The 57,671-nt window shown below is 41.8% G+C and carries 50 protein-coding genes and 1 pseudogene (1 of these 51 running past the window's edge); 28 read left to right on the top strand and 23 right to left on the bottom strand.

Translation table 11 applies throughout. From position 1 onward, the window contains the following. On the top strand, nt 1-4,387 hold the 3' portion of the coding sequence (locus tag ACLFKQ_RS13405; RefSeq protein WP_449000280.1) for a translocation/assembly module TamB domain-containing protein. Its footprint begins 1,436 nt before the window's first position; 4,387 of the gene's 5,823 nt are visible here — the last part of the coding sequence; its start codon lies beyond the left edge, outside the window; it ends in the stop codon at nt 4,385-4,387. Between the two features lie 64 nt (nt 4,388-4,451). Here the strand turns inward: ACLFKQ_RS13405 and clpP are convergent, their stop codons facing one another. The 3 genes from clpP to remA all read right to left on the bottom strand — a co-directional run bounded on the left by clpP (nt 4,452) and on the right by remA (nt 5,972). Continuing rightward, complete coding sequence (gene clpP / locus ACLFKQ_RS13400) at nt 4,452-5,063, bottom strand: ATP-dependent Clp endopeptidase proteolytic subunit ClpP (protein ID WP_449000279.1); 612 nt, start codon at nt 5,061-5,063, stop codon at nt 4,452-4,454. A 76-nt stretch (nt 5,064-5,139) separates the two neighbouring features. Next, a complete protein-coding gene (gene gmk, locus ACLFKQ_RS13395) occupies nt 5,140-5,694 on the bottom strand; it encodes a guanylate kinase (protein ID WP_449000278.1) in 555 nt (184 codons plus the stop codon). 11 nt (nt 5,695-5,705) lie between these two features. Further along, the gene (remA, locus tag ACLFKQ_RS13390; RefSeq protein WP_449000277.1) at nt 5,706-5,972 is read right to left on the bottom strand and encodes an extracellular matrix/biofilm regulator RemA; all 267 of its coding nucleotides are present in this window, start codon (nt 5,970-5,972) and stop codon (nt 5,706-5,708) included. Between the two features lie 258 nt (nt 5,973-6,230). Here remA and ACLFKQ_RS13385 point away from each other — a divergent pair, with 258 nt between their 5' ends. Continuing rightward, complete coding sequence (locus ACLFKQ_RS13385) at nt 6,231-8,003, top strand: Rqc2 family fibronectin-binding protein (RefSeq protein WP_449000276.1); 1,773 nt, start codon at nt 6,231-6,233, stop codon at nt 8,001-8,003. A 46-nt stretch (nt 8,004-8,049) separates the two neighbouring features. Here ACLFKQ_RS13385 and ACLFKQ_RS13380 read toward each other — a convergent pair whose 3' ends face one another. Next, complete coding sequence (locus tag ACLFKQ_RS13380) at nt 8,050-8,334, bottom strand: DUF6679 family protein (RefSeq protein ID WP_449000275.1); 285 nt, start codon at nt 8,332-8,334, stop codon at nt 8,050-8,052. Nucleotides 8,335-8,550: 216 nt separating this feature from the next. Between ACLFKQ_RS13380 and pip the strand changes: the two genes are divergently transcribed. The 3 genes from pip to ACLFKQ_RS13365 all read left to right on the top strand — a co-directional run bounded on the left by pip (nt 8,551) and on the right by ACLFKQ_RS13365 (nt 10,868). After that, the gene (gene pip / locus ACLFKQ_RS13375; protein ID WP_449000274.1) at nt 8,551-9,498 is read left to right on the top strand and encodes a prolyl aminopeptidase; all 948 of its coding nucleotides are present in this window, start codon (nt 8,551-8,553) and stop codon (nt 9,496-9,498) included. Nucleotides 9,499-9,592: 94 nt separating this feature from the next. After that, nucleotides 9,593-9,742, top strand: coding sequence for a hypothetical protein (locus ACLFKQ_RS13370; RefSeq protein WP_449000273.1), 150 nt, complete (start codon nt 9,593-9,595; stop codon nt 9,740-9,742). Nucleotides 9,743-9,887: 145 nt separating this feature from the next. Then, nucleotides 9,888-10,868, top strand: a complete 981-nt coding sequence (locus ACLFKQ_RS13365) for an SDR family oxidoreductase (RefSeq protein WP_449000272.1) — start codon at nt 9,888-9,890, stop codon at nt 10,866-10,868. A gap of 63 nt (nt 10,869-10,931) precedes the next feature. Here ACLFKQ_RS13365 and hmpF read toward each other — a convergent pair whose 3' ends face one another. After that, nucleotides 10,932-12,650 (bottom strand): pilus motility taxis protein HmpF, encoded by a 1,719-nt coding sequence (hmpF, locus tag ACLFKQ_RS13360; protein WP_449000271.1) that lies wholly within the window; start codon nt 12,648-12,650, stop codon nt 10,932-10,934. Between the two features lie 1,684 nt (nt 12,651-14,334). Here hmpF and ACLFKQ_RS13355 point away from each other — a divergent pair. From ACLFKQ_RS13355 to ACLFKQ_RS13320, 8 genes are all read left to right on the top strand, one after another. Continuing rightward, nucleotides 14,335-14,700, top strand: a complete 366-nt coding sequence (locus ACLFKQ_RS13355) for a response regulator transcription factor (protein WP_449000270.1) — start codon at nt 14,335-14,337, stop codon at nt 14,698-14,700. Between the two features lie 106 nt (nt 14,701-14,806). Next, nucleotides 14,807-15,328: a chemotaxis protein CheW gene (locus ACLFKQ_RS13350; RefSeq protein WP_449000269.1), complete on the top strand. Its 522-nt coding sequence runs from the start codon at nt 14,807-14,809 to the stop codon at nt 15,326-15,328. Between the two features lie 139 nt (nt 15,329-15,467). Next, nucleotides 15,468-17,948, top strand: coding sequence for a methyl-accepting chemotaxis protein (locus tag ACLFKQ_RS13345; RefSeq protein WP_449000268.1), 2,481 nt, complete (start codon nt 15,468-15,470; stop codon nt 17,946-17,948). Nucleotides 17,949-18,104: 156 nt separating this feature from the next. After that, on the top strand, nt 18,105-18,899 hold the full coding sequence (locus tag ACLFKQ_RS13340) for an MlaE family lipid ABC transporter permease subunit (RefSeq protein WP_449000267.1): 795 nt from the start codon (nt 18,105-18,107) through the stop codon (nt 18,897-18,899). 67 nt (nt 18,900-18,966) lie between these two features. Continuing rightward, a complete protein-coding gene (locus tag ACLFKQ_RS13335; protein ID WP_449000266.1) occupies nt 18,967-19,359 on the top strand; it encodes a DUF3119 family protein in 393 nt (130 codons plus the stop codon). A 51-nt stretch (nt 19,360-19,410) separates the two neighbouring features. Continuing rightward, nucleotides 19,411-20,799 carry a DUF3086 domain-containing protein gene (locus ACLFKQ_RS13330; RefSeq protein ID WP_449000265.1) on the top strand — a complete coding sequence of 463 codons (1,389 nt, stop codon included), beginning with the start codon at nt 19,411-19,413 and terminating at the stop codon, nt 20,797-20,799. An 81-nt stretch (nt 20,800-20,880) separates the two neighbouring features. Continuing rightward, nucleotides 20,881-21,528 carry a glycerol-3-phosphate 1-O-acyltransferase PlsY gene (gene plsY / locus ACLFKQ_RS13325; protein ID WP_449000264.1) on the top strand — a complete coding sequence of 216 codons (648 nt, stop codon included), beginning with the start codon at nt 20,881-20,883 and terminating at the stop codon, nt 21,526-21,528. Between the two features lie 144 nt (nt 21,529-21,672). After that, entirely contained in the window at nt 21,673-22,677 is a 1,005-nt protein-coding gene (locus tag ACLFKQ_RS13320) for a DMT family transporter (protein WP_449000263.1), read from the top strand. A gap of 376 nt (nt 22,678-23,053) precedes the next feature. Here ACLFKQ_RS13320 and ACLFKQ_RS13315 read toward each other — a convergent pair whose 3' ends face one another. Both ACLFKQ_RS13315 and ACLFKQ_RS13310 read right to left on the bottom strand, forming a co-directional pair. Continuing rightward, entirely contained in the window at nt 23,054-23,779 is a 726-nt protein-coding gene (locus ACLFKQ_RS13315; RefSeq protein WP_449000262.1) for a lysozyme, read from the bottom strand. Nucleotides 23,780-24,179: 400 nt separating this feature from the next. After that, on the bottom strand, nt 24,180-25,454 hold the full coding sequence (locus ACLFKQ_RS13310; RefSeq protein ID WP_449000261.1) for an acetylornithine/succinylornithine family transaminase: 1,275 nt from the start codon (nt 25,452-25,454) through the stop codon (nt 24,180-24,182). 147 nt (nt 25,455-25,601) lie between these two features. Between ACLFKQ_RS13310 and ACLFKQ_RS13305 the strand changes: the two genes are divergently transcribed. The 5 genes from ACLFKQ_RS13305 (at nt 25,602) to ACLFKQ_RS13285 (ending at nt 31,072) form a co-directional block, all read left to right on the top strand. Continuing rightward, a complete protein-coding gene (locus ACLFKQ_RS13305; protein WP_449000260.1) occupies nt 25,602-26,669 on the top strand; it encodes a potassium channel family protein in 1,068 nt (355 codons plus the stop codon). A 292-nt stretch (nt 26,670-26,961) separates the two neighbouring features. Then, nucleotides 26,962-27,213: a DUF7219 family protein gene (locus ACLFKQ_RS13300; protein WP_449000259.1), complete on the top strand. Its 252-nt coding sequence runs from the start codon at nt 26,962-26,964 to the stop codon at nt 27,211-27,213. Next, the gene (locus ACLFKQ_RS13295; RefSeq protein ID WP_449000258.1) at nt 27,210-27,410 is read left to right on the top strand and encodes a hypothetical protein; all 201 of its coding nucleotides are present in this window, start codon (nt 27,210-27,212) and stop codon (nt 27,408-27,410) included. The genes ACLFKQ_RS13300 and ACLFKQ_RS13295 overlap by 4 nt, the downstream gene beginning before the upstream one ends. Nucleotides 27,411-27,702: 292 nt before the next feature. Further along, the gene (gene dxs, locus ACLFKQ_RS13290; protein ID WP_449000257.1) at nt 27,703-29,613 is read left to right on the top strand and encodes a 1-deoxy-D-xylulose-5-phosphate synthase; all 1,911 of its coding nucleotides are present in this window, start codon (nt 27,703-27,705) and stop codon (nt 29,611-29,613) included. Nucleotides 29,614-29,878: 265 nt separating this feature from the next. After that, nucleotides 29,879-31,072: a Coenzyme F420 hydrogenase/dehydrogenase, beta subunit C-terminal domain gene (locus tag ACLFKQ_RS13285; protein WP_449000355.1), complete on the top strand. Its 1,194-nt coding sequence runs from the start codon at nt 29,879-29,881 to the stop codon at nt 31,070-31,072. Nucleotides 31,073-31,163: 91 nt separating this feature from the next. Here ACLFKQ_RS13285 and ACLFKQ_RS13280 read toward each other — a convergent pair whose 3' ends face one another. The 3 genes from ACLFKQ_RS13280 to dnaA form a co-directional block, all read right to left on the bottom strand. Further along, the gene (locus ACLFKQ_RS13280; RefSeq protein WP_449000256.1) at nt 31,164-32,804 is read right to left on the bottom strand and encodes an energy transducer TonB; all 1,641 of its coding nucleotides are present in this window, start codon (nt 32,802-32,804) and stop codon (nt 31,164-31,166) included. Nucleotides 32,805-32,845: 41 nt separating this feature from the next. Further along, a complete protein-coding gene (gene dnaN, locus ACLFKQ_RS13275; RefSeq protein WP_449000255.1) occupies nt 32,846-34,063 on the bottom strand; it encodes a DNA polymerase III subunit beta in 1,218 nt (405 codons plus the stop codon). A 186-nt stretch (nt 34,064-34,249) separates the two neighbouring features. Then, complete coding sequence (gene dnaA / locus ACLFKQ_RS13270) at nt 34,250-35,623, bottom strand: chromosomal replication initiator protein DnaA (RefSeq protein ID WP_449000254.1); 1,374 nt, start codon at nt 35,621-35,623, stop codon at nt 34,250-34,252. Between the two features lie 154 nt (nt 35,624-35,777). On the opposite strand from dnaA, the gene def (ACLFKQ_RS13265) reads away from it, so the two are divergent. Continuing rightward, nucleotides 35,778-36,398 carry a peptide deformylase gene (gene def, locus ACLFKQ_RS13265; protein WP_449000253.1) on the top strand — a complete coding sequence of 207 codons (621 nt, stop codon included), beginning with the start codon at nt 35,778-35,780 and terminating at the stop codon, nt 36,396-36,398. After that, the gene (locus tag ACLFKQ_RS13260) at nt 36,340-37,248 is read left to right on the top strand and encodes an ROK family protein (protein WP_449000252.1); all 909 of its coding nucleotides are present in this window, start codon (nt 36,340-36,342) and stop codon (nt 37,246-37,248) included. Before def (ACLFKQ_RS13265) ends, ACLFKQ_RS13260 begins: the two co-directional genes overlap by 59 nt. Nucleotides 37,249-37,352: 104 nt before the next feature. Here the strand turns inward: ACLFKQ_RS13260 and ACLFKQ_RS13255 are convergent, their stop codons facing one another. The 7 genes from ACLFKQ_RS13255 to aspS all read right to left on the bottom strand — a co-directional run bounded on the left by ACLFKQ_RS13255 (nt 37,353) and on the right by aspS (nt 46,498). Further along, entirely contained in the window at nt 37,353-38,429 is a 1,077-nt protein-coding gene (locus ACLFKQ_RS13255) for an ATP-binding protein (protein WP_449000251.1), read from the bottom strand. A gap of 92 nt (nt 38,430-38,521) precedes the next feature. Further along, entirely contained in the window at nt 38,522-38,974 is a 453-nt protein-coding gene (locus ACLFKQ_RS13250) for a response regulator (protein ID WP_449000250.1), read from the bottom strand. Between the two features lie 2 nt (nt 38,975-38,976). Beyond that, nucleotides 38,977-40,179 (bottom strand): sensor histidine kinase, encoded by a 1,203-nt coding sequence (locus ACLFKQ_RS13245; RefSeq protein ID WP_449000249.1) that lies wholly within the window; start codon nt 40,177-40,179, stop codon nt 38,977-38,979. A gap of 16 nt (nt 40,180-40,195) precedes the next feature. Continuing rightward, nucleotides 40,196-40,660 (bottom strand): response regulator, encoded by a 465-nt coding sequence (locus tag ACLFKQ_RS13240; RefSeq protein ID WP_449000248.1) that lies wholly within the window; start codon nt 40,658-40,660, stop codon nt 40,196-40,198. Beyond that, nucleotides 40,647-42,764 carry a PAS domain S-box protein gene (locus ACLFKQ_RS13235; RefSeq protein ID WP_449000247.1) on the bottom strand — a complete coding sequence of 706 codons (2,118 nt, stop codon included), beginning with the start codon at nt 42,762-42,764 and terminating at the stop codon, nt 40,647-40,649. The genes ACLFKQ_RS13240 and ACLFKQ_RS13235 overlap by 14 nt, the downstream gene beginning before the upstream one ends. A gap of 133 nt (nt 42,765-42,897) precedes the next feature. Further along, on the bottom strand, nt 42,898-44,631 hold the full coding sequence (locus ACLFKQ_RS13230; RefSeq protein ID WP_449000246.1) for an alpha-glucosidase: 1,734 nt from the start codon (nt 44,629-44,631) through the stop codon (nt 42,898-42,900). Nucleotides 44,632-44,701: 70 nt separating this feature from the next. Beyond that, on the bottom strand, nt 44,702-46,498 hold the full coding sequence (gene aspS / locus ACLFKQ_RS13225) for an aspartate--tRNA ligase (protein WP_449000245.1): 1,797 nt from the start codon (nt 46,496-46,498) through the stop codon (nt 44,702-44,704). Between the two features lie 268 nt (nt 46,499-46,766). On the opposite strand from aspS, the gene ACLFKQ_RS13220 reads away from it, so the two are divergent. Next, nucleotides 46,767-47,369, top strand: coding sequence for a YdcF family protein (locus ACLFKQ_RS13220; RefSeq protein ID WP_449000244.1), 603 nt, complete (start codon nt 46,767-46,769; stop codon nt 47,367-47,369). A gap of 23 nt (nt 47,370-47,392) precedes the next feature. Here the strand turns inward: ACLFKQ_RS13220 and ACLFKQ_RS13215 are convergent, their stop codons facing one another. The 3 genes from ACLFKQ_RS13215 to ACLFKQ_RS13205 all read right to left on the bottom strand — a co-directional run bounded on the left by ACLFKQ_RS13215 (nt 47,393) and on the right by ACLFKQ_RS13205 (nt 49,510). Next, entirely contained in the window at nt 47,393-47,650 is a 258-nt protein-coding gene (locus ACLFKQ_RS13215; protein WP_449000243.1) for a hypothetical protein, read from the bottom strand. Between the two features lie 99 nt (nt 47,651-47,749). Beyond that, nucleotides 47,750-48,982 carry a DUF4336 domain-containing protein gene (locus tag ACLFKQ_RS13210; protein ID WP_449000242.1) on the bottom strand — a complete coding sequence of 411 codons (1,233 nt, stop codon included), beginning with the start codon at nt 48,980-48,982 and terminating at the stop codon, nt 47,750-47,752. 234 nt (nt 48,983-49,216) lie between these two features. Next, the gene (locus ACLFKQ_RS13205) at nt 49,217-49,510 is read right to left on the bottom strand and encodes a ferredoxin (RefSeq protein ID WP_449000241.1); all 294 of its coding nucleotides are present in this window, start codon (nt 49,508-49,510) and stop codon (nt 49,217-49,219) included. 375 nt (nt 49,511-49,885) lie between these two features. Between ACLFKQ_RS13205 and ACLFKQ_RS13200 the strand changes: the two genes are divergently transcribed. The 7 genes from ACLFKQ_RS13200 (at nt 49,886) to rpmF (ending at nt 55,614) form a co-directional block, all read left to right on the top strand. Continuing rightward, nucleotides 49,886-50,857, top strand: coding sequence for a Gfo/Idh/MocA family protein (locus ACLFKQ_RS13200; RefSeq protein WP_449000240.1), 972 nt, complete (start codon nt 49,886-49,888; stop codon nt 50,855-50,857). Nucleotides 50,858-51,197: 340 nt separating this feature from the next. After that, entirely contained in the window at nt 51,198-52,262 is a 1,065-nt protein-coding gene (recA, locus tag ACLFKQ_RS13195) for a recombinase RecA (protein ID WP_449000239.1), read from the top strand. Nucleotides 52,263-52,383: 121 nt separating this feature from the next. Beyond that, nucleotides 52,384-52,857 carry an NUDIX hydrolase gene (locus ACLFKQ_RS13190; RefSeq protein ID WP_449000238.1) on the top strand — a complete coding sequence of 158 codons (474 nt, stop codon included), beginning with the start codon at nt 52,384-52,386 and terminating at the stop codon, nt 52,855-52,857. A gap of 295 nt (nt 52,858-53,152) precedes the next feature. Next, nucleotides 53,153-54,487 (top strand): carboxyl-terminal processing protease CtpB, encoded by a 1,335-nt coding sequence (gene ctpB, locus ACLFKQ_RS13185; protein WP_449000237.1) that lies wholly within the window; start codon nt 53,153-53,155, stop codon nt 54,485-54,487. Between the two features lie 110 nt (nt 54,488-54,597). Then, nucleotides 54,598-55,185: a hypothetical protein gene (locus ACLFKQ_RS13180; RefSeq protein WP_449000236.1), complete on the top strand. Its 588-nt coding sequence runs from the start codon at nt 54,598-54,600 to the stop codon at nt 55,183-55,185. Further along, the gene (locus tag ACLFKQ_RS13175; protein ID WP_449000235.1) at nt 55,160-55,375 is read left to right on the top strand and encodes a hypothetical protein; all 216 of its coding nucleotides are present in this window, start codon (nt 55,160-55,162) and stop codon (nt 55,373-55,375) included. The genes ACLFKQ_RS13180 and ACLFKQ_RS13175 overlap by 26 nt, the downstream gene beginning before the upstream one ends. 59 nt (nt 55,376-55,434) lie before the next feature. Further along, on the top strand, nt 55,435-55,614 hold the full coding sequence (rpmF, locus tag ACLFKQ_RS13170) for a 50S ribosomal protein L32 (protein WP_449000234.1): 180 nt from the start codon (nt 55,435-55,437) through the stop codon (nt 55,612-55,614). A 553-nt stretch (nt 55,615-56,167) separates the two neighbouring features. Here rpmF and ACLFKQ_RS13165 read toward each other — a convergent pair. From ACLFKQ_RS13165 to ACLFKQ_RS13155, 3 genes and pseudogenes are all read right to left on the bottom strand, one after another. Beyond that, a complete protein-coding gene (locus tag ACLFKQ_RS13165; protein ID WP_449000354.1) occupies nt 56,168-56,362 on the bottom strand; it encodes a hypothetical protein in 195 nt (64 codons plus the stop codon). Nucleotides 56,363-56,410: 48 nt separating this feature from the next. Then, nucleotides 56,411-56,974, bottom strand: coding sequence for a peptide deformylase (gene def / locus ACLFKQ_RS13160; protein ID WP_449000233.1), 564 nt, complete (start codon nt 56,972-56,974; stop codon nt 56,411-56,413). A gap of 43 nt (nt 56,975-57,017) precedes the next feature. Beyond that, nucleotides 57,018-57,269, bottom strand: a pseudogene (locus tag ACLFKQ_RS13155) (glycoside hydrolase family 9 protein); the annotation flags it as partial. Nucleotides 57,270-57,671: the final 402 nt, after the last annotated feature.

Raw genomic sequence — 57,671 nt, 5'->3', positions numbered from 1 at the left:
ACAAGTTACCGTAGGAAATCTCAATGCTAGTGGTGTAGTTGAAGGTACGGTAGCCAAACCAGAAGCAGTAGTAGACTGGCAAATTCCCCAAACTGAAACTGCAGCCGAACCTATTTACGGATCGGGAGCAATTTTATTTGCCAATAACAAATTATGGTTGCGCGACACCAACCTAAACATCGGCGAGGGAGAAGTCGAAGTTGCCGCCGAAGCCAACATCAACAACAAACAATGGCAAGCAGCGATCGCTGCAGACGAGCTCTATTTAACTCCGTATTTATCTCAATTTGCCAACCCCAACCTCGATTTAAATCGTCCTATTGCTTTGAGTAATGCCGATGTCGAACTAAGCGGCAGGTTAGACCAACTCGATCCGAGTAAAATAATGGGCACAGCCCAACTGCAACTAGCTATCGACGGGGGCGAGGTAACGGTAGATAGTGAGTTAGAGGAGGGAAACGTTCGAGCTACGGCGACTACCGACAGTATTCCTTTAGACAATATAGTAACCAGTCTTCCCGTAGAAACTATCGTGCGATCGGGTAATATCACTTTGTCGGGGCAACTAGAGGAATTACTATCTTTTGCCGAAAATCCCGACCTCAATAGCTTTACCGCCGATGCCGATTTGCAATTAGGGGTCGATGGCGAAACCGTATTGGTTGACAGTCAAATAGAGACGGGTAATTTACTAGCTAACGTCAGAACTAGCAGTATCGATCTCAACCGCCTTGCCCCTGCTTTACCCGTTCCCGCTACCCTGGACTTTAGCAATATCGATCTTGCCGCTAGGTTAGAACAGTTATTGACCTTTGCCGAAAATCCCAACTTAAGTAGCGTTACCGCCAATGTCGATGCCGATCTTACTGTCGCCGAAGGTAGAGTTGATGCGATCGCCAATTTAAATGACAATCAGTGGCAAACAGATATCGAGGCGACGGATATCAGTTCTGCTTTACTATTAGAACGGTTTGCTCCTGAGAATCTCTCTTCGGTAGAGATAGACGATATTAACGCTCAGGTAGATTTATCGGGGGATATAAATCCTTTAATTAATAACGAAATTAACGTTCCTGTAGCCGTCAACCGCGCTTTAGTGACGACAGGAGAACAAAGTCTCAGTGCTAACGGTAATTTTATTCTCTCGGAAATTACCAGCAATCTCGATATCGCCGATGCTAACTTTGACGTCGCTGCTAACATCGATTTCGATCGCCTACCTATAGACCAAATTATCGCTCAAAGTACCCAAAATAACCAATTAATTGCCGATAGCGTCAATCTCAGAGGTGATGCTGTTTTTGATGGGCAATTTCAAGGTCAGAACTTGATTTCTGCCCCTGCCGAACCAGGTAATGTGGTTTTAACTGGCGATTTGCGCTTAGAAGACTTAGCCTTCAACGATGTCGTATTCGATCCCGTGCTGACAGGGGATGTAAACGTCAGAACGGGTGAAATCATCGCTCTGAACTTACAGGGACAACAGGACGTTATTGCCGCTACTGCAGTACCCTGTACTAGAGATGACTGTCAACTTCCCTACATCCCTACTAGTTTAGAATTTCGTCAGGGAGAAGAAACCGCCACCCCAGTAATTGCTACGGGGGACAGACAGGGAGACGTTTTCGACCTTAATATTCTCAATTTTCCCCTAGCCATATTAAATCTTGCCCCAGGAAAAGCCGCAGGTATTGAGGGTGCATTAGATGGTACAGTGACGGGAGACGTTGCCTTTAACTTGTATAATTTTGCTACCGATGGTGAAATTGCGGTAGAAAGTCCCGGCGTGGGTTATATCCAAGCCGATCGCTTTAATGCCGATTTTGCCTACGAACCCGCCCAAAATTTAGCCGAGATTAGTTCTGCTACCCTCGTTCTCGATGAAAGCCGCTACAACTTGAATGCTGCTTTAAATCTACAGACAGGGGCGATCGACGGTAGGTTAGGCATACCCGAAGCTTATATTCAAGATATTTTGACCACTTTTCGTTGGTTCACTATCGAAGACCTGACTAATTTATTTAATACTCCCGATTTTGCAAGCGTCGATGCAGTTCGACCCGCTCCAGAAAGAGAAACTGTAGATGAAGCGATCGCCGAAAAACTACTAAAACTACGCCGTGCCGTAAATCGCTTGCAGGAAATAGCCGCCGCCAGAGAAGCCGGAGGAGTACCGACTCAACTAGACATTCGAGGCAGATATACGGGAGAAGTTAGTTTAGGAGGTACCATATCAACTCCCGAAGCAGATTTTAATGTGGAGGGTAGTAGTTGGCAGTGGCAACCCCAACCGGCTTTTGTTAGCATTGTCGAACCTTTAGGATTAGTTAAAGAAGAAAGACAGTTCCTCGACATTCCCGGACTGCTAATTAGAGGAAATTTGGAAGGAACGACAGTAAATTTAGAAATCGCTCGACTCCAAATACAACAAGCAGTCTTCTCGTTAACAGGACAGCTATCACCAGAACGCCAAGATGCCGAGTTCCAAGTCGAAAATCTTACGGTAGATAATATTGCTAACTTTGTCGAGTTACCTGTAGATGTGTCCGGTAGAATCGATGCTACAGGTACTATAGAGGGAACTCTACCTTTGCCTGACATAGCAGGAGAGATCGCGTTTCGGGACGCTGCCTTTAATGGTAGTCTGTTACCGATGGCGATTGTAGGGGAATTCAATTATGGAGGCGAACGTTTAGAGTTTGCAACTACTCAACCCGAATCAATTCAAATCGCCGCCAGCATTCCCTATCCGATCGTCGCCGGACAAAACGATCGCCTTACTGCCGAAGCAGAATTAACTACCGATGCCTTCGAACTTTTAGGTGCATTTAGCCAGGGTTATTTGACTTGGATTGGCGGTAAAGGAGATGCACGGTTAGAAGCTAGTGCCCTTCTGGATTTAGACCGCGAACCGGTATTTTACAATCTCGATGCTGACGGCGTAATTAATTTAAACCAAGCGGAAGTGGCACTAGAAACGCCCTTTTTCTCCGCACCTTTTCAAGGTAGCGGTGAGATTACTATCGATGACCAAATTGTCACTGTCGAAACTCTCAACGGTACTTTTGCCGAAAAGGATTTGGCGATCGCCGGTTCGTTACCAATCCTCACCGCAGTTAATAATTTAGAACAGCCTCTTGCTGTAGATATTCCCCAAGGGGAAATTGAAATTGAACAGTTATACGAAGGAGAAGTAGCAGGAGAAGTTATAGTAACGGGTGCGGCACTAGAACCAACAATTGGTGGTGAGGTTACTTTGGAAGATGGTACGGTATCCATCCCCAAGAATGATACGACTACGGTAGAACAGGTCGTCAAACTTAAAAACGATGGTATTGTTGCCGCTACTAGTCCCGTCATTAGTGAAGATGCCACGGAAAATGTTACGAAAAGCACTAACGGTAATGGTGGGACTAACGACAATAATGGCTCGTCCTTTGTCACCGCATTAAATGATTTTCAAGTCAACCTCAATGATATCGGTATCAGACAGACTCCCATTTATTATTTTGAAATTGCTGGAGATTTAGCCCTCGATGGAACGGTAGACCAACCCAGCAACATCATTCCTGATGGTACGATAAACCTAACAGAAGCTAATATAGACTTGCTAGGTAGTAGGTTTTTCCTAGCAAAAAACCGCAAAAATACTATTGTCTTTACTCCTGACGCGGGACTATTTAATCCCTATCTGGACATCACGATGCAAGCTGAGATTTCACAACCCGGAAATTTCAGCTTGCTGGAGGCCGGAGAAAACGAAATTAGCGATCCTCTTTCTGAAACGGGTAATACCGATCTGATTACGATATTTTTAAATATAGATGGAGAAACTCAGGCAATATTACCAGACTTAGGAGAGGCAAATGCTTACTGTACTATTCGTCCCAACAACACTCCATTAGCTGAAACTAGCCAATATTACACTCAAGATGAGCTAGAGCGTCTGACAACCTGTTTTAACAACGTTGCTTTGCAAGAAGACGACCTTCAACTAGTCAATTCTCCTGCCGTCGAACTGACCAGTATTCCATCTCGCCGCCAGGCATCAATTGTCAATCTACTAGGGGAACAGTTCTTAAACCTAGCCGAACAGCTAGAAAATGCTAGCCAAGACGAAATATTCGATCTGGGAGTCGGTCTGTTTGTCATCGAACCTGCCAGAAGGAGGATAATGAGTTCATTTGACAATCAAGTAGTCAGCATCGGTCAAGAAATTGGCTTGGATTATCTCAGAGTTTTTCCCTTTGTAGAAGGAATCTACGAACTGAGTGACAATTCCTCTTTACGAGGAATTTTTCGATATAGATTCAGTGGACTAGAATTTACTGGCGCAACAGAACAAGTTAGCAGCGAAGGCAGAATTGAATATCAACTGAGATTTTAACGTTTGATGGTCGATCGCCCATTGGCAATCGACCATCAACTATCGACTATGAACGAGCAACAAATTAGCTGTGTACGGGTTCGGGAGGATTAGTGGCTGAAGGACGGCGAGAAATGACGCGATCGATCAAACCATATTCCTTAGATTCTTCAGCAGACATGAAAAAGTCCCGTTCGGTGTCTTCGGCAATTTTTTCTAACGGCTGTCCCGTATGGTCGGCTAAATGTTGGTTGAGCTTATTTTTAAGATAGAGAATTTCTTTAGCTTGAATTTCAATATCGGTTGCCTGTCCTTGTGCGCCGCCTAGAGGTTGGTGAATCATAATCCGAGAGTTGGGTAGGCTCATTCGTTTGCCTTTTTGTCCCGCACTGAGTAGAAAAGCACCCATGCTAGCTGCCAAGCCAATACAAATAGTACAGACATCGGGGCGAATTTGATTGATGGTATCGAACATACCCATTCCAGCAGATACCGAACCACCAGGGGAATTGATGTAAAGATAAATATCTTTTTCGGGATCTTCTGCTTCTAAAAAAAGCAGTTGCGCTACCACTAAATTGGCAATTTCGTCAGTAACCTGTTGACCGAGAAAAACTATTCTTTCTCTTAGTAGACGAGAGTAAATATCAAAGGCGCGATCGCCGCGTCCCGAAGTTTCGATAACGGTAGGAATCATGCAGTTTTATCTCTATTACAATTTTTCTAAATTGTAACTATAATTAGCAAACCCTGGAAATTGCGGATCTCCTCAGCTATCGCTCGAAAATAGTCGCTTCAACTTGGGCGATCGCAGTTTCTAAATCTTGATTGACAATTTGCACGTCAAACTCATCCTTAGCAGCGAGTTCAGTTCGAGCGATGGTTAGACGTTTGGCAATAGACTCTTCGGAATTTTTGCCTCGGTTTCTAATTCGACGTTCTAATTCCTCTAAAGAAGGGGGTAAAATAAAAATTCTTAAAGCATTAGGAAAACTCTGAGCGATCTCCCTCGCTCCGGCTAATTCGATTTCTAATAGCACCAATTTACCCCGTTCGATCTGTTCTGCTACTTTAGTTTTCGGAGTACCGTAATAGTTTTCAGCATACTTTGCCCATTCTAAAAATTCCCCTGCGGCGATCGCTTCCTCGAACTCGGATTTACTGAGGAAATAATAATCTTTTCCTTCGACCTCGCCTGGTCTAGGTTGTCTGGTAGTAGCAGAAACAGAGAGATAAATTTCGGGATGGCGTTGCTGAAGGGAGCGCACGATCGTCCCTTTGCCCACTCCACTAGGTCCGACAATGGCAATTAGTTTACCTGTTGACATTCGAGAAAATTTTAATTGACGTTGGTGTGAGCATCTTTGTCGATAACAAACCGATGAGCCACTGTTTCTGGCTGAATTGCCGATAACACTACGTGTCCGGAATCGGTAATAATTACCGCACGAGTCCGACGACCGTAAGTTGCATCAATCAACTGTCCTTTTTCTCTAGCTTCAGTGATAATTCTTTTAATTGGGGCTGATTCGGGACTGACTATGGCTATAATGCGGTTAGCCGAAACTATATTTCCGAAACCAATATTAATCAATTGAATATTCATGGTCATTGACTGAGTCAATCTACAGCCCTAGTAATTTAGAAAATATAGTTCTAATATTATAAATAAAATTCTTTATTTACAAGCAAAAACCGATCTATAACGAGTCTATTTAAGTATTTTTTAGCTTTTTTTCGGTTTTTCTGCTCAAAATAAATAAATTTGTAGTTAGAATAACATTTACTAAGCAAAAGCTAGCTCTGTTTGGGAACGACAGAGTAAACTGTGACTCGATGGCGCCGATCCTAGTTTGAAATTCTCATGCAATCTGTTGACTATACAACTCTGATGGCTTCCCGTGCCGAGTTAATTGACAACCGGGTACCATCTCGCCTCGAACAAGTGTATCAGCGCGATCGCTTTACCATTGCTCTGGCACTACGTACTCTTCAAACCAAATTCTGGTTGACTATCTCGTGGCATCCTCAAGCCGCCAGAATCAACATCGGCGATCCACCACCACGACTGCGAGATACTTTTAGTTTTAGCGATCGATTAAGACATCAGCTCAACGGACTGGCACTAATTGACTTAGCAGCGGTTGCTCCATGGGAAAGAGTTTTAGATTTACAATTTGCTCAACGTCCTGGGGAAAAGCCTCTGTGGCATTTATACGTAGAAATTATGGGCAAGTACAGTAACGTAATTCTAACTGATGCCGAGGGGCAAATTATTACTCCTGCCCGTCAAATAAGCTCGAGTCAATCGAGGGTTCGTCCCATTCAAACAGGACGAGAGTACGAACTTCCTCCTCCCCTTATGGGAACCCCACCCAAACTAGAAGAATCTTTCGCAAGTTGGCAAGCCAGAGTCAGTCTCATTCCCGGGAAGCTCAAGCGACAACTAGTCAACTCCTATCGCGGCTTAAGTCCCAAAGTAGCAGAAGAAATAATTTATGCCGCCAGGCTATCTCCACAACAACTTACAGAACAGTTAGCAGATGCAGACTGGCAAGAGCTATTTAGCTACTGGCAACGCTGGTTAGAAACTCTAGCCACAGGAAAGTTCGATCCTGGTTGGTCGAGCAATGGCTATACAGTCCTGGGTTGGCAAAAAACCAAAGCAGCCAAAAATGTTCAAACTTTGCTCAATCATTACTACCAAAACGAACTAAACCGCCAACACTTTCAACAGCTACACCATCAATTACACCAAAAACTCAATAGTCTGCTCGAGAAATTAACCCGCAAGGCCGATACCTTTCGTCAACGCTTGGCACAATCAGCAGATGCCGATATTTCACGCCAACAAGCCGACCTATTGATGGCAAATTTGTACCAGTGGCAACCGGGAATGAACTCTATTACCTTGTCTGACTTCGAAACGGGCGAGCCAGTTACAATTAAGCTTAACCCCGAGCAAAACGCCGTTGCCAATGCTCAAGCTCTCTATAAAAAACATCAAAAACTCAAGCGTGCTAAAGATGCGGTCAGACCGCTATTAGCAGAAGTAGAGTCCGAAATTAACTATTTGCAACAGGTAAAAACCGCTCTCGATCGCCTAGAAAACGATTGGACTTCTACCCAGGACGAGACAAGCGATCGCCACCGGGAAGATTTACAAGCCCTGGAAGAAATTCGCCAAGAACTAATTCAACAAAAATATTTAGCTTCCGAACGTCAAGCAGATAATCGTCAGGATAACCAAGAATCTCAACCCCATCGCTACACTACACCATCGGGTTTTGAACTATGGATCGGTCGCAATAATCGTCAAAACGATCTGTTAACTTTCCGTACCGCCAACGAGTACGACCTTTGGTTTCATACTCAAGAGAGCCCTGGCAGTCACGCTTTGTTACGTTTGGAACCTGGAGCAGTTCCCGATGAAAAAGATCTTCAGTTTGCTGCCGATTTTACAGCTTATTACAGTCAGGCACGCCAAAGCGATCTAGTTCCTGTAGTTTATACCCAACCCAAATATGTCTATAAACCCAAAGGTGCTAAACCTGGTATGGCAATCTACCAACATGAAACTGTAATCTGGGGTCGCCCTCAAACGGTATCGTCATCAAAGGTAGTGGTCGAGGCTTAATTTTAAGAGTAGCTAAAATCCACGAGCTGCTACTTGCGATCGCTCTTTACTCTTCTAGTTCCCAGATTTCAGTTAATTTATTACGCATATTTTCAATTTGCTGTTGGCATTTCGGTATGGTGACCAGGCGAACGTCTATTTCTAAAACGTTATCTAATCTAGTTGTTTTCTCCCAAACCTTGGTTTCTGCATGAGAGCGTTCTTCGTAACGAAAAGTTAATATTCCGCGATCGACATCCAAAACTTCCACATTTTTAATCCAACCTTTGCTGCTTTGAAGGTAAAGCCAAACATTAGGCTGACCTATGAGTTCTCTGAGCTTGTTTTCCATAACAATTTATAATTTTTAATTAATCATACCAGAGATAGATTTATTATTTTTTAACGCTCTGTAAATACTAGACCCTGGTGATAAGCTTGAAGGCATGGTTGAGTCTAAAACTCGAGCGGCAACCGCTATAAAACAGAAAAAATTGTCGAGAATTTTCGAGATTAGCATCATAGCTCGATTATTATCTTTATGAGTTTCAACACTGGCATAATTTAAATGAGAGAATTGTATCCGCCCATCGAGCCTTACAATCAAGGCAAATTAAAGGTTTCTCAGCTACACACCATCCACTACGAAGAATCGGGCAATCGTGACGGTAAACCAGTCATCTTTTTGCATGGAGGTCCTGGAGGCGGAATTACTCCGATGTATCGTCAATATTTCGCTCCGCAACAGTGGCGCATCGTTATCTTCGATCAAAGAGGTTGTGGAGAGAGCACGCCTTATGCTGAATTAAGAGAAAATACGACCTGGGATTTAGTCGGGAATATAGAAAAACTAAGACAACATTTAAATATTGACAAGTGGGTAGTGTTTGGTGGCAGTTGGGGCAGTACCCTAGCTTTGGCATACAGTCAAACCCACCCCGATAGTTGCAAAGGTTTAATTTTGCGCGGCATTTTTATGTTACGGCGCTCGGAAATACGCTGGTTCTATCAGGAAGGGGCGAGTAATATTTACCCCGATGCTTGGCAAGAATATCTCAAGCCAATTCCTCTAGAAGAACGTCACGATTTATTATCGGCTTTCTATAAAAGACTAACCAGCGAAGAGCGAACTACTCGTTTACAAGCAGCACGAGCATGGGCAGTTTGGGAAGCCAGTACTAGTAAGTTATTGCCTTCTCCTACAACTATCGAACGGTTTGGTATGGCAGAATTTGCTGAAGCTTTTGCTCGCATCGAGTGTCATTATTTTGTTAATAAGGGCTTTTTAGCACGGGAAAATCAGCTCTTAGAAAATGTCGATCGCATTCGTCACCTACCTGGAGTAATCGTTCAGGGAAGATATGACGTAGTTTGTCCGATGATTACCGCTTGGGAACTACATCAACTATGGCAAGAGGCTGAATTTATCGTCGTTCCCGATGCCGGACATTCCATCTCCGAACCAGGTATCCAACACGCTCTTATAGAAGCTAGCGATCGCTACGCTCAACTCTAATCTGGAAATTGCCAGACAACATTCGGAGTTGTAGACTTTAAATAACAGATCGATTAATCATAATGAACTTAGATAGATACAGCAGCTTTTACCTTTGTCCGAAGCCGAATTGTGGCGAATCCGAATGCAGGCAGCAAGAGCCTTGGGTAAATTTAACAACTCTCAGGCGGTCGCCGCAATCAATAAGCTTAGAGAAGTCCGAGACTATAGTGTCGTCGGTGTGGTACTAGAAGCCTCAGTTTAAGCAAACGACTCTATCTAAGTTTCGACCCATTCTTTTGCCTAATCTCAAGTTAAATAAATTTAGCCTCAACAGACAGTATTCTGCATAAAGATCGGTTTTTGATAAAATCTTAGAGAAACATTAAAAAATATTAACAAAACTTTAAATGAAGTTATTAGTAGTAGGTGCGACTGGTACCTTAGGCAGACAAGTAGCACGAGAGGCTTTAGATAACGACTATGAGGTGCGTTGTTTGGTGCGCAATCTTAATAAAGGAACATTTTTAAAAGAATGGGGTGCAGAATTGATTAAGGGGGATTTGTGCGCTCCAGAAACTTTAATTCCTGCCTTAGAAGGAGTAGATGCCGTGATTGATGCGGCTACCGCTAGAATTACCGACAGTCTTAGTATCAAGGAAGTAGATTGGCAAGGAAAAATTAATTTGATTCAAGCTGTCCAGGCTGCGGGAATCGAGCGATATATATTTTTTTCAATTCTTAACTGCGAACGATATCGCGATGTCCCACTTATGGATATCAAACGCTGTACCGAGTTATTTTTAGCAGAATCCGGTTTAAATTATACAATTTTAAGACCTTGCGGTTTTATGCAGGGTTTAATTGCTCAATATGCGATTCCCATTCTGGAAAATCAGGTTGTTTGGGTAACGGGAGAAAGTACTCCGATCGCCTACATGAATACCCAGGATGTTGCCAAGTTCGCCGTTCGTGCTTTAGAAGTACCCGCCACAGAAAAGCAAACATTTCCTGTAGTCGGCTCCAAAGCTTGGGGAGCCTATGAAATAATCGATCTTTGCGAAAGACTATCGGGAGAAAATGCCAAAATTTCTCGCGTATCGCTTAATGTATTGGGTTTGATGCGTCGCATCAGTCGTTTTTTTCAGTGGGGACAAAACACGGCCGATCGCCTTGCTTTTGCCGAAGTATTAGCTAGTGGTCAACCGCTAGATGCATCGATGGCAGAAACCTATCAAGCTTTCAACATCGATCCCCAAGAAATGACTACTCTCGAACAATATCTGCAAGAATACTTCAGTCGCATCATGAAAAAACTTAAAGAAATCGACTACGAAAAAAATAAAGGCAAAAAGAAAAAAGCGACGAAACCCTATCGCAATCAATTTTGAAAGTCTGAGGCAGAAATAGAAACTACAAAAACATTTCCGAACTCCGAACTAATCGTCCGCGGTTTAGACCGTCAATTCTTGCAGGATGCGATCGAGTGCACTAAGTGCTGAGTCAGGACTGGTTTGGCTGTATTCGGCAATTGTCCGTTCGATTACTTTGAGTTCTTCACGAAGACTATTTAAACTATCTTGTAGGGGTTGCAAGTTTTCTTGGCAAAATTCACTTTTAGATTTGAGTGCGGCAAGCTCTAAGTTTAGCTGTTGGCAATTAGCTTCTTGCTGCTGGATTTCAACCGTAAGCTTGGCTTGGCGTTCTTCACGATCGGTTATTGCTGTCTCGAGTTGCCTAATATTCGTCTCGATTTGAGTAATCTCTCGCTCTAAGTGTTGTTGTTGCTCTAGTAATTTTTGCTGTTGCTGCTGTAGACTCTGTTTGATTGGTTCTAAGTCGATTGCCGTTGATTCGACCTCCGAATCGATGATTCCCTGACGACGTTTGAGAATTCGCGTATGCCGCAGCAAGATTTCATATCTTTCTTTTAAAGAGCGACGCTGACCGATTAAAGTTTGGTCTAACATTTTTTTGGCTTCTTTTTCATCAGCTAACTCTTGCTCCAAGGTCAAACGCTCGAATTCTTGGGCAACTGCTACTTTCGCCTCTAGATCTTCAACGGCTTTACACTGCCAACTTAGTTCCTCTTCTTGATCGCTAACAAATCGAGCGACTTTTTCCAAATCTTTTTCAAGATTCTCGACAATTTTCACGAGGTCGGGTAAGGGAATATTTTCTAACGCTTCTATATCCAGTTTTTGTCGCTCTCGCTCTAATGTTTCTAAGTCGGGCTCTCCAAGAGTTTGTAGCATCGTAGTGTGAGATTGTGTCTGAGAATTCAAAAATTTAGTTAATTCTCGTTTTACTGCCAGAGATTGGCGTTCCTTTTGGAGTTGCCTTTCGGTTTCGGCGATCGAGACGGTTAACGATTCTAATTCTTGTTGACTGCTTTCTAGTCTAGATTTGCCTTCTGTGAGTTTCTTTTCGATTTCTTGGATATCTTGAAGATACTGTTCTAATTTTTGCCAACTAGGGAAGAAGTTTCCTTGCTGAACGTTAGCTGTTTTAAAAGCTAAATTAAGTTGCTCTTTAATAGCATTACTAAAATCTAAGGCAGAAGATAGAGCTTGTAGTTGTCCTCGAATTTGAGTGGTTTGGGCTTCATCTAAAATTTTAGACTCTTGAAACTGCTGCAATTGCTCTTGTTTTCCTTGGAGTTGCACCCACGCTCCTGATAACTCTTTTCTTTTAGCCTCAATCTCAGCTTTAACTTGTTCAATTTCTGCTTGAGCCTGAGAAATCTCGAGACGCTGTTGCTCTAAACGCTCGAACTCTTCTTCCATTTGTTCTAGGTGTTCGAGGCGAGTTTCCATTTCAAGCTCTCGCCTACTAAGTTCTTCACTTTGAATCGTAAGTGATTCTTTCCATTGTTCGATTTCTTGTTCTTGATTTTTAGTTTTTTCTAAAAGCCGAGTAAATCCCAATAAAATGCCCACAATTCTTTGAGAAGCAGATTCTGGCTTACTCAAAACTTGACGATTTACTCCTAGATTGACGATTACTAAAGCTCCATCACCAAAATCATTAGCTTCTTCAAGAGCGACTGACTCGTTGGCGGTGACAACACTCCAAGTCTGGTCGTTGCGTTGACAAGCTAAAAGTTTGAGCTTTGTCGCTACTCCACCTATAAAGCCTTTGCTTTGCTTTTGTATTTCTGCCAAATATAGCACGCTTGTCTTCCTCTTGAATTTTCTGGCGTTGAAACTTAAAAAAATTAGATTTTCTAGTTTGCGATCGATTCTGCTTTTCGGTAGTTAAGCTCTGAGCAAATATCCAAAAGATTTGGTCGACAAAATTAATAATGAAACATTGAATTTTTAATAACAAAATTTATCCTATAGTTAATAGTTAGTAGTATAACTACTATTTTTCCTCTCGAGCGATCGCTCGAGAGCGACTCGGTTTTTATACGTCTAGCATAACCATCATCAGAATTGGTTGCCAAGGGTTTTTAATAATGTCGTCTGTTCGAGGTTTTTAGCAGCCAAATTCAACAAAAACCACGAGATATTCAGCGAACCGATTGGACAATAAATGAAATACATTACAGGTAAAATTAAAAATAAATATTTCTAACTAGTTAAAATTACGCAACTCAAACTAACAAACTTATTTGGTATGGGTAAAAACCGTAGGGTACGTTTTTTAAAATTTTTTTAAAATTAATGCTCGATTGAAAGACTCAAATGAGCCAAGCAATCACGAATAAATGCCAAGTCTCATTTAGCTCGATTCGAACTATGTAGTAGGCAAATTCGCTCGCTTTTAGCTAGTTAGATAGTTTTATAATTTCTCTTTACAATTATTTAAACAAATGTAGCTTATTACTCTAAATTTAGCGATCTGATAAACATCGTCTATGGGTTGAAGGTTGAAGTCCGCCAAAAAACGTTTACTCGAGAATTAAGCAATATCATTGTGGAAAATTAATGGGCAGTTAGAATTTTAGCTCTTACAGTTCTCTCTTACTAAAGAGAACGACCTAGTGGCGATTGGCAAGAAAGTAGAGTATATTCTGAAGCGAAGAGTTTAAACTAATTTCTAAATTTACCGATTTTTCGGGTAGCCTGAAAGATTTAAACTTACAACTCTGTTGAGATATCGGCCAGATGAGGAACGCCTAATTAAACAATAATAAACTATTATTGTAGTATCTTGCTAAAATCTTGCTATATCATTTATTTACAGCGTGAACTTGGTTTTAGTAGAAAACTATTTAAGTCTCAACCGAGTTTGAGATTAGCTATAGCGACGAGTGACCAAATTAACAGGAGTAAAGAATGACAAAGCAACTAAATTAGTAAAGCTATTTTGCCAGACAAGAGCTCAACAAGTAAAAAAACGTACATTATTTAAATTTGTAAGTGTAATAGAAGTCAGGTAAATAAACAATGGTCGATCTAAATAACAGACGAAATGCAGCCTTGGCTGTCAAAAATTAGACTAATAGGAAATAAGTGACTATAAATAAATAAGTAAGAAATAACAATAATAGTTGACCCACGGTGAGAAAAGAAGGCGATTGGCAAAGCGTCTTCGTAAGAAGATGGCATGTGGGAGGCAAGCTCCCACCTTCTAGCCGTTCATCGCCTCCGCTGAGGAAGCCTCCACAGTTTGTGTCGCCTGTTTAGTTGAGAAGGAGCTATCTCTTCGGGAAACCGCAAGAGTTCATACACCCCGTCTTACCACCAGGCTTCGTATTGTTTTAAAAAGTGAGGCGTTCATAAGTCCGTTGGTTGTTGAGCAATGAGGTTCTAGCACTCGGCATTGCGAGATGACCTCCCATCGAAGCACAGTTAGTAGACTGCAAAGTAAACTTTAAAATCAAGTATGATTTCTGGCAATTAGCGTGTTATGAGCAAAGTTCTAGTCGTGGAAGATAGTTTGGCACAAAGACAGATGATTTCAGACCTACTCAAAGGTAGCGGTCTTAATGTTACCGTTGCCTGTGATGGAGTAGAGGCATTGGAATATCTAGAGAAATTCAATCCTGACATCGTAGTAATGGATATTGTTATGCCTAGGATGAACGGTTATGAACTTTGTCGCCGTCTCAAATCGGATCCTAAAACTCAAAAAGTTCCTATAGTTATGTGTTCTTCTAAAGGCGAAGAATTCGATCGCTACTGGGGGATGAAACAGGGAGCAGATGCCTACATCGCCAAGCCCTTTCAACCAGTAGAGTTGATTGGTACTGTCAAACAACTTTTGAGGGCATAAAAAATCAATCGTTTCTCTAATTTGAAGTCAGAATTTTACTCGCTAGACAAAGCAGTTTGGACAGGGAACCTAGAAAAAATTGACCAATAGTATTTCGGAGTCATCTATGGAAGACACTTTAGATCTTTCTTTGGAGCTAAAACCATTAGAAAATCCACAAGGCGAACTTCATCTGAGATTCTTTTTAGCATCTGGAACGGAATTTGCCTTACCAGCAACTAGTATTGTCGAAGTGATGCAGCAAACTCCCGACTCAATTGCTCCTATCCCCAATGCTTCTCCATTATTTTTAGGGGCGATTAATCTAAGAGGAAAAGTTATCTGGGTAGTAGATTTAGGGCAATTTTTCGGAGACAGCGGCGAACTTAATACTGACAGACCGATGATTCCCGTAATTGCGATCGAAGATCGAGATAGAGTATTGGGCTTGGCAATCGAAAAAATTAGCGATGTGGAGTGGTTGGATGCAGATGAATTAAAAATGCATTGTCCTCCCTCGGAAAATATGGCTCCTTTTATCTCGGGTCAATGGCAGAGCGATCGAGGGAGCGGCAAACTCTTAAATTTATTAGAAACATCGGCAATATTTCAAGCTTCAAGGTGGGCAACTTGGGAAAATGCCAAATAACCTTTCTATTTATATTTAATATCTAAATCAATCTAATTATCAAAGCTCTGTTTAATAAATTATTAGCCATTAAAACTTAGAAGCTCACCGTAGAAACTTTGCACGAACGAAAAATCTAAATTAACTCGGTAAGAAGCATATGGCATCAGGAACTAATTATTCACAAGTATACGAACAAGCAGAACAAGCATATTCACAGGGAAATTTTACCCTAGCAGCAGAAATAATCGATCGTTTGGCTGATGAATTTCCCGAAGATCCTAATGTCTTATTGCTAAGAGGTCATATTTACTGCTATGGCTTTCAAGACTACGATACGGCACGACAACTGTATGAAGAAGTTTTAAAACTCAGTGAGGAACGAGATTTATTAAATTTTGCCTACGACGGTATAGAAGCAGCCCAGCAGCTTCAGCAACAATCGGCTGAATCGGAAGTAGCTTTTGATGAAGATGATTTCGATTTAGAAGCCAATAGCTCGATGGGAAGTGATTTCGCCGAAGTAGAGCCAGAGTTTGATGAAAACTTCGATTTCGAAGTCAACAATTTCGTTTCAGAGGTGAGTGATGACGGGATAGAGGATTCAAATTCAATGGAAAATCCCTTCGCAGCAGAAAACCCAGACATTTCAGAGTTATCCGATACAGGGTCGGATGCTTTCGCTGAATTTGATGCGATGACAGAAAATTTCGCTGAAAGTGAAAATTTTTCTTCTGACTATTTAGAAGAAAATCACAATGGGTCGCTCTCTGAAATAGATCTGCTTGAGGGAGATTCAGAAGATAGATTCGCTTTTAGTGACGATGAGGAAAATTATCGCGATCGCCACAGCGATGAACCGGAAATGGAAACAGCTTTGTCCGAACCTTATATCGAAGATGACGATGAATCCGCTCCGGGAGGACTAGAGGCAAGGGACGAACTAGATGCTCAAGGTGAATTAGAATTTGATGAAATTGACAGTAGTTTCTTCGATTTAGAAGAATTAGAACAAGGACTACCAGACACGGGACTGTTTAATGTTACTGACGAATCTGCAAATACAGATCTGGTAACTTCTAGTGTAGTAACATCGTCTGAAATAAATTCTGTCAGCTCGATTAAGACAAGTGAAGATAGTAGTAATAGTAGCCTTAATACATCGCCAAATTCGCAACTCAAACCCCAGGTAGACATCAAACAGGGAGCTTTAGCCGGTTTCTTGAACGCTCCAATACAAAAAAAACAGTTAATCATAGCTGGAGTTACCGGAGTAGTAACGACACTAGCAGTCTTGGGAATTGGTGCGATCGCAACTAGAGTACCTGATGAGGCAGACGAAAATAATTTTGCTTTGAGAGCTAGAAATAGCTTTGTGATGTCTTTGGTGGGTGGAGTTGCCAGCTTTGGAACGGCAGCGGCTATTGGTAGCGTTACCGCCAAACAAGTACAAAGAGCCAGTCAAGATTTACAATCTCAATTTGATGATGTTTATCGGGGCAATCTTAATGCTAAAGCAACTGTATATTCACAAGATGAGTTGGGTCGGTTGGCTGATGGCTTTAATCGCATGACACGCGTAATCTCAACTACTACGCAAGAAGCTCAAAAAAGAGCCGAGGAGACCGAACAAGCAAAAGAGGATTTGCAGCGTCAAGTAATTCGCTTACTAGATGACGTAGAAGGAGCGGCGAGGGGAGATTTAACCGTACAGGCAACAGTAACTGCCGATGTATTGGGTGCAGTTGCCGATGCCTTTAACTTGACGATTCAAAGTTTGAGAGAGATTGTTCGTCAGGTAAAAGAGGCAGCAGAACAGGTAAACCAGGGTTCTACCGATAGCGAATTGTTTGCTCGCAATCAGTCTAGCGAAGCTTTACGAATGGCAGAAGAGTTAGCCGTAACTCTCAACTCAGTCCAGATGATGACCGAATCTTTCGAGCGGGTAGCCGACAATGCTCGGGAAGCTGAAGAAGTCGCTCGTTCTTCTTCGGTAACGGCATTAAAAGGGGGTAAAGCAGTAGAAAGTACAGTATCGGGAATTTTTCAAATTAGGGAAACCGTATCGGAAACCGCTCGTAAAGTAAAAAGATTAGCCGAAGCATCCCAGGAAATTTCGAAAATTGTCTTGTTGATTTCGCAAATTGCCGAAAGAACCAATCAATTAGCTCTTAATGCCTCAATTCAGGCAGCCAAAGCTGGTGAAGCTGGTCGTGGTTTTGCGGTAGTTGCTGACGAGGTAAGACAATTAGCGGATCGCTCGGGTAAATCTCTTAAAGAAATCGAACAGATCGTACTGCAAATTCAAAGTGAAACGGGTTCGGTAATGACAGCGATGGAAGAAGGAATTCAAGAAGTAATCGACGTTACCAACAGAGCAGATCAAGCTAAAACCGCTCTGGAAGATATCATTCAGGTGTCTAACCGTATCGATACCCTAGTGCGTTCGATTACCGCCGACACCGTCGAACAACGGGAAAATTCTCGCGCTGTGGCACAAGTAATGCAGTCAGTAGAATTGACGGCTCAGGCCACTTCACAAGAATCACAGCGAGTTGCTGGCGCGCTCCAAAGCTTAGTGGCGATCGCACGCAGCTTACTGTCTTCTGTAGAGCGTTTCCGTATTGATAAAGAGGAATAATCCAGCTCAAAAAACTAGTTGAGACGATTGCCTACTTTGGTCATGCTTTATAAAGCGCTCGGAATTGGTATAATCTCCTAGAAAATTCGCAAGTTCTCAACAGACAATTTGAGCTACTATTGCCGAAGTTTGACACTAATCTTTCTAGGGAAACCAATGGCCAGTAAAATAACTTCTAAAAGCGGGATTCAAATTTGGTTTCAACGTCTAATTGCGGCCGTTTTTTTAGCAGGACAGGTAGTAGTTCATTTACTGAAAGCTAAAGGTAATCCCCGTAATATTCGCGAACAGATGGCAGTAGTCGGTCCCGATTCGTTGACTATCGCTCTGATTACGGCGGCTTTTGTTGGTATGGTATTTACTATTCAAGTAGCGAGAGAATTTCTCAATTTTGGTGCGGGACAAGCAGTAGGAGGAGTTCTGGCACTAGCTCTGACAAGAGAATTAGCTCCTGTATTAACTGCAGTGGTAATTGCTGGTAGGGTAGGCTCGGCTTTTGCCGCCGAAATTGGAACGATGCGAGTAACCGAGCAAATCGACGCTCTCTACGTCTTAAAAACCGATCCCATCGACTATTTAGTTATCCCTCGCGTTATTGCTTGTGCTTCGATGCTGCCGATTCTGACGGTAATTTCTCTCGTGACGGGATTGTTTGGCGGACTGATAATTGCCACGACGCTATACGATATTTCCCAGACGACTTTTCTAGAATCAGTTCGGAGCTTTTTACAGTTTTGGGACTTGTGTAGTGCTTTAATCAAGTCGGTTATTTTTGGAGCATTAGTAGCAACAATCGGCTGTAGCTGGGGCTTAACTACTACGGGAGGAGCAAAAGGAGTGGGAGAGTCTACTACTACTGCAGTAGTGACGGCTTTACTTGCCATTTTTATTTTTAATTTCTTTCTATCTTGGTTGATGTTCCAAGGTGCTGGTCGAGACTTACTTAACTAATATCGATTAGTCTTAAGATAGGAGCATAAGCAAAAAACATTCGACCAGCAAAAAACAAGGTGTTTGCATGGCAATTCCAACAAAAACGACCGAAACTCAAAAGCAGATCGAACTATCTCCGAGCTATAAAATTCCCTGGTTTTTAATTATCGTGGCAATTCCTTTAGGCTGGCTTAATTTCTGGGTTGCTGGAGTAATTGCTCTATTTGGCTTATTTTTAATGCTTCAAACCAAAACCATTCGACTTCAATTTAGCGAGAAGGCTTTAAATATCTATCGTTCGGGAAAGATAATTCGTAGTTTTCCCTATAGTGATTGGTTGAATTGGCAGATTTTTTGGCAGCCAGTTCCCATTTTGTTTTATTTTCGTGAGATTAATAGCATTCATTTCTTACCGATAATTTTCGATCCCGAGACTCTAACAGACTGCTTGGAAAAATATTGCCCACCAAAACAATAATTATTTAAAAAAAAATCTCCTGCTTACTTTAGTTGTTAATTCTTGTTAGCGATGAATTCCGAATTTTCTCCTATGCCCGAATCAGATACCAATGAAGCAAACGAGTCAACTGAAAACATAATCGAAGCGACAGACAATACCCCAGAGCCACTTCCCGATATTTGGTTGGACGAAACAGAAACCTCTAAGGACGCTGAAATTCAATCAGAAGCAGCGTCGGTGGAAACAGATGCTGAAGGCGGTGGACACAATGCCATGTCAGCAGAACTGGTAGATGATGCTGAAGTTTCAGAATTTGAGCCAACCGAGACAGAATTGAGTTGGGAAGGATTGAGTGACGGAAGTGATAATGACGAAGGCAAACCCGAGTTATTTACCGATCGCTGGTTAGATGAATCCGAATCTACTAGCAGTGCTGAAGCCAAGCCAGCCGAGACAATTAGTGTCGAGCTGGATGAACTCAAACAACAAAAGCAAGCTTTGCTAGCTGAAATCGAGGCTTTATCCGCTCAAAAAGAAGAAATAGTTCTGCAACAAGTAAAAGAAGTCCAAAAAAATATCGGACAGCTAGTAGAAGAGGGCATGAAAGAACTTAAAGAACGTAAAAATTCTTTACAAATTGAAATTGAGAAATTAGAACGCCGCCAAGAACGCATTCGTCAGGAAATGCGTAAGAACTTTGCTGGTGCTTCCCAAGAACTAGCAATTAGAGTGCAGGGATTTAAAGACTATCTGGTCGGTAGTCTACAAGATTTGGCGGTTGCTGCCGAGCAATTAGAATTAAATTCTGCTGTAGAAACGAGAAAGCCTCCCAGAGAAGGGCGGGTGAGGGTTAGAGAAAGCAGACAGAGAAAAACTCCATCACAATCTCCTCAACCTCTTCAACCTCAGTTCGCCGAGCAGGCATTTGCCCAACAAACCAGGCAAATTCGCGCCATTTTAGAACGCTATCGTACTCGTCCGGATTATTATGGTTCTCCTTGGCAACTACGCCGTACTTTCGAACCAATTCATGCCGAAAAAGTGCAAGAATGGTTTTTTGCTCGCGGTGGTAGAGGAGCAATTCAAGGTATGAACAGCCGCTTGCAAAATATTCTCATTGCTTCGGCAATCATTTCGATAATTCGCCATCTCTATGGCGATCGCTGTCAGGTTCTGGTTTTAATCGATACTCCCGAAAAGTTAGGCGAATGGCGTAGGGGACTACAAGACTGTTTGGGAATCTCTCGCAGCGATTTTGGAGCCAATCGAGGAGTAGTGCTATTCGATTCGGCTGAAGTGGTAGTACAAAGAGCCGATCGCTTGCTTAAAGATAAACTGCTACCACTAATTATTATTGATGAAACTGAAGAGTTAGTTAACCTTTCTTTACTTAAATTTCCCTTGTGGTTAGCATTTGCTCCCGATCCTAAATCGGCAAGTTCTAATTACCTGTATTAATTTATTAATTTGTAACGTAAGCTTGTTTGTTTCTCTATGCCGATAAACTAAGAGTTAGAGGACAATTGGCGGAAACTTGGTATGTTGACTACTTTAGGCTTGATTTTTTTATTAGTTATTGTGGCTTATTTACTCGGCTCGCTCCCTACCGGCTATATAGCCGCACGTTATTTTAAAGGAATCGATATTCGAGAGCATGGTTCTGGTTCTACTGGGGCGACTAATGTATTGCGAGTTGTAGGCAAAAGGGCGGCGCTCGCCGTGTTGATAATCGATTTGCTCAAAGGGACGAGTGCTGTTTTGTTAGTATATTTGGTTTATACTCTATCTCCAACAGCAATATTGCCTGCAGACTGGCATCCTTGGTTGGTCGCCATCGCCGCTTTAGCAGCGCTCGTAGGTCATAGTAAATCTATCTGGCTCAATTTTACAGGAGGAAAATCGGTAGCTACTAGCTTGGGAATTTTATTGGCGATCGAGCCACTGTTAGGACTGGGAACTCTGACTACTTTTATCCTAGTACTGGCTGTCTCGCGGATCGTCTCTCTTAGTTCCATTGCCGGAGCGATCGCAGTTAATCTTCTGGCGATCGCCTTAAATTTACCTCTGCCCTATATTCTCTTTACCGGACTTGCAGGAATTTATGTAATCGTACGCCACAAGTCGAATATTCAACGCCTGCTTGCGGGAGAAGAACCGCAAATCGGGCAAATGCCAAAAAATCTCTAGGTTTAAAGATTTAGCTATTTAAAGCGATTGACGATCGCAGCAGACTCAATATTGAAGCCAGAAGAATGGGTTGCAACTTTTGGGTAGTTCGGACTTAAATAAGTTAGTGAGGAAAACTTTAATTCATCACTGACCATATTTGTTTTGAATAAAGATTTTAAGATAGTAACTTTAAAAAAGGGGACAGAGCGAGCTGTTTGGTTTTCCCAGAAACTACGACTGAATTTATCATTCAATCCCATTACATCAGCATTAGTTTCTCTATCACTAGCAACAATCGCTCTTTCCTTTGCCGCTATTTTTATCAAACTTAGTGAAGTCGAAATAGGTCCTAATGCCACCGTTTTCAATCGTCTTTGGATTGCCACTATTGTTCTTTGGCTATGGCAAGAATTAGCTCGGATTCGACAATCCCCAGAAGCTCATATCAGTAAGTCTCAATCCTTTACTTCCACCTATCGGGAAAAAGGATTGTTAATTTTGGTAGCTATAGTTTCGAGTACCTCGGTGATGTTTTGGGCTTGGTCGATAACTCAAACTAGCATTGCTAATTCGACAGTATTGCGAAACTTAACGCCGTTGTTTACTAATCTTGGTGGCTGGCTGATTTTCAATGAGCGTTTCGAGCGCAAATTTATCCTGGGAACTATTTTAGCAGTAGCGGGAGGTATTGCTCTTGGCTGGGGCGACTGGAAAGCTGATGAGGAAATGTTAATGGGAGATGGATTGGCGTTGCTGGCGGCGATATTTTATGCGATTAATCTTCTAATTATTGGTAGTATGCGCGGTAAATTCGATACGAAAACTATTTTGCTCTGGCGTTGTGGTTTTGGAGCTTTATTTGTATTTCCTCTAGCCTGGTTTGGCGAAGGTAGTTTGTTTCCCGATTCTTGGCAAGGTTGGCTAATTGTAATTGCTCTTGCAGTTGTTTGTCAGGTTATCGGACAAGGTTTATTAATTTACAGTCTCAAGCAGTTTTCTTCTAGTTTCGTGGCAATATTTTTACTATCAGAACCAATAATTACCGCCATACTCGCTTGGATTATTTTCGATGAAAATTTAAGCTGGTTTAATGGAATTGTTTTTGGGTTGATTTTATTTGGTATTTATTTGGCTAAGTCGAGTAACTCTTCAGTAAAAACTGCCTAATATAAAATCTCTCAGGTTAATTTAGGGCTTGCTGAACAAGCCCAGGATAACTGAAATATATGAATTTGGAGGCAGTAGGAGACTATTCAAATCTAAGAAAAATTGGAATAATCACTGAGAGGATGTCTGAAAAGTATAAGATTAAGCCAGTCTTCTTAACATTAAACGAATCATAGCGACTCGAATCATAGTTTTAGAGGACATCTAAAAAGTTTTTTAATACTAGAGTTTACCCCTCTAGCCTCCCAAATCTGGGGGAAAAGAGTTGTTTTTGAACTTAAACTCCCCCAAGCTTGGGGGATTTAGGAAGCTTAAAGGTAACAATTTATATTTATACTTCTCAGATGACCTCTGAGAATAAACCACTACTATTTGTCTAGTTTACTGGAGTTAAAAATAGCTCTTTTTCAGCCTGTCTTCTTCTCGATAATCCGGAAAGCGGCACCAATCGACCTCCAACATTAGCCTTATTCCAACGCAAAAACTCATTTGCCGCCCCCTGATAATCTCCCGCATTGAGCTTTTTAATTAAAGTACTTTGGTGAATAAATCCCGTACCGACATTAAAGACGATAGAACTCAGCGCGCCAAGCTGATTTTCATTTAGTTCCACCGTCACTGCCGAATCGATCTGTTGTTGAATTGTTTTGACTTGTTTACTTAAAGCTCGTTCGGCTGACTTTACTGAAATGCGATCGCCGAGTGCTACTTTTTTGCCGTTGACTTTAGATAATCCATAGCCAATTACGGGCGTACCATCTGTATCTAGATAGGCGCGAGCTCGAAACCCTTCAAATTCACGAATTAATTGTAGAGTTCTCTTCGAAATTTGGGTTTGAGGCTGAAGTTGCTCTCGAGCCGTTCTGCTATTAATCGCTACTCGTTCTTCTGGCGGGGGAGTAGGTGCTTCAAAAGTAATGGGAGGAAGCTTACCGGTAACTTGAGATAAATCTCTAGAAATCGAGCTATTGCCGCGAGCTACATAATTCTGCTTAACTGTTCTCTCTGGCTTTCTAATATTATCGTTGGTGGCACTAGAAAGATTTACCAATCCAAAAGTGGAAATACCTGCAAGCGCGATCGCCGTACTTAAATATTTCAAAATATTCTCTCAACACCATCTGTAAATTTCACTAGACAGTTTTAATAGATTTGAGAGGATAAATCAACCTGGTAAAAAAATTTTTTATGACCTAAGATGTTAGTTTTTCCGAAAAATTCCGGATTTTGAGCGGACAAAACTGCTAAAAATTATTGTTGGAGATGAGATAGCGAACTAATTGATAACTGGAAATCAAGCTTTTGGGGTTCTGTCCTTGTTGCGATCCCAAAAGCTCTATTCCAGGCGTTCACTCCTCACCGGTCGTTAGACCAGGTTTTGTGGTCTGCTAGCAAAGCAATCTTTACCTTGCTTGACAGTATTATGCATCATTCAACAGCGAAACGGAACTGAAAGCATAACAGTTTAACGATTGTCACTGCGAATAAGGATAGTAACTCAGTTAACTGGTAAGTTTAGCGATCGCTCGTTCTAAAATGGTTGCCGCTTCATCTATTTCTGCTTCGGAGATGATTAATGGGGGCACGAAACGTAAGACTTGCGTCCCTGCAGGTGCGAATAATAATCCTTCTGCCATTGCTGCTTTCACAAAATCGATAGATTTTAAGTCGGTATCCGAGCGCAGTTCTAGCCCATTAATCAAACCCCAACCTCTTACTTCGCTAAATAAGTTAGGATACTGTTTGGCGATCGCTCTAAGTCTAACTCTTAACTGTTCGCCTCTAGCTTCGACGTTATGCAAAATATCTTCTGACTCTAAAGTCTGTAATACTGCCAGAGATACACCACAGGCAAAGGGATTGCCCCCAAAAGTACTGGCATGATTGCCTGGTTCGAATACCGCACAGGATTCTTTGCACAACATAGCACCGATGGGAATTCCCCCTGCCAAACCTTTGGCACTGGTAAAGATATCGGGTTCAATGCCTAGATTTTCGTGTCCCCAAAGCTTGCCCGTTCTACCGACACCAGTTTGTACTTCGTCAAATACTAGTAAAATACCGTTTTCATCGCAGATTTTCCGCAGGCGCAAGAAATAATCTAAATCTCCGGGACGTACCCCTCCTTCTCCCTGAAGCGGTTCGAGCATAATTGCTGCTACTCGACGATAAGTACCTTCATCGAGATCGGCGATGGCATTTTCCACAGCGGTAATATCGTTATAGGGAACGTAGGCAAAACCATCTACAAGGGGCTCGAAATTCTTGTGGTATTTAGATTGTCCCGTAGCCGTCATCGTCGCCATAGTTCTGCCGTGAAAGCTAGAATTTGCCGTCAGAATAATTGGCTCGCGTATTGAATCTGGTGCAGTGTGAGCGTACTTGCGTACTAGCTTGATCGCTGCTTCGTTGGCTTCTGCACCGGAATTACAGAAAAAAACACGATCGGCACAAGAATGCTCTACCAACCATGCTGCTAATTGTCCCTGTTCGGGAATATAGTAAAAATTAGAAACGTGATGGAGCTTTTGAATCTGTTCGTTGACCGCTTTCACCAAAACTGGGTGAGCATGACCGAGGGTACAAGTAGCAATTCCGGCGACAAAATCGAGGTACTCCTTGCCTTCTGTATCCCAAAGACGACATCCCGCTCCTTTGTCGATCGCGATGGAAAAACGAGCATAGGTGTTCATCACATTGCGGTCGAAGCGATCGCGGCTAAAATCGGAAGGTTCGCTTGAGTCGGTCGAGGTTGCTAATAGTGTGGATTGTGTCACAAATTACTCCTGATAAAAGTTACTATCTATGTGAAATCTTAATTAAAATCGCGATTATCTTCTAAAGACTTTCAAGTTTAGACTAAATTCGATCCCGATTTAGTTAATTTACTACCAAAATATTGTTGGTAAGAACGAATATTCTGAATGTATAACGTTACTTTCATTGAAAAATATGGGCGTTTGCGCCAACAATTAGTTGCGGGAGTTGCTGCTCTGGCAGGAATCGTACTCATTGGTACTTTATGGTATTGGCTCGTAGAAAAATGGTCTTTTTCTGAATCGGCATATATGACCATTATTACTCTCTCTACAGTGGGGTTTTCAGAGGTACGTCCTCTAGGAGATAGAGCCCGTCTATTTACCATCGGTCTAATTTTAATGGGTTTGATTACCATTGGTTATATCGTCAATCGTTTTACCGAAGCTCTGATTCAGGGGTATTTTCAAGAAGGAATCAAATTGAGACAGGAGAAAAGCATCATCGAGTCTTTAGAACAACATTACATTGTCTGTGGTTTTGGGCGTACCGGTCGTCATGTCGCTCGCGAATTTTCGGCAGAAGGGATACCTTTTGTGATTATTGACGATAATTTGGAGGAAGTAGAGGAAATCAAACAGTTGGGTTACACGGTGATTCTAGGAGATGCGACTCTAGATGAATCTCTAGTTCGCGCCAAAATCAATCGCGCCATTTGTTTGGTCACGGCTTTACCTTCCGATGCCCAAAATCTCTATACTGTTTTGTCTGCTAAAACTCTCAATCCCCGCATTAGAGCGATTGCCCGCGCTAGTAGCGAAGAAGCAGTACAAAAGTTACAACGGGCGGGGGCAGATGCGGTAGTATCTCCCTACATTACAGGAGGTAAAAGGCTAGCTGCTGCTGCGTTACGACCCCAGGTAATGGATTTTGTCGATGGGATCATTACCGGGTCGAATCGTTCCTACTATTTAGAAGAATTTTTGATCGATGCCGAAATTTGTCCCTATGTGGGTAAAAGCCTCAGAGAAGCCCGACTGCGGTCTAAATCGGGGGCTTTAGTCTTAGCAATTCGCCGTTTTGATGGCAATCTGATCGCCGGACCTACTGGGGATACTTTAATCTTAGAACGAGACGCTCTAATCTGTATGGGTACAGCAGAACAGTTACGCCAGCTCAATCAAATTCTCGGTCCGATTAGTTCTAAGTTACCTAGATTGCCCAAACAGAAGTAGATTTATTAAACAGTAATCTTTTTCGATATCGCGATCGAATTCGCTCTCTTTCGGTCGGTAAAGTTGTTGTTGAATTTGCCGTAAGTATCAAACGGCATCTAAAATTTTGGCTCGTAACGGTATTATTGTTGCAATTTGCCGTATTCTCTTCTCATTTATAAATGTAAATAAGGTTAAAATAAGAATATAATTTTGGTTAAGAATAAGTTAAATTAAATTTAAACTCAGCTTAAAATTTAAAATATAGTTGAAACCGTTCAATTTAATCCAGTTCGTGTAACGCACAGGTATTATGATTGACAAAAATGAATTTTTATATCCACATTACCCCTATCGAGGCAAAGTCCAGCCCGAGAATTTGGTTTTTAATGCCAATTTACAAGAGTTTTCTCAACGAGTGAACTATACTTGTGCTTTGCAAACTAACGGCAAGTTATCTCCGTACCAAGCTTATAAAAACATTAAGTCTTATTGGAAGCAGCTCAAACGGTCAAAAAAACAGTTGAGTATTGGCGAACATCCTTTTGACGAGAACGATCGATGAGATTGGGTACCTTAGTACGGGTACTCAAACCCGACTATGCTGAGGGACTTTTAGGAACTATTGAGGGTTACGAACAGGAGTTCGATCGCTGGATTGTTAAGTTGGAACAAAACCCTTTGGAAGATGAAGATGAACCGGTAAGATTATCTCTAGCAGAATCTGAATTTGAAGTAATCGAACCCCAGAGTCACTTTTGAGCTAATCTTTCTCTAGTTAGGATGAAAATGTTGAATTAATCTATCTAAATACTCTCTAAGCTTAGACCTTGATTGTAATACCATCCCAGGCGATCGCCTGGGATGGTATTGTTTTGAGTCAAATTATGGGAAAGCACGATAAATCAACTCGATATTTTAAAAATATATCTACTAAGTCTCTACCAAACATCCGTAAGTAGATAAAAGTAACTTATAACGAAGACTCGTACCGCAAAAGTAGGATAATTTAAATAGAACTAAAAAAAGATTTGTTATTAGAGAATAGGGCAGTATGCACTTAAGTGAAATAACTCATCCCAATCAGTTACACGGTTTATCAATTCGGCAACTGAAAAATATCGCTCGTCAAATAAGAGAAAAACATTTACAAACAGTTTCCACTAGTGGAGGTCATCTCGGTCCCGGTTTGGGAGTAGTAGAATTAACCATCGCTCTCTATCAAACATTGGATTTAGACCGAGATAAAGTGGTTTGGGACGTGGGGCATCAGGCATATCCCCACAAAATGCTTACGGGAAGATATCATCGCTTTGATACTCTGCGTCAAAAAGATGGTATTGCTGGCTATCTCAAGCGTTGTGAAAACAAATTTGACTGTTTTGGGGCAGGACATGCTTCAACGAGTATTTCAGCTGCTTTAGGCATGGCGTTAGCTAGAGACGCTAAAGGAGAAGACCATAAATGCGTGGCATTGATTGGCGATGGTGCTTTAACTGGCGGTATGGCACTAGAAGCAATCAACCATGCAGGTCATTTACCCAACACCAACCTAATGGTGATTTTAAATGATAATGAAATGTCCATTTCGCCCAATGTCGGTGCGATTTCTCGCTATTTAAATAAAGTCCGTTTATCAGAACCAGTTCAATTTCTTTCCGATAATTTAGAAGAACAATTTAAACAATTACCTTTCTTTGGTGAATCTTTAACTCCCGAAATGGAAAGGGTTAAAGAAGGAATGAAACGTTTGACGGTACCTAAGGTAGGAGCGGTAATTGAAGAATTAGGCTTCAAGTACTTCGGACCGATCGACGGTCATAACTTATCAGAATTAATTACCACCTTCAAACAGGCACACAAAGTACCAGGTCCCGTACTGGTTCACGTAGCCACAGTCAAAGGTAAGGGCTATGAAATTGCCGAACGCGATCGCGTGGGCTATCATGCCCAAAATCCCTTTAATTTGGCGACTGGTAAAAGCCTTCCTGCTGCCAAACCCAAACCACCCAAGTACTCTAAAGTTTTCGCTCATACCCTCACTACTCTGGCAGGAAATGACCCCAAAATCATCGGTATTACCGCAGCAATGGCAACGGGAACGGGTTTAGATAAATTACAGAAAAAACTACCCCAACAGTATATTGATGTCGGTATTGCCGAACAACACGCCGTAACTCTGTCGGCAGGCTTAGCTTGCGAAGGCATGAAACCAGTAGCGGCAATTTATTCTACTTTCCTACAACGGGCATACGATCAGATTATTCACGATATTTGCATTCAAAAACTCCCCGTATTCTTCTGTTTGGATCGCGCCGGTATCGTGGGGGCAGATGGTCCTACACACCAGGGAATGTATGATATCGCTTATTTGCGCTGTATTCCCAATATTGTAGTGATGGCACCTAAAGATGAAGCCGAACTACAGCGAATGATCGTAACTGGAGTAAATTATACCGACAGCGCGATCGCCATGCGCTATCCTCGTGGTAATGGAGTAGGCGTACCTCTGATGGAAGAAGGATGGGAACCAATTGAAATCGGTAAAGCTGAAATTCTCCGTAACGGTGACGATATCTTACTAGTCGGCTATGGTTCGATGGTACATCCTGCGATGCAGGTTGCAGAAATTCTTAACGAGCACGGTATCGAAGCAACAGTAGTAAATGCTCGTTTTGTTAAACCTTTAGATACCGAGTTAATCTTACCGCTAGCCCAAAGTATCGGTAAGGTAGCGACTTTCGAAGAAGGCTGTCTGATGGGCGGTTTTGGTTCGGCAGTTATCGAAGCTTTACAAGACAATGACGTACTAGTTCCAGTAAAACGTTTTGGCGTACCCGATAAGTTAGTCGATCACGCCACCCCAGACCAGTCGAAAGCCGATTTAGGCTTAAGCAGTCCCCAAATGGCAGAAAGTATTCTGAAAGCTTTTTTTAGCAGCAAAGAACCTTCGGTTGTCAGCTAGATATTTTCTAGTTGAAGTCACAGATTACTCCGCCGTAAAAAGACGGAGTAATCTGTGACCGTTGGTGAAAACGGCGATCGCAACTTTTAAGATTTAATTGAATTTAACCTATAGGTGGGTATTACCCGCCTTTTTTGTAGCTGCGTTCGAGCGATCGCTTGAGAAAGCTGTCGGTTCTATTACAAAACTTTGCAATGGTTGGTTTTAAGGCTGGTTCTTGGCGTAACCTGTCAATTACTGCCTATTTAAATTAATAAACTTTTTTATAATGACCGTTACCCCTCATCGAAAAGCAAGAGCTTTAAAACCAGGAAGCCGTCGCCCTGCAAAAGAACTTTGTAGCGAATGCGGACTCTGTGACACCTATTACATTCACTATGTCAAAGAAGCCTGTGCCTTTATCAATCAGCAAATAGCTGAGTTAGAAACTCAGGCACATGGGCGCAGTCGTAACCTCGATAATGAAGATGATTGGTATTTTGGTGTCAATCAGGAAATGATGGCAGCGCGAAAACAGCAGCCAATTGAAGGAGCGCAATGGACGGGAATTGTCAGCACCATCGCCTGTGAAATGTTAGAGCGCAACTTAGTTGAAGGGGTAGTTTGCGTTCAAAATACCAAAGAAGATCGATTTCAACCCATGCCCATCATCGCTACTACTCGCGATGAAGTCTTAGCGGCCAAGGTTAATAAACCGACTCTTTCTCCTAATCTATCGGTATTAGAACAGATAGAGCATTCCGGAATGAAACGATTGTTGGTTATTGGGGTAGGTTGCCAAATTCAGGCACTACGAGCAGTAGAAAAAGAATTGGGTTTAGAAAAGCTTTATGTTTTGGGTACTCCCTGCGTCGATAATGTTTCCCGTGAGGGACTACAGAAATTTTTAGCAACTACTAGTAAGTCTCCCGATACAGTAGTGCATTACGAGTTCATGCAGGATTTTCGCATTCATTTCAAACATCAAGATGGTTCAATTGAAAAAGTTCCTTTCTTTGGTTTGAAAACTAATAAATTAAAAGATGTCTTTGCTCCTTCCTGCATGAGTTGTTTTGATTATGTCAATTCTCTTGCCGATTTAGTCGTTGGTTATATGGGTGCGCCTTTCGGTTGGCAGTGGATCGTGGTTCGCAACCATACAGGTGCCGAGATGCTAGATTTGGTGAGAGAACAATTAGTCACTCAGCCAGTAATGGCTAAGGGCAACCGCAAACAAGCGGTGCAACAGAGTATTCCCGCTTATGACAAGGGAGTAACGCTACCGATGTGGGCGGCGAAAATGATGGGAGTAGTTATCGAGCAAATTGGACCGAAAGGTTTAGAATATGCTCGTTTTTCTATTGATTCTCATTTCACGCGCAACTATCTCTATCTCAAGCGCAATCATCCCGACAAGTTGGCTAGCCACGTACCGCAATATGCTAAAAACATTGTCGGACAGTACGAGTTACCGAAATAAGGAAGTTACATTTATAGCTAAAGATAGAAAAAACGTAACAGCGAGGGCTTACCAGTTCATAGTTTTCGCACTTTGTTGGAAGATTTGGGAACTATTTGTTTAATTCGCTCTCGTTTTGATTTAAATCGGTCGGATTAGAAGTTTCTGGAGTTGCAGTCGACCGATTTGGCGAGGAGTGTTCTGGTTCTACCGCAGGAGAGGAAAATCGTTCCTTGGGAAGCAAAGGGACATCACGCAATCTTTCCCTTAGGGATGGCTCTTCAGAGGTCGGAGTTTCTGATGCTGGAGCATCTTCAGGCTGGGGTTGTGAGCGCTCGCTTTCAGTTGTTGTAGTTTCTGGGTTTTCGACTTCTGGTGCTGGAGTATCTTCGGCTTGAGATGGTGATTCTGAGGAGCGTTGTGGTTCTACCGCAGGAGAGGAAAATCGTTCCTTGGGAAGCAAAGGGACATCACGCAATCTTTCCCTTAGGGATGGCTCTTCAGAGGTCGGAGTTTCTGATGCTGGAGCATCTTCAGGCTGGGGTTGTGAGCGCTCGCTTTCAGTTGTTGTAGTTTCTGGGGTTTCGGCTTCTGGTGCTAGAGTATCTTCGGCTTGGGATGGGGATGCTTCGGTTTCGTTTTCTATTGGGGTTTTTGGAGTTTTGGGTTGAGGCGCGTCAGTTTTTTCTTCTCTTCTGAGAGAGGGTAGAGTTAAAGAAGGACAAATTTCCGAGTCATATTGATAGTTGAGAGTTACTCGATAGGGTTTGGGTTTTTCCGTATCGTTTTCCAAACTTACTTCGGCAAGATCATTACTTCCCTGGAGATCGAAAACGGGGTATTGAGCACCCTTGAGTAAATCCGAAGCAACTACCCGACCGCTAGCATCGACTACGACTCCAAAAACGCTCGTTCCTTCCAGTCTTCTGATACAAGCATCTCGTGGATAAGTTCCTTCAATCTCAATGTTTTCTGGCGCGATCGCTTTTACGCGATTTAGCCAAGCTACATAGTTTTTGCGAGCATCTTCGTTAGTAGTAGCATCGTTTTGTTTTTGTAAACTGCTACTGATGCTGCTAACTTCTTGATGGAGATTTTGCTGTCGTCGTGCGGCAATTTCTTGAGAAGAAGGTTGTGTTTCTGGTTCTGATGCTTCTGATTCCGATTTTTCCTCTGGTGGTGGTGCTGATGGTTCTGGTTTTTCTTCTGGTGGCGGTTCGGAAGGAGTAGGAGAAGTTTCGGTTTGAGTTTCGGGCAAGTTAAAAGATTCTACTGAAGGTGGTGGCGGTAATGTAGATAAATCTCCAATCGGAGGCAATTCGATTTTGGTATTTGGTAGTGGTGGTAATGGCGGAATATCGAATTTAGGAGGCAGGGGAATCGATACTGGTGGCAGGTTGGGAAAACCTTCGATACCAGGAGTCAAAGATGGAGGCAGTGCGAAGGGAGGAGCTGGGTTATCGGTATCGGTGGGTAGATTTTCTAATCCTGGAATCTCTGGTTGTCTATAGAGTTCGGGATATAAATTGGGTAAGCGAGATTGTTGTTCTGGAGTTAACTCGACAATGGAGACTTCTCGTTTGGTCGGATTGGTATTGAAGCTAAAGTTAGGCAACCCAAACTTGTAGACTAACAGATGCAAAATAACAGAAGCTAACAGAGCCAGTGGTGTTGGGCGCAAAAAATTATTAGCATGTGGTTCGAGAGAGCCAGTAATTTCTCCACGATTGTTAATTTTTGATTCGTAAGACATACCCACAATAACGCAAGCAATAATAATATTCGATCTCGAGCCTAATTTCTAATTTGAACTGGCATTACCAAATAAGTCATTTTCGAACCACTTAAAGGCGTAAAAATAACCGGCTGATTCCATTCATTCAACTGCATTTTGATTTCTGTGGCAGAGAGTGCTTTTAAGCCATCCATTAAGTATTTGATATTAAAGGCAATCTCAATATTAGCTCCCATAATTTCTGCGCTTATTGTCTGTTTGGCACTACCAATATCTCTAGCATCAGCGGAAACTATCAATTCACTGCGATCGCAGTTTAAACTAAATTTAACTATATTGTTTCTCTGGGCTAATACTGCTACTAATTCTAAACTACTTATCAGTCTTTTTCGTTCCACGATTGCTTCGCGATTGAAGCTCTGGGGAATTAATTGCCAGTAGGCGGGATAGTCTCCGGTAATTCGAGAACTATTGAGCAGGCGATCGCCCAATTTAAAGCCGATCTGGGTTTCATCAAATCTTATCTGTACTAAATCCGTAGCTTCGGCATCCCCTAAGATTTTCTCTAGTTCGCGTAAAGCTCTAGCGGGAATGGTAATGGCAAATTCTGGTAAATCCAGCTGGGCGGGGGATCCGGGTGAGGGAACTGGAACTACATCATCGGATGCTGCTGCGGTTTCTGCTTCTGAGTCCAAGGCAGCTTCTACCACTGCTAAGCGATGACTGTCCGTAGCCGCAAATTCCACCGTTTCTCTTACAGTTGCCCCAGTCTCTCCTTGAGACTTAACGTGAACTCCCGTCAGCACCTGCTTGGATAATTCCGTACTCGCAGCAAACAAACAGCCTGCCAATCCTTGGCTTAAAGCAGCTACTGGCAGTGATAATGTTTCTGCCCGATCGATTACTGGCAATTCGGGAAATTCTGCCGCATCGATGCCTGACAGCTCAAATTTTCCCGTTACCGAACTCAGAGTAGCGATTGAGTTTTCCTCATCGTCAAAAGAACTAAGGGTAATTTCCATTTCTGGCAGTCGGGTAACGATTTCATTAACTAGTTTGGCTGGCAAAGTAATGCTGCCCGGTTCGACTACTTCAGCATTAAACTTGGTTTGAATTCCGATGCTACCGTCATAGGCAGTGATGCTAATTTTTTGAGTAGTGGTTTCGGCTTCAAATAAGACATTACCCAAGACAACTGGTTCGGGGCGCGAGGGAACGATACGACTGACCAAAGACAGATTGCTTTTGAGATCGCTTTGACTGCAAATAATTTTCATTGTTTAACTTCTATGTTTGATTTAACGACTATATTAGTGCAAATGAACTGCCAAATTAGTTTTTGGGGAAAAAATGTGGAAAACTTTCGATTCTACTATTTATGCTGTGGAAAAAAAGACCATCGCCAGCTGGGCAGTCAAACAGGGTAATTACATTACAGATTTACTTTTTTCGCCGCCAGCTTATTAGTGGTTTTCTTGACGGCTGACAAAACTAATGCGATCGCATAACAAAGAAACAGTCTGATTGGTCTGACGATCTTTGCTAATTTGTTTGGCAATCTTATCGCAGCTATACATAACCGTAGTATGATCTTTGCCACCAAATTCCTCTCCGATGCGGGGCAAACTCAAATCGGTAAATTGACGCATGAGATACATGGCAATTTGTCTAGCGTTGCTAATTTCTCTTCGGCGAGAATTACTCTTTAAATCTTCTACAGAAATTTTTAAGACTTCTGAAACTACTCTAATAATTATCTCTGGTGAAGTACTAACTGGTTGAGTTTGAGGATTGAGAACTGAGGCAATGTTTTCTACGGTCATTGACAAGCCGGAAATGGAAATATAAGCGAGCGCGCGATTTAACGCTCCTTCCAATTCGCGAATATTAGAAGTATATCTAGTGGCAATATATTCGATCGCTTCTTTAGGCAAACGCACATTTTCGTATTCGGCTTTTTTTTGTAAAATTGCCATGCGAGTTTCGAGATCGGGAACCTGAACATCGGCGATTAAACCCATAGAAAAGCGAGAACTGAGGCGTTCTTGTAGTTTGGGGATTTGATTGGGAGGGCGATCGCTAGCTAAAACTACTTGTTTTCCCGCTTCGTGAAGGGTATTAAAGGTATGAAAGAATTCTTCTTGAGTATATTCTTTGCCCTCAATAAACTGAATGTCGTCTACCAATAAAATATCGGCAGTGCGGTAATGTTCGCGAAAGCTTTGCAAGCGATCGTCCCGAATAGCCGCGATCAGATCGTTAGTAAACTGTTCGGTAGAAACATAAAAAACTCGTGCTGCAGTATTAATTTCTAGGTGATAGTGTCCGATCGCCTGCATGAGATGAGTTTTTCCCAAGCCAACTCCGCCACAAAGAAACAAAGGATTAAAATCTCTGCCGGGAGACTCTGCTACTGCTAAAGAAGCAGCGTGTACCATGCGGTTAGTCGGTCCGACTACAAAACGGTAAAAAGTATATTTAGGATTGAGCTTAGCTGGTTTGAGGGTGCGATCGATAAAATTCAGTTTGCGGCGGTCGTTTGTTTGTTTGAGTTCGGCTTTACCCCCTATGAAAGCTCCATTTTCTCCTTGAGTAACTATCAATTTAATTCGTACGGACTTGCCTAAAATTTCCATGACTGTATCGCTGATAATCTTGGCATAATGCTTTTGAAGGTGATTCATAATAAAAGCATTAGGAGTCCGAATTACCAAGCAATCATCTTTTAAATCCTCAACAATAGCAGTTTGAATCCAAGTCTCAAAAGTAGGACGACTTAGCTGTTGCTGAAGACGGATTAAAACTCGATGCCACAGTTCTTTGGAGGAAATTGCCACTATAAAATTATTGATTATGGGGATTGAAAAATTTTATCAGTCGAACCGTATTGCCAGCAGAATAGTTACGATCTAAATCTAGATTGTATTATATTAGCGATTGTCTGTTAGCGTACATAGCGATCGCTTCATTACTTAACGAACAAATATAACGATGACTGAGTTATTAGAAATTGCTCTACTTGGCAATCCTATATTAAGACGTACGGCTCTACCTATAGAAAAAGTTACACCTACCGACAAAGAGCTAGTTAAATTCATTGATTCTTTAATTGCTACAGCGCTTGCGGCAAAAGGAGTGGGAATTGCTGCACCCCAAGTATCTCGATCCTATCGTTTATTTATCGTGACTTCCCATCCCAACCAACGCTACCCTCACGCCCCGACAATGCAGCCAACTGCGATGATAAATCCCCGAATAATCACTCATGGTGAGGAGAAAGTTAAAGATTGGGAAGGATGTTTGAGTGTTCCTAATTTACGTGGTTTAGTACCGAGATATCGCGAGATTGAGGTCGAATATATCACCAGAAACGGTGAGTTAGAACGTAAAATTCTAACTGATTTTGTCGCTCGGATTTTTCAACACGAACTAGATCATCTCAACGGTTTGGTTTTTTTAGATCGTTTAGAAAGCGAAGCAGATTTGTATAGTGAGGAAGAGTATCAGAAAATAATTGGAAATAATTGGGCAGTAGGGAGAAACGCAAACCAAGATGAGCGATGGATATCGCCAACAAGTAATTGGCATCGACCTGGGGGGAAGCGCGATTAAAATAGGTGTATTTCTATCGGATGGAACTCTGACTAATTCAATTTCAATTCCCACACCCCAACCGCCAGTACCAGAATTAGTCTTAAACTTAATTGCTATTACTGTAAATCGATTCAATCAAAATAATAACTGTCTGGCGATCGGTTTTGGTACTCCGGGACCAGTAGATCCTCAAAGACGTATTGCTAAAGTCTCGATTAATTTACCAGGCTGGAATAATGTTCCCGTAGCCGATTGGTTAGAAGCTAAGACTCAACTTCCTACCTGGTTAGAAAATGATGCTAACTGTGCGGGCATTGGGGAAGCCTGGTTGGGTGCGGGTCGCCAATTGCACCATTTTATTTTACTGACCTTGGGTACTGGCGTTGGCGGAGCCATTTTTATCGATGGCAAACTATTTACGGGACGCTGTGGCGCGGCTGGCGAACTAGGGTTGATTACTCTCCATCCCGACGGCTTACCCTGTAGAAGTGGCAATCGCGGTTCTTTAGAACAGTCGGCATCTATAGGTGCAATTCGCCGCCAAACTGGTAAAGATCCTGCCGAGTTGGGCAAACTAGCACGAATGGGAGAGCGAACCTCTCTGGAGTTTTGGTCTGGCTATGGTAAGTCATTAGGTGCGGGACTAGCTAGCTTAATTTATGTTTTAACCCCCGAAGCCGTAATTTTTGGAGGCGGTATTAGTGCCAGTGCCGATTTTTTTCTGCCTGCTACCCAACGAGAAATCGAACGACGAGTTTTAACTACTTCACGTCCAGACTTAAAGTTATTAGTAGCTGAGTTGGGCAATCAGGCGGGAATGTTGGGTGCAGCTAAATTAGCTTGGCAGATGATAAATAACTGTAGTTGAGACTAATGTCATATGTAGTATGCAGTGTTTTTTCGGCAATTTTTAACCGAAACCCACCCTAGTTTATGTGTATGAGTTTCCCGATTTAGCTAATCTTCTGCAAATTATTTAGGTAACTCCAGCCAAAATCTGCTTCCCTGACCGAGTTCCGATTCAATGCCAAGACGACCTTCAAGTCTTTCCATCGCTCGTTTGACAAATGCCAAACCGATACCAGTGCCAGGGTAAGTCTGAATTCCGTGCAGTCTGATAAAAACTTTAAAGATCTTTTGCTGATTTTCCGGAGCGATTCCAATCCCGTTATCTTCGACCCATAGACGAATCCAATTTTGCCGTCGTTCTGCCCAAATTTTCACTCTGGGCTGGCTATCGGCAGGAACAAACTTAATCGCATTAGTTACCAGATTTAAAATAACCTGGGTCAAGATTGAGTAATTACTTTTTACTGCAAAAGAAAATTGTTCTATGAAGATCTCGGCTTGCGCCTCTTTCCTTAAAGTTTCCAAATCGTCAATTACCTCTGTCACCACTTTAGCTAAATCGACCTTTTGCAACCGAATCTTACTGTGTCCCAAGCGGCTGTAGGTAAGTAAATCTCTAATCAGAGTATTCAAGCGATTTGCTGCGGCGATCGAGCGTTGAAGGTAATCTTTTGCCCTATTATCTAACTGATGAGCGTGGTCTTGCAAAACAATTTCAGAAAAACTGGTAATCGTTCTTAAGGGTGTTTGCAAATCGTGAGCCATCAAAAAGTTAAAGGCTTCTAAATCGGCGTTGGACTGCACTAGCTGCCTTAATAATTGTCCTCTTTCAATGCTGTAGCGAATGGAGCGTACTAAGAGACTCGGAAAAATTTCTCCTTTAACCAGATAATCTTGAGCTCCTTTACCGATCGCTGCTATAGCCAACTCTTCATCACTGGCAGCCGTGAGAATGATAACTGGCAGATTGGGAACTGCATTAATAAAACTTTCGACTGTATCGAGACCATCAGAATCGGGTAAAGATAAATCCAGCAAGACAATATCGAAATGACTGACTTTGGCTAGATTGATTCCCTCCCTCAAACGTTCGACTATTTTGAGCGACCACTGACTCTTACCTGCCTTGAGAAAAGTTCTATGTAGTAAATCGGCATCGCTGGCGCTATCTTCTACGACCAGAATCGAAAATGACTCCATAAAATCAGTATATTTAAAAATTTTATAGCCTTTATAAATTTAGCAAATAGAATAAATTTAACCTCAGTGGCAGAATCGGAAAGACTTCTTCCTTAGTAGGCTCGAAACTTCGGTAAACTAACAGTTTTTAGCCAAAATTGTTCGATTAATTTGGCAATCTGGAGAAAATCATAGACGTCAAAGGGTTTGACAATGTAGCAGTTGGCGTGAAGGTCATAGGAATGGAAGATATCGCGGTTGGAACTCGATGTAGTCATCACTACAACGGGAATACGCTTTAATGCTGGGTCATGCTTAATTTCTGCTAAAACTTCTCGACCATTCAGCTTAGGCAGATTCAGGTCGAGAATAACTAAGTCCGGACGCATCGCTCGTTGATATTCTCCTCGCTGTCTTAAAAATGCGATCGCTTTTTCCCCGTCTTCAATCCAGTAGAAAGTGAAATCTAGGTTACTTTCAGCCAAACTACGCTGAATTAACATGGCATCGGCTGCCGAGTCCTCAACTAATAAAATTTGTAATTTTCGGTTCGTGCGTAACTTCATAATTATCGTTCTACAGATTCGACTAAAGCGGAGGACGAAGAGTATCGATCTAAAGCTGAGGCATTGCTAAGTAAAGTAAAGAAAAAAGTAGAACCACTACCCAATTCTGATTCGACCCAAATTTTCCCTCCATGACGCTCTAGGATTTTGCGACATAAAGCCAATCCTATTCCAGTTCCACTAAACTCGTGGTGGGTGTGCAGCCGCTTGAAAATTTTAAAGATGCGATCGAAGTATTCGGATTTAATTCCGATACCGTTATCTGTGATGCTAAACAGCCACCGTTCATTGGCGATGGACTTGGCTTCAATTATAATTTTGGACTTAACATCAGGACGACGAAACTTAATGGAGTTGCTGAGTAAATTTTGAAATAATTGTACTAATTGAAATCGGTCTGCCGTCAGGGAAGGTAAAACTTTAGAGACAATATTTGCCCCTGACTCCTCTATTGCGTTTTGCAGATTAGCGATCGCTTCTGTCACTACACTATTGCAATCGACAGTTGAAAGAATCTGTTGGCGGGTTCCGACACGAGAATAAGCCAAGAGATCTTCGATTAACGCTTGCATTCTTTCTGTACCGTCGGTAACGAAATCCATATAATCATGGGCTTTCGAGTCAAGCTCAGCAATATATTCGGTTTGTAACAATTTGGTGTAGCCAGAAATCGCCCGTAGTGGCTCTTGCAAATCATGGGAGGCAACATAGGCAAAGTCCTGCAGTTCGGCATTAGAACGACTGAGTTCTTGCCTTAGCAATCTTTCTCGCTCGAATAGTTCTCGATATTTTTGCTCGCTCTCCTGTAAAGCTTTTAATGCCTGGTTACGCTCGATTGAGGTGCGAATATAGTGTTCCAAGATTGATGAATGAAGATAAGTTTTATCGAGATAATCCGCAGCACCAGAACGGAGAGCAGCAATATCCAATTGTCGATCGCCCTGTCCGCTTAAAATAATTACCGGAGAGCCATACTGTTGATTTATCAGCTTTAATAGTTCTAAACCATCGTGTTCGCCCAGCCGATAATCGACTAAATAAACATCATGATGTTGGTGATGGATTGTTTGTACCGCCTCTTCAAAAGTTGCCACCCAATCGAGCTCAAACTTTTGTTCCCTGACTTCACCCAGCAGATCGCGGATCAAGATATAGTCATCTTCGTCATCTTCAACTAGTAGGACTTTGATTGAGCGATCGAGCATAACTTTAAATTAGGTATTATTTGCACGGTAGAGCTACAATCTCAAACCAATAGTGACCGATATATTTAATGACTTCTACCAGTTGCTCGAAGGTAACTGGTTTGACAATAAATGAATTTACTCCCAGAGAGTAGGAACGCACGATATCTTCTTCTTCTTTAGATGTCGTTAAAATTACTATTGGAATGCAGCGCAAATTGGCATCTGATTTGATTTCTTTAAGTGCTTCTCGTCCATCTTTCCTGGGCATATTTAAGTCTAGCAAGATTAAACCAGGAAGGGGGAATTTGTCTACTTCTTCGTAGCGTCCGCGACGATGTAAGTAGTCTAAGAGTTCCTCACCATCTTCTACAAAAAAGAGAGGATTAGCTAACCGGCTTTCAGCAAAGGCATCCTCTGCTAGCAGGCGATCGTCTTCGTCATCTTCTGCCATCAAAATTGGCACGAGTTTTCGTTTGGGTTTGAGGTTATTTTCTATCATTTTTTGGTTGAGCGATCGGTAAGGTAATTATAAAGGTAGAACCCTGTTCTGGAAGGCTTTCAGCCTTGAGCCGACCGCCATGACGTTCTACGATCTTGCGGCAAATTGCCAAACCCATTCCAGTACCTTCATATTCCAAACGTCCGTGTAAGCGTTGAAAGGGTGTAAAAATGCGGTCTAAATATTTTTCATTAAAGCCAATACCATTATCTCGAATCTGTAACTTAACAGATGATTTTGAACAAGGAACTTGAGAAATAGTAACTACCGGTGGCAGTTCTGGCTGATGAAACTTGAGCGCATTACCAATGAGGTTTTGAAATAGCTGTCGCATTTGGACGGGATCGGCTTCGAGAGTAGGTAATGGCTCTACTAAAACTTGCCCTCGTGTTTGTTCGATCCGAGTTTCTAAATCCGACAGTACTTCTTTAAGGATAAAGTTCAAGTCTGTCGCTACAAAAGGCTGAGTTTTGGTAGTAACGCGAGAATAAGTCAGCAAGTCTCGAATCAAGTTCTGCATTCGTTCGGCAGCGTTTTGCATTCGTCGGAGATAGTCTTGTCCTTTCTCTCCTAGTTCCTTGGCGTATTTAGCTTCAAGGCGATCGCCAAAGGCTTGAATTTTACGCAGCGGTTCTTGAAGATCGTGAGAAGCTACATAGGCAAATTCTTGCAGCGATCGATTGGATGTCTTTAACTGGGAAGCAAGCTGTTTTAATTGGCGTTCGCTCTCGCGCCGTTCGGCGATTTCGCTTTGTAGACTGGCATTGAGACTAGCGAGTTCGGCGGTACGTTCTTTTACTTTTTTCTCTAGCTCATCATTGGCTTGTTGCAGTAATTTTTCCGCTTGCTTACGAAGTGTAATATCCGTAGACACGCCGCCAATTTGTTTGACTCGACCTTCTGAATCAAACAGAGGAAATTTAGTCGAGAGATAAGTATGTAGTTTGCCGTCTGTTTGTAGAACTACCTCTTCAGTTTGCAGGGGTTGGCGAGTTTCTACCACTCGGCGATCGTTAAGATTGATAGCGGTGGCAATTTCGGTAGGAAAAATTTCTCGATCTGTTTTACCGATCGCATTTGATTTAGATAGACCAAAAATGGTTTCAAATTCTCGATTGACCAATTGCAGCTTACCTTCTGGTTCTTTGAGATAGATAACGGAGGGGGCATTATCGAGAATAGCTTGCAATCTCGTCTGGCTTTGCTGTAGTTCCAGTTCTATTTGTCGCCGTCGCTCAATTTCAGTTTTTAGAGATTGATTGGTCGCCAATAACTCTGCCGTTCTTTCCTTTACTCGTCTTTCTAATTCTTCGTTCGACTGTTGTAAAACCCGTTGTGCCTGTTTGCAATCGCTGATATTTTGGATTTGGGAAATAAAATACAGTGGCTTTTCGGTTTTATCACGCACTAAGGAAACGCTCAACAGCACCCAAACCAAATGACCAGATTTATGACAGTATCGCTTCTCCATCTGGTAAGTGCGAATTTCATTTGCCAGCATCTGACGTACAAATTCTAAGTCGGCATCAAGATCGTCAGGATGAGTAATATCTTGGAAGGTTTTTTGCAGCAGTTGGCTCTCGCAATAGCCTATAAGCTCGCATAAAGCAGGATTGACCTTCAAAAATCTTCCTTCTGGGGATACTAGTGCTTTGCCAATTGATGCGTGCTCGAATGCCGAACGAAATCGCTCCTCGCTTTCCCGTAGTTTTTCGTTGGTAGCTTTTAATTGTGCTGGACTTGGTAATGCTAGTGCCTCGGGCACAATGGGAATTAAAGCACCTGCAGTATATAGAGATACTATCGCCGTAATTGCCTTAACCGTACCTGACAGCCAATAATCAGAATGCCAAATAGTCCACACTTCCAATAAATGAGTCGTGCCACAAGCGATGATAAAAGCACTAAACAACCAGAACACTTCTGGATAAGGAATATCTTGGCGTCGCTTGACAAAATAAACCAAAGTAACGGGAATCGAATAGTATGCTAGGGCAACTAAGGCATCGGAGCCAAAATGAAGCGCCACTAAACCCGAGTTCCAAAAATAACAGTGACCGTGAGGAATGTATGAGAGGGTTGATCGCAAAAGCAATGAAGGCATTGTTTGGTTAAGTCTTGTGACTCAATAGTTAAATTGTAAACATTTAACTATAGTACGATTGGCACTGTAGGCGATCGCCCAAAGATAAAATTTATTGTGGTTCTGGCTTGGAAGCAGAAAAGACAGTTCTCTGTCAGTCATTCGAGGCAGAATTAATCGATCGCTCCGTCAGCTCCTCAACAGCTCTTTCTTTACTTAGAATTGATACTTCAAATGGCTGTAAAGTTTTAGGGAGCTCGATGATTTTATCAGCTTCATAAACATTTGAGACTAATATTCGCCAGTCTTCGGTTGCGACTTGTCTGTCTACCATAAAGTTTTTTTCATAAGAAAAATTAATAATAATTAAGACAGTTTCTTTTGCCGTCGCTCTGACATAAGCTAAGTGTTCGTAAGGGTAATCTATTAGTGTCTGCCAGCTACCAATCTGTAAAGCTTCGCTATTTTTTCTAGCTTTAATTAGTTGACGATAAAAGTTTAAGATCGAGTCTTTATCGCCTAACTGATTAGCTACATTGACATCTTTATAGTTCTGATGAACTGGTAGCCAAGGTTCGACAACTTTGCCAAAACTAAATCCAGCATTAACGGTATCATCCCACTGCATGGGAGTCCGCGCTCCATCTCTAGGTGGGGGGAGTTCGCCAGTTTCGCTTTTGATAATTGCTCCATCGCGAATCTTTTCTGGTGGGATATCCAAATTATCTACCATACCAATTTCTTGTCCATAGTAAATAAAAGGGGTTCCTCTAACCGTTAACAAAATAGCAGCAGCAGCCTGGGCAATTCCTAAAGGATTGGTACACAAACTACACTCAATCCAGCGAGATAGATGTCGGGGAATATCGTGATTGTCCAAAAAATAAGATGGCCATGCACCCTGAGGGGTGACCAACTCTTTTTTGGCAATTTCTCGCTGTAAGTAGCCGGGATACCACGGGCTAAAGGGAAATTCGAAAGTAAATGGTAAATGCAGTTCGTCGTTATTTACGCCATAAAAAGTAGTCGAATCATATAGTCTACTATCGATAAAAGTTTCGCCAATCAAAACGCGCTCACCGTATCGCTCGATTATCTGTCTGATTTCTCTCAAAATCTGGTGATTTTCGGGCAAATTTTTATCGTATAAATGATCCTGATTGTGGTAGTTGTTGCGATCGCTCGCGCCAAATTTGACGGGATTAAAGCGGTAGTATCGATCTTTGCTATAGACACTAGAGGCATCTAGGCGAAAACCATCAACCCCTCGCTCTAGCCAAAACTCGATTATTTGATATATTGCCTGTTTGACTTCAGGATTTCCCCAGTTAATATCGGGTTGATTTTGATTGAAAGTATGATAGTAGTATTGGTTTCTCGCTCCATTGAAAGTCCAACCAGTTCCTCCGAAATAGGACACCCAGTTATTGGGAACTCCACCATCGGGAGCGGGATCTTGCCAATGGTACCAGTCACTTTTAGGATTGTCTCTACTAGAGCTAGATTCGATAAACCAGCTATGCTGGTTAGAAGTATGATTGATTACCAAATCTAAAATTACTTTAATGCCTCGTTGATGAGATTCCGCTAGCAAAAGATCGAAGTCTTCCATAGTGCCAAATACGGCAGCAATATCGTAGTAGTCGCTGACATCATAGCCATTGTCGATCATCGGCGACTTGTTGATGGGAGAAAGCCAAATAGCATCAATTCCTAAAGAAGTATCACTTTCTGGGTTGCCATCATTAAGATAGTCTAAGCGCTCGATAATTCCTCGCAAGTCTCCAATCCCATCACCATTAGCATCGGCAAAAGTAAGGGGATATATCTGATAAATTACGCCTGTTTGCCACCAGGTTGGAGAATTGCCATTGGTAAATTGCTTCATATCTCAATTGTAATCCTCGCCACTTCGATTTGAGATTGCTGAGAAACAAGAATTTACCAATGACCGGAGATTATTCCGATTTAGTTTTAGGCTTGTAGGTAGATGCTACTTCTAACTCTTTTAACTGTTTGGGATCGACAGGGGCAGGGGCATTAGTTAATAGACAGCTAGCTTGTTGAGTTTTAGGAAAAGCGATCGTATCGCGGATCGATTCTTCTCCTGCCATCAACATTACCAAACGGTCTAAACCGTAGGCAATTCCGCCATGAGGAGGCGTACCGTATTCAAAAGCTTCCAACAAAAAACCAAACTTTTCATTAGCCTCTTCAGGAGACATTCCAATCGTCTCGAAAACTCGCTGTTGAATTTCTTTTTGATAGATCCGCAAGCTGCCGCCGCCAATTTCAACACCGTTATACACTAAGTCGTATGCCTGCGCCCTAGCCGTTGCCAAATTATCCACATCTTCGGGATAGGGTGCGGTAAAGGGATGATGCAATGCTTCATAACGCTTCTCGTCGGCATTCCATTCAAACATGGGAAAATCAGTCACCCAGAGTAAATCGATCTTATTTTCGTCAATTAAACCCAATTCTTCACCGATTACCTGACGCAAGCGATCTAAAGATTTATTGACCGTTGCCGTATCTCCGGCTCCAAATAATAGTAAATGTCCTGGTTTGGCATCAGTTTTGGCAAGTAGCTGTTGTTTTTGTGATTCGCTGAGGTTGTCCTTAATCGCGCCAATAGTATCGATTTCGTTATTATCCCGAACGCGAATGAAAGCAATACCCTTAGCTCCTGCGGCTACTGCTTCATTAAAAATATCTCCTTTTGGTTTAATTCGGACATTAGAAATTGCGTCATTACCGTTGGGAATAGGCAGCACTTTTACTCGTCCTCCACTGGCAACTGCCCCAGAAAAAACTTTAAAGCCCATATCTTTAACGATTTCCGAGACATCGACCAATTCTAAACCAAAGCGAGTATCTGGGCGATCGCTGCCGTATTTTGCCATCGCTTCGGCATAGGTAAGACGGGGAAAAGGACGGGGAAGTTCGATGTTTTTAACGACTTTAAAAATATGACAAATTAAGGCTTCATTGAGTTCGATTATCTCATCGACCGACATAAAGCTCATTTCCATATCCAGTTGGGTAAACTCAGGCTGTCTATCGGCACGCAAATCCTCATCGCGAAAACAACGAGCAATTTGATAGTAGCGATCGCAACCCGCTACCATTAATAACTGTTTGAATAATTGAGGCGATTGCGGTAGAGCATACCATTGCCCGGGATTGACGCGAGAAGGCACTAAATAATCCCTGGCACCTTCAGGAGTCGAACGGGTTAAAATTGGCGTTTCGATTTCCATAAAATCCCATTCGTCTTCTAAAAAGCGACGGATCGCTTTGACTACCTGATGGCGCAACTTTAGATTTTGTGCCATGCGGGATTTTCTCAAATCTAAATAACGGTATTGTAGGCGTAGGTTTTCTTTGACGGTTTCGGTATCGGCAGTGGCAACCGGAAACGGTAGCTGTTTATTAACCTCATTGAGAACTTTCAGGGATTCGGCATAAATTTCTACTTCTCCCGTCGGTAATTTGGTGTTGAGAGATTCGGGAGGACGCTTGCTGACTCTGCCTACAGCTTTAACTACATATTCGCTGCGTAAAGATTCAGCGTCGGCGTAGGATTCGGGAGTACGTTGGGGATCGCTAACAATTTGTACCGTTCCCGTGCGATCGCGCAAGTCGATGAAAATTACCCCACCATGATCGCGACGGCGATCGACCCAGCCATATAGAGTAACGGTTTGACCGATGTGTTTGGCTCTTAATTCCCCGCAATAGTTCGTTCTCATCCCCAATAGCAAATATTAGCGTTGTTTTAAATACAGCGTCTTTTAGGTTAACAAAAAATAGCTAGTGATATTCACTAACCACTGGTGAATTTTTGCGCTTTTTTTGTTGAATAAACACATTTTCGGTAAATACTATTTATAATTGCGGTCGATAATCTTAAGCTGTTCCACCAATTGCGATCGCTTTAATTTAATCAATTCTTCAAACTCAAGGTATCATCTATCGGGATAAAGAGCGATCGCGATTGACTGCCAATACCTTTTTTCGATGATATTTTGCCACCAACCTAAAAATAGCTGGAAACAGATTTTCTCTAAGTCAACCAAAAAAAAGAGAACCTGGTTGTTAATCTCTTTAATCGCTTTTACTTTGTGGACGGGATACAAACAGATACACAGTAATTCCTTCTTACCACCTAAAGCTTTCCTGGTGTTAGGGGGACATGAAGAACGAGAAAGATTTGCCGCTACTCTGGCGCGTAAGTATCCAAATCTGCCAATTTGGGTATCATCTGGCAGTCCCCAAGATTATGTAGAACAAATTTTCGCTCATCGAGGAATCGCTGACGAGCGGCTACATTTAGATTATCGTGCCAGCGATACCGTTACCAACTTTACTACCTTAGTAGACGAACTAAAAGCCCAGGGAATCGATAGCGTCTATTTGATTACTTCCGAAAACCATATGCTTCGCGCTCGAATTATCGGCGAAATTGTCTTTGGTAGTAGGGGAATTGCGATCGAACCCGTTGCCGTACCTTCAAATAATCCACCAGAACCGATTGAAAAATGCTTGCGGGATAGTGCGAGGGCAATTTTATGGTTGACAACAGGGCGTACGGGCGCGATTTTGGTGCAGTTTGTCGAGTAAGGGCGAAAGATCAAAAGTTTGCTCTACTTTAAACCTTGAGAATTATCTCTAGTCAGACGAACATGGTTCATGATTTTAGACCTACGATCTTGTCTGGTGCCAGCATTAAAATTGTAGTTACCCTTACTTCGAGTTAAGTGTTCTTCGATTCTTCGCTGTCGGTTTGAGGGTTTGGGAGAGTCAATTGATGGTTCGTAGTTCTGAGGAGAACGCTGAAAATCTAAACCATCGGAACTTTTGGCAAGATGTTCTCGAATTCTTTTTTGGCGATCGCTAGCCATAATTAAGTTTATTAATAAAAAACAACCAAATCTATTTTTACTTGCTTAACGTACTTGATGTCGATTACTTTTTTAAAGTTTTAAAGTCGAGGGATCTTTTTAGAGTTTCTCTTTTGGTGGCGGAACTAGCCCTGGCTGAGAGAGTACTTTATCGATATCTCGGAGTGCTTCGAAATCCTCTTCTGGTAGGGGATGAAAATTGCTGCCAACCAAACTATCGACACCAGACTGTTTTTCTAGAAAGGAAAATGCTTGGCGAAACTGTTGGGCAGTAGCGGCTATGGGTGCATCAAAATGGCAAGGAATAATTCGAACGAAGTTCCAGTTGGCGATTTTATCAGCCCAGTTAAGAGTTTCTCTGGGAGCGCGATTGAGAATTAGCGTCTGTAAAATCGGGGCAACCAAAATACGTCCGTTCCCTCTCAAAGCCTGAAAAGATTCTCGCCATTTGGGTTTCCATTTAAACGGAAATAGACCAAAGTAGGCTTTTAAGGATTTATTAGGAGATTTTAGAGCATTGGCAAATACTTCGCGCCATTTTGGTACTTCTAAGACGCTCGCTCTAAAGTACATGGCAAATAGACAAATACGCTGCCAGCCTTTAATCCGATTGGCTGGAGTATCGATCATCTCTTCTTCTGCACTATCTCGAGCATGAAACAATAGAGGATATAAATCCAACTCGACAATTTCGGGAGGAGATTCGGGAATGGAAACAATTGAATCGGTAACTATTAAAGTTTGGGATCGCTTATGCAGTAAAACTACTTCTCCAAATCCGCCTAAGTTAAGATCGATATCTCCTAAAATTGCATAGTCAAATTCATCGGCAAAAGGGGTTTGGCTGCTGTCTGCTGGTAAAATTTCGGTGCGTTGGGCAGGAAAACCCAGCCAGCTTAGGGGCAAGTCGAGGGGAAAACTCCACTGATTGGGAGCGACAAATATGGTGGCGTTGGGAAACTTTCTGGCGAAGGGAGGGACGAATACTTTATGTTCTACTGCAGAAATAGTGGGCAGAATAATGTATTTGATGTCTCCATGTTCGTTAACTAACTCTTTGACTAGGCGAATACATTCAGGAGTAGGGGCAACTGGGGCGTAAACTAACAATCCTCCAGCAGCTAGCCTAACTACGGTCATGCGAATGGGAACGACGACATAGAAAATACCCTGAAGTTGCTCGAAAGTCCAAATTGTATCTTTAACTACTTCGTGGCGGATAGTGCGACGTTTGCCGTAAGGATAAATCGGAACGAGTGGCCAAAATTTCCAGCTATAGTCCCGCGAATTTAATTTAGTTTGAGGAGTGCGATCGCTTGTATCTGTTTGCACCACTGTCTACTGTCTTGCTTGTCTTAACTTTTGGTTAAAATACCTAAAATTGAGAATAGTTATGAGTTCCTGTTGTTAAAATTAATAATGGAGACATTCGTTGTCGAAGGTCTCCAGTTTATTGTATCTAACAATAGGTCACAGCTAACTTCGCCGTCTTATCTCAGTATGCTACCCAAACTGTCTAGCGCCGACATGGGAACACACTGCAGCGGCGAAGCCTTCTGTGGCTTTCTAATACAGTTCTTCTTCTTGGTGAGTAGTAATCGTGCAGTCAGAAGTAGGATATGCAACGCAAGTCAACACGTAGCCAGCTTCAATTTGATCGTCATCTAAGAAAGACTGATCGGACTGATCGACACTACCAGACTCTAACTTACCAGCACAAGTCGAACAAGCACCAGCACGGCAAGAATAAGGAAGGTCTAGACCTTGTTCTTCAGCAACGTCAAGAATATACTCATCTTCCGGTACTTCAATAGTTTGTTCGCCGTCGGGCATTTTTAGAGTAACGTTATAAGCTGCCATATTTAATTTTATTCCTCTTTTTACAAATGAAACGATAGTTCGCGCTCGAGGGAGAAAGTTCGATCTACTCATATAGACGAAATAAATCTTACTTTCTTAGATCGAGCTTCACTTCTGATACTAAGCGAAAAATATTCTTTGTTCCTAGCGCATTAGAAATGAAATTTTTAATTGAATTTAACATAAGAATTTCTTATGCCATATGTCTGGCTAAAGATAGAGATTATGATTCAAATATTTATAGTCTATGATTGAGAATTGGTAAGGAACGCTCTTAATTAGTCTTTAGATGGTAGCTTCTGAGTTTCGTTGAAAATAAAGATTAATTATAGTTATACCTATGATTGATGAATTGCACTTAGATAAAAATCAATAATGAATATAAAAGCAGGTATAGTTGGCACGGGATATGCGGCAAGTAAAAGAGCTGAAGCCTTACGAGCAGATCCTAGAGTCGATTTAGTGGCAGTGGCAGGAACTACTGCTTCGAGAATTGAAGAGTTCGGAGCTACTTTTAAAGCATTGCCATTCGACTCTTGGCAACAATTAGTCAACTTAGCAGAACTAGACTTAATTTTTGTTTGTACGGTCAACTCCCTGCATGGCGCGATCGCTACTGCAGTATTAGAAGCAGATAAACACGTGGTCGTCGAATATCCCTTGGCACTAGATCCGCAACAGGCTGCCAGCATTGTGGCCTTGGCTACAAAAAAAAATAAATTACTCCATGTCGAACATATTGAAATTATTGGGGGCTTGCATCAGGCAATAAAGCAAAATTTGTCTGAAATTGGGGAGGTTTTTTATGCCCGTTATGCGACCATCAGTCCTAAACGCCAGGTCAGTTTAAGCTGGAAATACCACCGAACTGAGTTTGGTTTTCCTCTAGCAGCGGCTTTGTCTCGGATTCATCGCTTAACCGATAACTTCGGCGAAGTAAAAACCCTATCCTGTCAGCATCGCTATTGGAATAGTTCTCAACCCGACTACTTTACCGCCTGTTTGTGTAATGCTCGACTTGAATTTGCTAACGAACTGGTGGCAGAAATTACCTATGGTAAGGGGGATGTTTTTTGGCAAGCCCATCGCACTTTTGAAATTCACGGCGACCGGGGTACCCTGGTGTTTGAAGGAGAACGAGGAACTTTAATTCGCGACTCCGAACGCAAGTCTATTCCTGTAGAAACTCGTCGGGGTTTATTTGCTCGCGATACAACTTTAGTTTTAGATTTCTTAGCAGGCAGCAGTTCTTCTCTTTATGTTCTACCTCAGGCAAGTCTCTATGCCCTTCAAGTAGCTGATGCAGCACGTATGGCATCAGAAACCAAACAGATAGTGTTCGTTTAATTTGAATGACTCTTCTATAGATCTATAGATCGATGTCAATTTTTGACGGTCGCTAGTGTTAAGTTAGAAAAATTAGATTTTTATTTAATTTGCCCGATTTGATTAATACGTTAGTATCATAAAGAGGTTGGGTCACCAATTACTTTTTCGTTCGCGGCAAAATAATCTCTGAGGGTCAGTTCGACTTCCTAAATCGGCAAACGAAACAGGGACAATTAGACCTAAGATAGAAGTGAAATCACTGCGCCTTTTATTTCGGAATAAATCTCCGAAACTCGTCATATAAAACAAAGGCAGCCATTTCTTAGGTTATTTTTTCATTTTATTGATAGAGGCATTTATGGCAACCAGCGTAAACATTCCCAGTAATCCCGATAAAGAAAAAGCTTTAAATTTAGTCTTAAAACAGATCGAGCGCAACTTCGGTAAGGGCGCGATTATGCGTTTGGGTGATGCCGCTCAGATGAAAGTAGAGACGATACCTAGTGGTGCACTAACTTTGGATGTTGCCCTGGGTGGAGGTTTACCTAAAGGTAGGGTAATTGAGATTTATGGACCAGAAAGCTCTGGTAAAACTACGTTAGCTCTCCACGCGATCGCCGAAACCCAAAAGAAAGGTGGTGTAGCCGCTTTTGTCGATGCCGAACACGCCCTCGATCCTACTTACTCAGGAGCTTTAGGAGTAGATATTGAAAACCTGTTGGTAGCGCAACCAGACAACGGCGAATCCGCTTTAGAAATAGTCGATCAGCTAGTGCGATCGGCAGCAGTAGACTTAGTTGTAGTAGACTCGGTGGCAGCCTTAGTACCTCGTGCAGAAATTGAGGGAGAAATGGGCGATACTCAAGTAGGCTTACAGGCAAGATTGATGAGTAAAGCACTGCGTAAAATTGCGGGCAATATCGGTAAATCTGGCTCGACAGTGATTTTTCTCAATCAGTTAAGACAAAAAATTGGCATTAGCTATGGCAATCCCGAAGTAACTACCGGCGGTACGGCACTTAAATTTTATTCCTCGGTGCGTCTAGATATTCGACGCATTCAAACTTTGAAGAAAGGTAGCGAAGGAGAATACGGTATTCGTGCTAAAGTCAAAGTGGCAAAAAATAAAGTGGCTCCTCCTTTCCGTATTGCTGAGTTTGATATTATTTTCGGACAAGGAATTTCTCGTTTGGGATGTCTCTTAGATTTGGCTGAAGATGCAGATATTGTCGTTCGTAAAGGAGCTTGGTATAGTTACGACGGCGATAATATCGGTCAGGGTAGAGATAATACAGTTAAGTATTTGATGGAAAATGAAGAACTAGCTAATACTATCGAACAACAGGTAAAAGAGAAATTAGCGATGGGAGCATCGGTTGCTGCTAACTCCATCAGAGAATCGAGCGACGATTCTGAAGAATAAAAGCACTTGGTTAAAGGCGAATAATTATTCGCCTTTACAGTAGCAAAGCGACTGATTATTATAGAGTTGCATTGTGGTTTGAATGAATTGCGATCGATAGTAGCAAAGCTAGAGCGACTGTATGAATTATTCTGTCTCAGCTAATGACTACCATGTAAACGCTTCGCCTATTTCTGTGGCGTTAGCGATTCTCACTCGAGATGGTAAATTTTTGATGCAGTTAAGAGATAATATTCCCAGCATTGCTTATCCAGGAGTCTGGGGATTGTTTGGCGGTCATTTAGAACCTGGAGAAGATCCTAAAGCTGCACTTAAAAGAGAATTAGCTGAAGAAATAAATTATCTAATCGATAATCCAATCGAGTTTCACTGCTACCAAGACAGCAAAGCAATTCGTCACATTTTTTATGCTCCTTTGCTAGTAGAGTTAGATGCTTTAGAATTAAATGAAGGCTTGGATCTAGATTTGGTCAGTCCTGAAGATATTCGTCGCGGATCTTGTTATTCTAAAAAAGCCCAAGAGGATAGGATTTTGGGTTTTATTCACCGCCAAATACTACTAGATTTTCTAGTATCTGAGTTTAAAAAATTTTAAATTGATTATTTTTCGCTGAGAATTACGGGCAAAATGCCAACCACAATACATAATAAAAAATAGAAGGTTATTAGTATATTTTCGAACAATCTCACACCACGCAAACCTAAATCTAAGCTATTGTATTTATTTTTATTTATTGCGTGTGCTCAAAAAATTGTTAATTGAGTAAAATAAACAGTTGTTGGCTGGGTTTGACCGTTGGTGAGAGTAGACTTCGTCCTGTTCGAAGTAATCTCTGACTTTAAAAAATTACCTTTAGTATTTTATTAGCGTTGTATTGTTAAGTTTACCTATGAATTATTTTGCCAATCACTTCAACCTGCGTCGAAAGCTGAAATTTAAAACCCGTAAAGCCTTACCTTTAGAGCTAATGGCTATTTTTGTCGCAACTTCAGTGTTTACTGCTTATAGTAGTTCTAGAGCCAAGGCGGCAATTGAGGATAGTCCTAAAACGATCATTGATGAAGTCTGGCAAATTGTCAATAGTGAATTTGTCGACCGCGGGTTCAATCATGTTGATTGGCGACTACAACGCCGAGAACTACTAAGCAAAGACTATGCCAATACTGCAGAAGCATATCGAGCAATTCGGCAATCGTTAGAAAGCTTGGGCGATCCCTACACTCGCTTTCTCGATCCAAAAGAGTTCGAGCAGTTGACCAGTCAAACTTCTGGAGAGTTGACTGGAGTGGGCATTCGTTTGGCTATTGACGAAACCACCAGTCAGTTGATTGTAGTCGAGCCTTTAGCTAACTCTCCTGCGGCTCGAGCTGGAATTGAAAGTGGAGATCGCATCGTACGTATCGACAATCGCTCCACAGAGTTAATGAGTATCGAGCAGGCATCAGAAGCAATTAAAGGAGAAGTAGGAACGGAGGTTAGCCTGCAAATAGCCAGAAAAGGAGAGCCAGCCTTCGATGTGATCTTAGAAAGAGCGCAAATCGAACTACCTTCGGTAGACTACAGACTTGAAAGTGAAAATGGTCAGAAAGTAGGCTACATCAAATTAGATGAATTTAGCTCTCATGCCGCAGAACAAATGCAGCAAGCGATTGAAGAGTTAAGCAATAAACAAGCATCTGGCTTTGTCTTAGATTTACGAGGCAATCCTGGTGGTTTATTGTTTTCTAGCGTAGAAATTGCGCGGATGTGGATGGAAAAAGGACAAATTGTCTCGACGATAGACCGCAAAGGGGGGAATCAAGAATTTTCAGCCAATGGCAAAGCATTGACCAATTTACCTCTGGTAGTTTTGGTAGACGGTTATTCAGCAAGTGCCAGCGAAATTTTAGCAGGAGCCTTAAAAGAAAACCAGCGTGCCACGGTAGTCGGTACCAGAACATATGGGAAAGGAACGGTACAGTCAGTACATTCTCTATCTGATGGTTCGGGGTTAGCAGTAACCATCGCTCGTTATTTTCCCCCAAGTGGCATAGATATCAATCGCAAAGGTATTGCACCAGATATCCAGGTAAATCTAACTACCGAAGAACAAACTAGTCTGAGCACTAATCCTGCTTTGATTGGTACTAAAGCAGATCGGCAGTACGCTAAAGCGATTTCTATTTTGCGAGGTTATGCTTTAGAAGGTGAGAACAGTTCTCTGCCTTCTGCAATCGTTAAATAGAACGGTACATAACAATCGATTGAGTTTTTGCCGGTGAACTGTAAATTAATTTCTGGTTTTGGGCAGCTTATAGATAGATAGGTGTATGTAATTATCTAATTAATCTAACTATGGCGTTATCTTATTTAGACACAGAAGTTGATTTTCGTCCTGCAACTGACTCGATTGAAGAAATATCAATTATTATTGCAGCTAAGGATTTGACTCCCACGATGATGAGTCTAGATTTTTTAAAGTTTGGTGGCATCATTCCTCAAGATTGGGAGCCGACCAAACAACCCATTTTAAATCCTAACCTGGCTCAATTAAACTTTAAAAATGCAATTAGTATTACCGCTCAACCTCGCACGATTACTATTAGCGAGTCTCTCAATGGTAAAGAGATGAGTGAAATAAATGCCTCCCAAATAGCGATTAAATACATTGAAAAGTTACCTCACGCAGAATATCTGGGTTTGAGTTTTGGTCTGAAAATTTTGCTACCATTTCCCGATTCTCCCCAAAAACCTCGAAAGTTTATTACCGAGACTTTACTAAATTCTGGTACTTGGAAAAATATCGGTCAATTTATTTCCAGTACAGGCAGGTATCAATTTGATGTATCTTCTCGAGCGCTGTCAACTAACCATAAATGTTTCAGAAGCTCGGTTGCAGCGACCAAAAATGCCGCCTTTGAGTGCACTGTTATTTTCTGGTAATTTTAATTACGATCTCGGCGAGGATGCCGAAATCTCCAAATCTCAAAAGTTAACTCAAATAGCGAATTACTGGCAAGAAGATTTTAAAACTTTCCGCGCTATAGTTGAAGAGAAGTTTTTGGCATCGGCTAACGATAGTTTAGGGCAATCGGTGGTAGAAGAAAGCATTTTTCCCGGAACACTTCTGTAATTTTGTTGCCAAACAATTACAATAGAAAGGTTGTCTTTTTACGTTTACCTCAGACAGATATGGCAGTTCCTAAGAAGAAAACTTCTAAATCAAAGCGAAATCATCGTAAAGCACATTGGAAACACAAAGCAGCTTTAGAAGCTCAAAAGGCTCTTTCTTTGGGCAAATCTGTGCTAACAGGACGTTCTAATAGCTTTGTATATCTTCAAGATGAAGAAGACGAAGGCGAAGACGAATAGCTACGTGAGTTCGACAGAGGCTTAAAGCCTGATTCTTCCGTAAGCTGAAACCATTATGATTTCGTTAAGAGACTAATAATTTCTGTTTTTATCGAACTCACGTAATAGCTGGAAACAGCGAAATTTCTAGCGATCCCATGATTGCGATCGCTAGAAATTTATTTTTCGACAGTGGCAACCTCTAGGTGAGAAAAATTTGATAACTACCTTTAATCTTTTTTTCCTGAGTTGCTTTATGTTTGTCTTTTATCCAAGCTTCAGCCTATTCATTACCAAAAGACTCAAACTACAAAAAGTGCAGTGTGTTTAAGAGAATACACCGCTCGGAAATTTCACTAACATCATCTTGACTACAAAGTGCGGGCGTGTAGTTAGCGAACCCACAATGGCAGAGGATATTAGTACTAAAATACTATTACAGTGTTTTTAGAGATTTCAGTCGGACTGATTAGTACGAATTTGATTTTGAGGAATTGTCCTCGGCTCTTGGCTGGTTAGTTTAGCTATGTCAACATAACCCAGATCAGTTTGATTTCGATACTGAATAAAAGATTTATTGGTTGGCTTTAGTATCTTGGACTGCCGCCCAAAATAGTATTCCAGTCAAGGGAACGCTAGTAGCGAGAATAATGCTGGTAGTTAGATTACCCAATTCGGGATTTCCAGAAGATAATTCAAATACCGAACCAACTGCTGCGATCGCCGTAATGCAGCAAAGCATCAGAAATACACCGCTTTTAATAGTAATCGAAGTCACCTAGAGTTTACTCCTTTGATGTTCTAATAAATATTTTTATTATTTGACTGGCTTGACCGCATTAACAGCAAATCCTTTTTTCTGTAATTCTTCTGTCAGTGCTAAATTATTCTCAACGCGATCGACAAACATCACCCCGTTGAGATGATCCATTTCGTGTTGAATGACTCTAGACAGTAAGCCTGTAGCTCTTAGCTTACTGGGTTTACCCCGTTCGTTTTTATAGGATACCTCTATTTCATCAGGGCGAGTTACTTCTAAATAAACTCCAGGAATACTCAAACATCCTTCTTCAGCCTTACACAGGCGAGTGCCAAATTTGGTGATTTTAGGATTAATTAGCACTAAAGATGTATCTTCAGCTTTGTTTGGCTCGCAATCGATAATGATTAGTTGTTTGTTGACTCCTACTTGAGGAGCTGCCAAACCAATACCATCAGAACTATACATGGTGTGCAGCATGTCTTCAATCAAAGTCGCGATTTTTTCGTCTACTTTAGAAATGCGCTTGGCTGGTTGGCGCAAGACGCGATCGCCCAAATAGTGAAGTTCTAAAGATGGTCGTGCTAATTTTTTCTTTTCTCTCGTGACTACAGAAGTCATATTTACAGTAAATTATCGTCGTTTCTTTAATTTTATTTTATCGCTAAATATCAATTGCGGTTGCGGCGATCAAGTGAAGATTTTCCGAAATCAAGCCAATAGTAGAATTTTTTGGCGAATACTTTTTCTTTTTGGGTAAAAATAGATAAAGTAGCTGCTCTGAGTTTTGATAGTCATCGTAATATTCAATTCTTCTCCAAGCCAGAGTAGATGCGCTCGCCGCTATAGGAAAACCAAATTTAACGCGCTCTCCAGACTCAAACCAACCTTCACTCAAATTGATGCCGACATCGAAACCATTCTCGAGAGGTGCATCTTCTCTCTAAGGGAAATGATTTCAGTAGTCTAATTTTCCTGTTTGCTGAGTTCAAAAAAAGTATTGATTTTTGTAATGCTTCTCTATAGTTAAATTTCACGAGAGAAGAAGATCCAAAAAATATTATTATTAGGATAGAAACAACAGCACCAATGTTTCTTGCTCTTACCCTGGTTTAGTAGCGAATTATTAACTGAATTATTAACGACTAAAACTCAGCTGTATATTTTTGCCAACGTTTTAATTGTAAGACTAACGGCTAACATGTTCCAGGTTTGCTCCAAGGGAGGACGCGATGTTGGCGCAAACTGACTCTTAGACTTGCTCCGCAACCCAAAGACAGCCTCTCCAGGAGGTAGGAGGTAGAAGAAAAAAAGTCGA

The organism is Myxosarcina sp. GI1(2024) (assembly GCF_053543375.1).
This window is presented reverse-complemented; position numbering and strand designations above follow the sequence as displayed.

Excerpts from the sequence above, each read along its gene's own strand:
- ACLFKQ_RS13240 (WP_449000248.1), bottom strand. The coding sequence starts at position 40,660 with ATGATAGAAAATAACCTCAAACCCAAACGAAAACTCGTGCCAATTTTG.
- ACLFKQ_RS13215 (WP_449000243.1), bottom strand. The coding sequence starts at position 47,650 with ATGGCTAGCGATCGCCAAAAAAGAATTCGAGAACATCTTGCCAAAAGT.
- ACLFKQ_RS13250 (WP_449000250.1), bottom strand. The coding sequence starts at position 38,974 with ATGAAGTTACGCACGAACCGAAAATTACAAATTTTATTAGTTGAGGAC.
- clpP (WP_449000279.1), bottom strand. The coding sequence starts at position 5,063 with ATGATTCCTACCGTTATCGAAACTTCGGGACGCGGCGATCGCGCCTTT.
- ACLFKQ_RS13345 (WP_449000268.1), top strand. The coding sequence starts at position 15,468 with ATGGCATCAGGAACTAATTATTCACAAGTATACGAACAAGCAGAACAA.
- remA (WP_449000277.1), bottom strand. The coding sequence starts at position 5,972 with ATGAATATTCAATTGATTAATATTGGTTTCGGAAATATAGTTTCGGCT.
- ACLFKQ_RS13335 (WP_449000266.1), top strand. The coding sequence starts at position 18,967 with ATGGCAATTCCAACAAAAACGACCGAAACTCAAAAGCAGATCGAACTA.
- ACLFKQ_RS13355 (WP_449000270.1), top strand. The coding sequence starts at position 14,335 with ATGAGCAAAGTTCTAGTCGTGGAAGATAGTTTGGCACAAAGACAGATG.
- ACLFKQ_RS13295 (WP_449000258.1), top strand. The coding sequence starts at position 27,210 with ATGAGATTGGGTACCTTAGTACGGGTACTCAAACCCGACTATGCTGAG.
- def (WP_449000233.1), bottom strand. The coding sequence starts at position 56,974 with ATGACTTCTGTAGTCACGAGAGAAAAGAAAAAATTAGCACGACCATCT.
- ctpB (WP_449000237.1), top strand. The coding sequence starts at position 53,153 with ATGAATTATTTTGCCAATCACTTCAACCTGCGTCGAAAGCTGAAATTT.
- ACLFKQ_RS13235 (WP_449000247.1), bottom strand. The coding sequence starts at position 42,764 with ATGCCTTCATTGCTTTTGCGATCAACCCTCTCATACATTCCTCACGGT.
- recA (WP_449000239.1), top strand. The coding sequence starts at position 51,198 with ATGGCAACCAGCGTAAACATTCCCAGTAATCCCGATAAAGAAAAAGCT.
- ACLFKQ_RS13180 (WP_449000236.1), top strand. The coding sequence starts at position 54,598 with ATGGCGTTATCTTATTTAGACACAGAAGTTGATTTTCGTCCTGCAACT.
- ACLFKQ_RS13365 (WP_449000272.1), top strand. The coding sequence starts at position 9,888 with ATGAAGTTATTAGTAGTAGGTGCGACTGGTACCTTAGGCAGACAAGTA.
- ACLFKQ_RS13305 (WP_449000260.1), top strand. The coding sequence starts at position 25,602 with ATGTATAACGTTACTTTCATTGAAAAATATGGGCGTTTGCGCCAACAA.
- ACLFKQ_RS13230 (WP_449000246.1), bottom strand. The coding sequence starts at position 44,631 with ATGAAGCAATTTACCAATGGCAATTCTCCAACCTGGTGGCAAACAGGC.
- dxs (WP_449000257.1), top strand. The coding sequence starts at position 27,703 with ATGCACTTAAGTGAAATAACTCATCCCAATCAGTTACACGGTTTATCA.
- plsY (WP_449000264.1), top strand. The coding sequence starts at position 20,881 with ATGTTGACTACTTTAGGCTTGATTTTTTTATTAGTTATTGTGGCTTAT.
- ACLFKQ_RS13220 (WP_449000244.1), top strand. The coding sequence starts at position 46,767 with ATGATATTTTGCCACCAACCTAAAAATAGCTGGAAACAGATTTTCTCT.
- ACLFKQ_RS13300 (WP_449000259.1), top strand. The coding sequence starts at position 26,962 with ATGATTGACAAAAATGAATTTTTATATCCACATTACCCCTATCGAGGC.
- ACLFKQ_RS13340 (WP_449000267.1), top strand. The coding sequence starts at position 18,105 with ATGGCCAGTAAAATAACTTCTAAAAGCGGGATTCAAATTTGGTTTCAA.
- ACLFKQ_RS13330 (WP_449000265.1), top strand. The coding sequence starts at position 19,411 with ATGAATTCCGAATTTTCTCCTATGCCCGAATCAGATACCAATGAAGCA.
- ACLFKQ_RS13255 (WP_449000251.1), bottom strand. The coding sequence starts at position 38,429 with ATGGAGTCATTTTCGATTCTGGTCGTAGAAGATAGCGCCAGCGATGCC.
- rpmF (WP_449000234.1), top strand. The coding sequence starts at position 55,435 with ATGGCAGTTCCTAAGAAGAAAACTTCTAAATCAAAGCGAAATCATCGT.
- ACLFKQ_RS13245 (WP_449000249.1), bottom strand. The coding sequence starts at position 40,179 with ATGCTCGATCGCTCAATCAAAGTCCTACTAGTTGAAGATGACGAAGAT.
- ACLFKQ_RS13190 (WP_449000238.1), top strand. The coding sequence starts at position 52,384 with ATGAATTATTCTGTCTCAGCTAATGACTACCATGTAAACGCTTCGCCT.
- ACLFKQ_RS13200 (WP_449000240.1), top strand. The coding sequence starts at position 49,886 with ATGAATATAAAAGCAGGTATAGTTGGCACGGGATATGCGGCAAGTAAA.
- gmk (WP_449000278.1), bottom strand. The coding sequence starts at position 5,694 with ATGTCAACAGGTAAACTAATTGCCATTGTCGGACCTAGTGGAGTGGGC.
- pip (WP_449000274.1), top strand. The coding sequence starts at position 8,551 with ATGAGAGAATTGTATCCGCCCATCGAGCCTTACAATCAAGGCAAATTA.
- ACLFKQ_RS13260 (WP_449000252.1), top strand. The coding sequence starts at position 36,340 with ATGAGCGATGGATATCGCCAACAAGTAATTGGCATCGACCTGGGGGGA.
- ACLFKQ_RS13380 (WP_449000275.1), bottom strand. The coding sequence starts at position 8,334 with ATGGAAAACAAGCTCAGAGAACTCATAGGTCAGCCTAATGTTTGGCTT.
- ACLFKQ_RS13350 (WP_449000269.1), top strand. The coding sequence starts at position 14,807 with ATGGAAGACACTTTAGATCTTTCTTTGGAGCTAAAACCATTAGAAAAT.
- ACLFKQ_RS13205 (WP_449000241.1), bottom strand. The coding sequence starts at position 49,510 with ATGGCAGCTTATAACGTTACTCTAAAAATGCCCGACGGCGAACAAACT.
- def (WP_449000253.1), top strand. The coding sequence starts at position 35,778 with ATGACTGAGTTATTAGAAATTGCTCTACTTGGCAATCCTATATTAAGA.
- dnaN (WP_449000255.1), bottom strand. The coding sequence starts at position 34,063 with ATGAAAATTATTTGCAGTCAAAGCGATCTCAAAAGCAATCTGTCTTTG.
- ACLFKQ_RS13280 (WP_449000256.1), bottom strand. The coding sequence starts at position 32,804 with ATGTCTTACGAATCAAAAATTAACAATCGTGGAGAAATTACTGGCTCT.
- aspS (WP_449000245.1), bottom strand. The coding sequence starts at position 46,498 with ATGAGAACGAACTATTGCGGGGAATTAAGAGCCAAACACATCGGTCAA.
- ACLFKQ_RS13385 (WP_449000276.1), top strand. The coding sequence starts at position 6,231 with ATGCAATCTGTTGACTATACAACTCTGATGGCTTCCCGTGCCGAGTTA.